Below are 42990 nucleotides of genomic sequence, written 5' to 3'. Positions count from 1 at the left end.
TCTGCTTCACAGCCATCGCGATTCCCTCCGAGCTTCCTCTCAGAGAATCACAACCAGCCAATTACGCAACAGGCCCCACAAGGGGAGAAGGAAAAGCGCTAAAGCTCGAGATTCCACGTTTGCCCGACAAGATCCTTGCCAAAGGAATGATGGCGTTCTTCCTCGACCAGCTTGAAGCCGGCAGCCTGGTAGATGCGGCGGGCCGAGCCCAGTATGTCGTTGGTCCAGAGCGTCAGTGTCCTGTAGCCCTTGGCGCGTGCGAAGGCGATGCATTCGTCGACCAGCCGCCGACCGATGCCGAGGCCGCGCGCCGACGGTTCGACGTAGAGCAGCCTGAGCTTCGCGACCTTGGGTGACTTGCGCATGACGAAGACCGAGCCGACCACCTCGCCTTCGCGCTCGGCGATCCAGCTGCGCTCCCATTGCGGGACGAAGTTCTTGACGAACTCACCGAGGATCTCTGCGACCAGCGCCTCGTAAGTTTCGTCCCAACCATAGTCCTGCGCGTAGATGAGGCCTTGACGGTGCGTGATCCAGCCGATGTCGCCGACCTGCAGCGGCCGCAGGATATAGGGAACCTTGGCTTCAGGTCTGTCGCCGAGCAGGTCCTGGACGGTGCGCATGGCGTTGACCAGCCGGTCCTGTTCGGCCGGGGCCAGGCGATCGAGCAACGCGCGCACCTGGTCATGCGAATCCTGGTTGAGAGGCGCAAAGGCTTCCCTGCCGGCTGGCGTCAGCGCGATCGAGGCGCGGCGCGCGTCGGTCTCACTAGCTTCGCGTCCGACCAGGCCGCACTCCTCGAATTTCTTCAACAGCCGGCTGACATAGCCGGGGTCGAGGCCGAGGTCGCGCACCAGGTCGCTTGCGACCAGCCCATCGCGATGGGCGAGCTCGTAAAGCACCCGCGCCTCGGTCAGCGAGAACGGACTTTTCAGCAGGCCCTCGTCGAGCAGGCCGAGCTGGCGGGTATAGAAGCGGTTGAAGGCGCGCACCGCATCGATACGATCCTTGCCTGGGTGATTGTGAATGGTCATGGGAAAATCCTCCTGTCTTGGACAGGATCAACCATTTAGTTGACTTAGTCAATTAATATGGCGAGCGGAACACTACACAATTTCGTCATTCCAGGGCGGAGCAAGGAGCGAAGCGACGCGCAGTTGCGGAGGCCAATGCCAATCGCGACCGCAGCGGCCCTAACCCATTGGCAGCACTGGCCAAAACTCCACAATACTCCCGGCCGAGAACACAGCGATCGCCCCAAAATGCTGCAGCACCGCCTCGCTCTGCGTCGGCCGCAGGAAGGCATAGTCGCCGGGCTTCACATCCGCGCCCGCCGGCAGGCCCATGAATTGCTGGTTGGACGACAGGCCCATCAATCCGTTCGGTTTCATGCCTTCGGGAAACACCGGCTCGGCCATCCATTTGCCGCCATAGAGATAGCAGCCCTTGCGCGGGAAGAGGCCAAGCCCCTGCAGCGCCCTGGAAACCGCCGGCGGGCCGGGCAGCATCGGATCGAGCGCCTTGAGGATCGGCGTGGCGATAAAGGCCGCCGGCTGGAAGCCCTCCAAGCCAGGCGTGTCGAAATCCTTTGGCAGCACGAAGGCCGAGCCGATCGACACTTCGTTGGCGACGCCGCCGCCATGCAGCAGCGCGGTCTTGGAGCCGCCGATGTTGAGGGTGCGGCGCTGGTCCGGATCGAGGGCAGCGACGAATTCCGCGGCCTTGGCAGAGGCCTGCTTCAGCGCCTTGGCCACGCCGCCGAACAGGCCCGGGATCTCCGGCGCATGCGCCTCATAGGCCATGATGCCGTCGCAGAGCAGACCTTTTGGAATCGTGAGCGCGTTAATCTCGGCGGGATCACGAAAACCGCCGCGATGCAGGCCGACGTCCACCTCGAAAGCGAAGCGCAATTCTGTGTCGAGCGCGGCAGCGAGCGCGCCATATTCCGCCAGCCGTTCCGGCGTGTCGATCAGCCAGCAGACGCGCGACCACCAGCCGGCGCCACCCCTGGTCAGCGCGGCCTTGGCGGCACCCACGGGCATCGGCTTGCCGTAGAGAAGATCGCCCTCGGGAAACGCGTCAAGCACGGCCTGCGTCACCGGCGGATGGAAGGTCATGAAGCGGTTGATGCCAAGCGCCTTGGCGATATGCGAAAGCAACGGCACGCAAGGCAGCGACTTGTCGACCAGCCGCACGCCAAGGCCCGGCGCCAGCCTTTGCTTCACCAGCGCGACGTTGCCGTCCAGCCGGTCGCGATCGAGCACAAGGCAGGGCCGGAAAATCTCGGCGGCCATCAATGCATCGGCCAGGGCGGCGAAATAGGCGCTCATTGTTGGATGCCGAACAGGCCGGCCATGTAGGGCGAGACGAAACGGTTTTGCGGATCGATGTCGCGCCGCACCGCCATCGCATCGTCCCAGCGCGGATAAAGCTTCTTGAAGTCCGCCGCCTTCAGGCTGTGCATCTTGCCCCAATGCGGCCTGCCGCCACACTTGCGGAAGATCGGCTCGGCGGCGCGCATGAAAGGCAGCGGGTCGTTCGCCGCATCGTGGTGTATTGCGATCGAGCAGGTCAGCCTCTTGTAGAATGGCGAAAGCCAGAATTCGTCGGCCGCCACCGAGCGCACCTCGATCGGGAAATAGACTTCCGGGAAATGCTTTTCCGTAAGCGCAATGATCTCGGCCAACGCCTTGGGACCTTCCTCGTAAGGCAGGTGATACTCCATCTCGTTGAATTTGGTGCGACGCTCGCTTGCGTAGACGTTGAGCCAGTCCTGCACATAGTCTTCCGCCGGCACCTTCTTCACCGCCCCTCTGATCAGCGCGCGGCGCAACCGCGGCAGCCAGGGTAACGCGGTGCGCAGCTTACGCAAAGTCGCCAACCCTTCCTCGTCGTCTTCGGTCGGCCGCGTCGTCGGCGCCGTGTCGCTAAGATCGCTGGCGATGAACTGGGCGTAGCCGGAGAACGGGATGTAGTAGAACTCGGCCGAGCGATGCGCGGCCATCATCATCTCGAAGTTTTTGAGCATGTCGCCGATCGGCAGCACCCATTTGCGGCGGCGCAGCCGGTAGGTGGCGATGTTGTTCATCGCCACTTCGGTCAGCACGCCGAAGGCGCCTAGCGCGACGCCCGTGGCGTGGATCATGTCCAGGTCGTCTGCCCGGCTGAACTCGCGCAGCTCGCCTTGCCCATCGACGAGTTGAAGCGCCTCCAATTGCGTGTGATAGGCGCCGAGAGTCGGCCCGGAGCCATGCGTTGCCGTGCCCAGCGCGCCGCCGATCGCCTGGCGGTCGATGTCGCCCATGTTGGGCAGGCCTTGGCCGATGTCCTGCAGGATGTGCATCAAGGCGCCGAGCCGCGTGCCTGCCCTCACCCGCGCCCGGTTGTTCGCGGCATCGTGCGAGACTAGCCCCTCGATCTTCTCCAGCGAGACGATGGTGCCGTCGGACTGCACCAACGGCGTGAAGGAATGGCCAGCGCCAGCGACGCGCAGCGGACCGGGCGCCGAGCGCACCAGTTCGGCCAGCTCGCCGGCATCGGCGGGCGCCGCGATCAATTTCGGGGAAGCCGTGACGAAACCAGACCAGTTGCTCCAGGCGGTTGCCATCTTGACCCCTTTGCTCAGACCCGGCCGCGTCGCCGCGCGACGAGCACGAAAATGCCGAGCAAAAGCACGCTCGCCAAAGCGGCGGCGGCGGCGAATTCGGGCACGGGCCGGAAGTCCGCGCCGTCGATCAGCAGCGAGGCGGCGACCGGGCCGATGGCGAGGCCGAAGAGCTGGGCGGCCGGCACCAGCAGCACCGCGGTGCGCGTCTCGTCGGCGGTGATCGCCAGCCGGATCTGGTAAGGCACGATGAAGAGCAGGATGAAGCCCATCACCAGTGCCACGGCCCAGAACACCGAAAGACCCGGGCCGGACGCAAGCAGCAGCGAGCTGATCGCCGCGACGATCCCGATGACGGTGATGGCAAAACGATAGTCGATGCGCGCCTCGAAGCTTGTCGCGGTCATCGCGCCGAGCACCTGCGCGGCAAGGCTCGCCGAAACCATCAAGCCGACGGTGCGGCCATCGATGCCGAACTGTGCGCCGATGGGCTCGAGAAAAGCCCAGACGGCGCCGAAGAACATGAAATAGCAGAAGATCGACAGTAGCGCGGCGATCGCCGGCACGGTCGCCACGTTGGCGAACTGTTCTTGCTTGGGCAGGTCGGCATAGTCGTCGGGCACGGTCCATGCCACGACGAGCGAAAGCAGACAGACGATGCCGAGCGCGATGAAGCCGCCGGCCGAGCCCGCTCTCGGCACGGCAAAGAGCGCGAGGATCAGCGCCAGCGCGCACTGCGCCAAGGTCTGCAGCGTGACGAAATAGCCGCCGATGCGCTCGGCCCGGCGCGAGCGGGCGATCAGCTCGGTTGCGACAGCGACAAGCCCGCCCTCCGCCAGGCCAGCCAGCGTGCGCGCGCCAATCAGCGCATTGGGGCTGCCAGCATAAGCGGTCCAGACATTGGCGAGCGCGAGCAGGACAAGCAGCACCGTGCTTTTCCAGCGCATGTTGCGCGCCGGCAAGAGCATCGCCACCACGCCCGAGCCGATAGCGATCGCGATCATCTCGGCGGTGGCGACCAGCGCCAGCTCGTCGCCGGTGACATGGCCTTCGCTGTAGAGCGCACCGAGCAGCACCGGCTGCAGTCCGAGGATGAGGAGGCCGACCGAGCCGATCCACAGCGCCGAGGCCAGCTGCAGGCCCGTCGGATTGCCGACAAGCCAATCGCCATTTTCCGCTTGCGCGGCTTGCGATGCAGTCACGAGGCGCTCTCCCTTGCAGCTCGCTCGAAAAACTGACAGGTTGTCAGCATTTGACGGAACTGATACTTGATCATGTTTCTTGTCAACCGCGAATTCGCGGCTTTCACGAGATTTGGCGCATGACGCAGACAAGGCGAACAGCGACGGAACCGCGGCGCAGGCCGAAGCAGGAGCGCAGCCGTGAGCGCATCGACGCGATCCTCGCCACGACCATGCGACTGATCGGCGAGAAGGGCATCGACGCGGTGACGATGAAGGAAGTCGGCGCGCTGGCCGGCGGGCCGATCGCTACCGTCTATCATTACTTCCCCAGCAAGTCGGCGATCCTGGCGATGCTCTATGAGCGGTTCTCCGAGGAAAGCCGCGCACGCTTCGGCGCGATCATCGCCAGGATAGCCCGGCTGGACGACGTGACCGCCGCGGCCGACCAGCTGCTCGACGATTATCATGCCCGTGTCGCCGCGGACCCAGCCATCCAGGACCTGCAGAACGCCATCCAGGCCGACAAGGCGCTGCAGCATCTCGACATCGCCGAGACGAGGCAACAGGCGAAGATGTTCTGCGATAAGGTCGGGCCGATGCTCCAAGCGGAGCAGCGCGAGGCGTTCGGACGTGTCGTGTTCCTGATCTTCCAGCTCGCCGGCAGCGTCGTGCGGCTGGCGCTGACACAGGACGAAGCGGAGGGACGGAGGACGATCGAGGATTATCGGTCGATCATCCATACGCAGTTGAAGCTGTTTTTGTAGCCGACGCCATACTCGGGGCCGCGCCTGGCTGCCTCAGCCCGCTTCCAGCTTCGGCCCCAGAATCTCCACCAGCCAATCCACAAACACTCTCACCCTTGGCGAAAGCTGGCGGCTCGGCGGATAAAGCACCGAGATCGGCGTCGGCGTCGGCGGATTGTCCGGCAGCACCTCGACCAGCCGGCCCGCTTCGATGTCGGCGGCGAAGCGGCGGCGCGGCGCCTGGTAGAGGCCGAAACCCTGGCGCACGAGCGTGGCGGCGGTGTCGGAATTGGAGACGGTGACGCGCGACGGCAGCACGATCTCGCGGATCTTTCCATCGACGGTGAACTCCAGCGGCATCACCTGGCCGGTGCGGGACGAGACGAAGCCGATCATGACGTGCCCGGCAAGCTCGTCCAGAGTGCGCGGCAGGCCGTAGCGCTCGACATAGGCGACGCTGGCAACCGTCGCCTCGCGCGCCATGCCGATGCGGCGCGCGATCATGTCGCTGTCGGGCAGCGTGCCGGCGCGGACCACGCAATCGACGCCTTCGCGCACCAGGTCGACGAAGCGGTCGCCCTCGCCGATATGCACGCTGAGCCCGGGATAGCGGGCGAGCAGCGCCGGCAGTTCCGGAATGACGAAGGTGCGGGCCATGTTGCCGTTGATGTCGATGCTCAGACGTCCGCGCACCTCATGCGCGCCGAAGCTGCCCTCGGCATCCTCGATGTCGGCGAGGATGCCGATGCAGCGCTGGTAATAGGCCTCGCCGTCCAGCGTCGTGGTGACGTGGCGCGTTGTGCGCCTCAGCAATTGTACGCCGAGCCGCTCCTCGAGCTGCTTGATCGCGGCGGTGGCGCTGGAGCGCGGCAGGCCGAGATCGGCGGCGGCCGCGGTGAAGCTGCGCCGTTCCACAACGCGGGTGAAGAGCCGCATGCTGTCGAACCGGTCCATCGCCGATTGTTCGCACAGACTGAACAGTGTTGGCAATCCATGGCCGATTATATCGATCAGGCAGGCGAGTATATGCATCTCCATCCAAAAGAAGGAGATTCGCCATGACCACTCGTCCCATTGCTCTCATCACCGGCGGCAGCCGCGGCCTCGGCCGCAACACCGCGATCCACCTTGCCCGGAGGGGCGTCGACGTCATCGTCACCTATCGCTCGCGCGCCGACGAGGCGAAGAGCGCAATCGCCGAGATCGAGGCTGCCGGCGGTCGAGCAGCGGCGCTTGAGCTCGACGCCGGCGCCGTCGCCAGCTTCCCGGCTTTCGTTGCGGCGTTGAAGAAGACCCTCAAGGACACCTGGCAGCGCGACCGCTTCGACTATCTCGTCAACAATGCCGGCACCGGCCTGCGCAAGATGATCGCCGAAACGACGGAAGAGGAATTCGACACGCTGATGAACACCCATCTGAAGGGCGTGTTCTTCCTCACCCAGGCGCTGCTGCCGCTGATCAATGATGGCGGACGCATCATCAACATCTCGAGCGGGCTCGCCCGCTTTGCTGCTCCCGGATCGTCGGCCTATGCGATGATGAAGGGCGGCATCGAGGTGTTCACGCGCTACCTCGCCAAGGAGCTCGGCCAGCGCGGCATCACCGCCAACACCGTGGCGCCCGGCGCGATCGCCACGGACTTCAATGACGGCCATGTGCGCGACAATGCCGAGATCAACCGCATGGTGGCCGGCGTCACCGCGCTCGGCCGCGTCGGCGTCCCCGACGATATCGGGCCGATGATCGCCTCGCTGCTCTCCGACGACAATCGCTGGGTCAATGCCCAGCGCATCGAGGTGTCTGGGGGCATGAATATCTAGACGATCGGTCACTTGACCTGGCGGATCAGTCCTTCGAAGCCGTCGGCAAGATTGGCATTGCCGGCGGCGATGAAGCTCGACAGGTTCCTGGCACGCCCAGGGGTCTTGTTGGCATCGAGCAGCACCGCCCTGCCCTCATGCATGACGAAGTCGAACTTGCCGTAATCGAAGCCGAGCTGGCGCCGCAGCGCGCGCAGCTCGTCCGGCACGGGCACCGCCTCGCGGCGGATGGTGTCGTCGCCCTTGACCAGGCTCTGCGGCGAGACATGACGGGTGCAGCGCTCGCGCTCTCCGCAGAACAGCCAGAAGCGGGCGCCAAAACCGTCCGGCTCCGGCTCGGGAATGAATTTCTCGACGACCAGATCCCGGCGTTCGAAGACCGCGGCCGGAACATCGGCGAGCGAGGCATGGATCTCGTATTTTTCGAAGGCTTGGACGCCGGGAAACGGCTCCGGCCTGCCGGCTCGCCGCGCGCGCCGGTTCAGCTGCTGTTCCGGCGTTCCCCGATGGTTGAGGCTGCTCTTGACGATGACCTGTCCCTGCCAGTCGTCGCCTTGGCCAATCACGGCGCCGCTGATGCGGCGTTTCGAGATGTCGGCGGCCCCAAGATTGAGGCAGAAGGGAAAGCGGCGCGCATAGTCGACATATTCGGGCGGCGTCACGGTCGCGTCGAGATGCAGCACCGCGATGTCGGCGGCCGGCTTCGCCGACGTGCCGCGCAGGACCCGCACCGAATGGCCGCGGCGCTTCAGCTCCTGCAGCAGGTCGAAGAGCATATACGGGCTGTCACGGCGCAGCAGCAGCCCGCGCCGGGTCTGGAAGCGGTCTTGTTCATGCGTGATGACGGCGATGCGTGCCATGCGCCCCACTTGGCTTATCATGCGCCTTCGATTATGCGACCGAACACAATGCCTAACCGATACAGGGTTTGCATGACCGAGCACTGGAATGCAATTCGCAAGCACTGGCAGTTGCTCGGCTCGCCGCTGCGGCCGCCGGCTCAGGTGGTCGAGGCCTACGAACGTGAGCTCGAGCTTTCGCAATCGCACGTCGTCATGCTCGGCGTGACGCCAGAGCTCGCCGGGCTCGGCGCCACGATGACGGCGGTCGACGAGTCTCCCGACATGATTGCCGGCATCTGGCCGGGCGACACCGATATGCGCAAGGCGGTGCAGGGCGACTGGTTCGACTTGCCGTTTCCCGGCGCGAGCATCGAAGCGCTGATCGGCGATGGATGTCTCTCCGTCATCGGCGCCGCTGACCTCAGACGCACGCTGTTCGCGTCGATTGCGCGTTCACTCAAATCCGTCGGCCGTGCCGCCATCAGGCTTTATGCTTCCCCCGTAACTCCAGACGACCCGAAGGATGTCCGCGCCCTGGCGCTGAGCGGCGGCGTCTCGACCTTCCATGAACTCAAATGGCGCGTGGCAATGACCGCCATCGGCGGAGCGCCTGATTACACGATACCGGTGAGGGGCATCCTCGAACAATTCGACAGGATGTTTCCCGACCGCGAGGAGCTGTCGGCTCGAACCGGGTGGGAGCTGCCGACCATCGGGACCATCGACGTCTACCGGAACTCGTCCGTCGTCTACAGCTTCGCCCCGGCGGCAGCGCTGATCAAGGAAGCCCAGACCTTCTTCGATGATGTCCGGCTGGCCCCGACCGGCACATACGGGCTCGCAGAACGCTGCCCGTTGCTGGTGCTGCGTTCGCCGAAGGGCCTGGACTGACGGGCGGGTTGCTCGTCGGCGCCTCGCGATGGCCGGTGCATTTCGGCCTTGCGTCTCGCACGAGAAAAATTTCGCGCCGCTGCCCCGTTGCGCGCGCCTTGACTCCGGCAACCCAGCGGCCTATCTCAGCGCCACGTTAGCACTCGCCTTTGGTGAGTGCTAACTTATATCCGGCGGCCTCGCCGGATGGAGGAACAGTTCTCACCGTTCTCATTCGAGGAAGAAAACATGGCAAAGTCCAAGTTCCGCCCGCTTCATGACCGCGTGGTCGTTCGCCGGGTCGAATCCGAATCCAAGACCGCCGGCGGGATCATCATCCCGGATACGGCGAAGGAGAAGCCGCAGGAAGGCGAGATCATCGCCGTCGGCTCCGGCGCCCGCGACGAAAGCGGCAAGCTCGTGCCGCTGGATGTCAAGGCCGGCGACCGCATCCTGTTCGGCAAGTGGTCGGGCACTGAAGTCAAGCTCAATGGCGAAGACCTTCTGATCATGAAGGAATCCGACATCATGGGCATCATCGGCTGAATTTCGGCCTCACCTGAATCTTCATCTTCGGGCTCTTCCCGAGCCCCTGCCAGGAGCTAAAACATGGCTGCCAAAGACGTAAAATTCTCCCGCGATGCCCGTGAGCGCATGCTGCGCGGTGTCAACATCCTCGCCGACGCGGTGAAGGTGACCCTCGGCCCGAAGGGCCGCAATGTCGTTATCGACAAGTCGTTCGGCGCCCCGCGCATCACCAAGGACGGCGTCACCGTCGCCAAGGAAATCGAGCTTGAGGACAAGTTCGAGAACATGGGCGCGCAGATGGTCCGCGAAGTCGCTTCGAAGACCAACGACATCGCTGGCGACGGCACCACGACCGCAACGGTCCTGGCGCAGTCGATCGTCCAGGAAGGCCACAAGGCGGTCGCCGCCGGCATGAACCCGATGGACCTGAAGCGCGGCATCGACCTCGCCGTCACCGAAGTCGTCACGGCGCTCGGCAAGGCCGCCAAGAAGATCAAGACTTCCGAGGAAGTCGCCCAGGTCGGCACGATCTCGGCCAATGGCGACGAGTCGGTTGGCAAGATGATCGCGGAAGCGATGCAGAAGGTCGGCAACGAAGGCGTCATCACCGTCGAGGAAGCCAAGACCGCCGAGACCGAGTTGGAAGTCGTGGAAGGCATGCAGTTCGACCGCGGCTACCTGTCGCCCTACTTCGTCACCAACGCCGACAAGATGGTCGCCGATCTCGAGGACGCCTACATCCTGCTGCACGAGAAGAAGCTCTCCAACCTGCAGGCCATGCTGCCGGTCCTGGAAGCCGTCGTCCAGACCTCGAAGCCGCTGCTCATCATCTCGGAAGACGTCGAAGGCGAGGCTCTGGCCACGCTGGTCGTCAACAAGCTGCGTGGTGGCCTGAAGATCGCCGCCGTCAAGGCTCCGGGCTTCGGCGACCGCCGCAAGGCCATGCTGGAAGACATCGCCATCCTCACCGGTGGCCAGGTCATCTCGGAAGACCTCGGCATCAAGCTCGAGAATGTCGGCCTCAACATGCTCGGCCGCGCCAAGAAGGTGTCGATCTCCAAGGAGAACACCACCATCGTCGACGGCGCCGGCAAGAAGGCCGAGATCCAGGGCCGCGTCGCCCAGATCAAGCAGCAGATCGAGGAGACCACCTCGGACTACGACAAGGAGAAGCTGCAGGAACGTCTGGCGAAGCTCGCCGGCGGCGTTGCCGTGATCCGCGTCGGCGGTGCGACCGAAGTGGAAGTCAAGGAAAAGAAGGACCGCGTCGATGACGCCCTGAACGCGACCCGCGCGGCCGTGGAAGAAGGCATCGTCGCCGGCGGTGGCGTCGCCCTCCTGCGCGCTTCGGGCAACCTCAAGGCCACCGGCGCCAACTCCGACCAGGCCGCCGGCATCAACATCGTGCGTCGCGCGCTGCAGGCTCCGGCCCGCCAGATCGCGGCCAACGCCGGTGCCGAAGCCTCGATCGTCGCTGGCAAGATCCTCGACAACAAGGGCGCGACCTTCGGCTACAACGCCCAGACCGGCGAGTATGGCGACATGATCGCCATGGGCATCGTCGACCCGGTCAAGGTCGTGCGCACGGCTCTCCAGGACGCGGCCTCGGTCGCCGGCCTGCTGGTCACCACCGAAGCCATGATCGCCGAAGCTCCGAAGAAGGAGTCGGCTGGCGGCGGCATGCCTGGCGGCATGGGCGGCGGCGGCATGGGCGGCATGGGCGGCATGGATTTCTAAAAAGTCTGACCCATCACTGATACGGAAAGGGCGCCGAAAGGCGCCCTTTTTATTTGCATTTGGAGATCAAATCCGAGTCCTCAGGCGGCACTCTCCGCCTGCCGTGCTGCCTTTCCGGCAAGCACCGCCTGCTCGACCAGCGCCGCGACCTCGTCGGCAACCGCCTGGACCGGGGTACGGTCGCGGGTGGCGCGGGCGATCACCATCAGACCTTCCAGCGAGGATTCGACCAGCAGGGCCAGCGCCTGCGCGCGCCGCTCCGGCACCCCTGCCCTGACGAATGCCTGACGCAGCAGCCCGATCCACTGCTCGAAGGCCGAGCGGCAGATTTCAATCAGGTCCGGCACGTCGTTCGGCGCGTCGAGCACCACCGGCGCGACCGGACAGCCGAGCGAGAATTCGTTCTCCTCCAGCATGCGTCCGACCGACTGGTAGATGTGGTGGACGGCAACGGCGGGATCGCTTTCCTCCAACAGCGCGGCGCCCAGCCGCTCCGTCACGTCGGCGACACTGGCGCGCGTCACCTCGACGACCAGTTGGTCCTTGCCGCCCGGGAAATGGAAATAGAGCGAGCCGCGCGGTGCTGCGCTGGCGCTTAGAATGTCGTTCAGCGACGTGCCGTGATAGCCGCGCTTGCGGATGAGCAGCGCCGTCGCCTCGATCATGCGGGTGCGTGTGTCCGTCGCCACGTCGACCTCTCAAAATGTCAACCTCTGTCAGGAGCGCGCATTATAGGACTTGCCCTGAATATGACAATCGGTCTACATAATATGTAAATCGGTCTACATATACCGGAGGCAAAAATGCGGACTTACCGGCTCGAGGAATTCGGCGACATCGAGGGGCTGGTCATGCGCAAGGAAGCGCTGCCCAAGCCGGGTGCAAACCAGATCCTGGTACGAGTGCGCGCCGCCTCGCTCAACCGCCGCGACACGATGATCCTCAACGGCACCTATCCTTTGGCACCCCGCGCGGGCATCGTGCCGCTGAGCGACGGTGCCGGCGAAGTCGTGGCCGCCGGCAACGGCGTCACTCGCTTTGCCGTCGGCGACCGCGTCACCGGCAGCTATTTCGCGCGCTGGATCGACGGCCGCATCCATCCGGGCGTGATCGACCAGCTCGGCTGCACACTGGACGGCGTGCTGAGCGAATATGCGCTGCTTGACGAGCAATGGGCGGTGCGACTGCCGGACCATCTTTCCTGGCAGGAGGCTGCGACCTTCACCTGCGCCGGGCTGACCGCCTGGAGCGCGCTGACGCACGCGGAGATTCCGAAGCCGGGGCAATGGGTTCTCACCATTGGCTCAGGTGGTGTTGCGCTGTTTGCCTTGCAGTTCGCCAAGCTCATGGGCTGCCGTGTGGCCGCTGTCACCTCGCGGGCGGAGAAGACCGACAGGCTGCGGGCGCTCGGCGCCGACCTCGTCGTCGCGGCAGCCGAGACACCGGAATGGGGCATGAAGCTGCGCGAGGCGACCGGCGGCATCGACTTGGTCGTCGAAACCGGCGGCCCGGCGACCTTTGCGCAATCGCTGATCGCCAGCACGCTTCACGGGCGCATCGTGCTGCTCACCGTGCAGGACCGCAACGGCAAGTCGGTCGAGATTCCGGGCGCCGTCTATCAGCGCAGCCTGGTCACCATCGGCCGTCTCTTTGTCGGCAGCCGCAACGGGCTCGAGGCGATGCTTGCCGCGGTCGCCACGCACCGGCTGAGACCGATCATCGACAAGGTCTTCCCCTTCGCCGAGGCGCGCGAGGCTTACCGCCATTTCCGGCTGGGCGACGTCTTCGGCAAGGTCGTCATCGACGGCGCGTGACCATCATGCTTTCCCGCAAACAGAAAGGAGATCAGCCATGACAATCCGCGAAGCCTCCGCCCAATGGCAAGGAACGCTCAAGGAAGGATCCGGCCGGCTGCGGCTGGGCAGCGGCGTTTTCGAAGGCGCCTATTCCTTCCCGTCGCGCTTCGAGAGCGGCCCGGGCACCAATCCAGAGGAATTGATTGCGGCCGCCCATGCCGGCTGCTTTTCGATGGCGCTTACCGCCATTCTCGGCGCCGAAGGCCACACGGCCGAGAGCATCCACACCATCGCCAAGGTGCATCTCGGCGCGACCACGGCCGGGCCGACGATCACCCGCATCGAGCTCGAAACTCAGGCGCGCATCGCCGGCATATCGGCCGAGGATTTCGAGCGGCTGGCGCAAAAGGCCAAGGCGGCCTGTCTCGTCTCGCGGGCGCTGGCCGGCGTCGCCACCATCACGCTCAAGGCGAGCCTCGTAGCTCAATGAAACGACAGGAGAAGATCAAATGACCCATGAACACATCATCGACATCGCCGCGGCCAAACGCTCCGCGGAAACGGCGGAAATCATGCGGCGCTACAACGACGTCTTCCAGCGCCACGACCCTTCGGCACTGGACGAACTGGTGGCGCAGGACTGCGTGATCGAGAACACCACGCCGGCGCCCGACGGCGCCCGCCGCACCGGCAAGGCGGCCTGCGTCGAATTGTGGTCGGCGATCGCTACCGGACCCGGTACCCGCTTCGACATCGAAGAGACGTTCGTCGCCGGCGACCGCGCCACGATCCGCTGGCGCTTCTGGATGGCCGACGGCAGTTCGCTGCGCGGCGTCAACCTGATGCGTGTCGCCGATGGGCAAATCGTCGAGGCGATGGGCTATGTGAAAGGCTAGGCGTCGACCACCGCAACCGCATCGACCTCGATCAGATATCCAGGCGACAGGCTGGCCACTCCCAACACGACGTTGGCCGGCTTGTGGTCCCCGAACAGAGCCACGCGGGCGGCATCGATGATCGGGTAATGGTCATCGAGCCGATAGTCGACGACGTAGATCATGATCTTGGCCACGTCGTTGGGACGGGCGCCTGCGGCGGCAATCGCCCGACCGAGATTGGCGAACACCTGGCGCGTTTGAGCCGTGAAATCACCTTCGCCGACAAGCTTGCCGTTTAAGTCTTCAGGTTCCTGGCCGGCGATAAATATCAGCCTGGTGCCCTTTGCCACGACGACTTGGCTGTATGTGTCAGGCTTGGGCAGATCGTGGGGATTGATGCATTCAAGCGTCACTGCGACCGCCTTTCTTACTCGGATTTCCGGCCTTACTCGGATTCCTGAATCTCTCGAGCCCCATCAGCCCAAAGCTCCCCCGAGGCGACCATGGGCTATGTAGAGGGCTGGCGCCAAAGGCTACCGATCGGCCAGCGCCAGCTTGGCGCCGAGCATGACGAAGGCGGCGGCAAAGCTGCGGCGCATCCATGTCAACACCTTCGGCCGCGACACGATGTGGCTGCGCACCGATGCCGCGAAGACGCCGTAGATGGCGAAGACGATGAACGTCATCAGCATGAAGACGCCGGAGAGCTCCAGCATCTTGGACAGCGCGTGCGGCTCGGTGGTGCTGACGAATTGCGGCAGGAAGGCAAAGAAGAAGATCGACAGTTTCGGGTTCAGGATGTTGATCAGGATGCCCGAGGTGATCGTTCTGGCGGTCGAGCGCGGCGCGGCGTCCTCGTCGATGCTGAGGCCGCCTTTTTCCTTCAATGTGTTCCAGGCCATGTAGAGCAGATAGGCGACACCGAGATATTTCAGCGTCTCGAAGGCGACGGCGCTTGTGTGCAGCACTGCGGCCAGGCCGGTGATGGCGGCCGCCATATGCGGGATGATGCCAAGCGTGCAGGCGAAGGCCGCGATAATTGAGGCGCGCGCGCCGCGCGAGAGGCCGGCGCCAAGCGTGTAAATGACGCCGGTGCCGGGCGAAGCCACGATGATCAACGACGTCAACAGAAATTCAATGCTCATGGATTTCCTCCGCTGCCCTGCCCGGCGAGAAGGTACCGGGAGGCGCGCAACAGGGCAAGCGGGGCGCTTTTCCTCGCCCCCGCGATGCGGGGGCGAGGAAACTAGCTGACCGCCAGCCCATGCGCCGCCCTCGCCATCAGGCAGTCGCCGCCCCCGGGCATGCAGGCGCGGCAGACGTCGGGGCGCAGCTCGTAGATGCCGCAGGCCGTGTGCTTGCCCACCTCGCCGGTGAGCGCCGAGCATCGGCCGCCCTCGCAGCGCATGCCGGACTGGTCGGCCGCTACCAGCTCGGCCGGGATGCGGTCGAGCTGCTCATCCTCCTCGGTCGAAAAGCGCGGCCAGTCCGCCGAGTAGGAGCAGCAGGCGCCGCAGCTCTGACAGTCGAAGGCGGCGACCGCGCCGCCATCCTCGTCGACAGACAAAGAGGACTGACCGGGCAGGCCGAGCGGCCCGGCTGTGCGACCGCCGTCCTGCGGCAAGGGCGCTACTTCTTCCTGGTCTTGCGCGGCGGCGCTTCGGCCGGCGACTTGAACAGATCGGTCGCAACCTCTGCGGGCGCATCCGGCTTTGCCGCCGGCTTGGCTGGCTTGGCCGCGGCGGGCGGAGCTGCCGGCTGGTCCTTGGCGGAGAATTTTATGGCCATGTCAGTCCTCGTCAGAAAAGCGCGATGATGGCGCGTTCGGATTGCGCAAGCGGCCGATCAGCGCCGAGACCGCCGTGATGTTCATTTCCTCGGGCGACCAGTTCCTGGCGTCCTCGATGTGGTGCGGCGCCAGCTCACGATGCGTGCTGCCGCTGTAGGCGGCATCCTGATAGCTGGTGCGTTGACGGGTCTTGGCGTCTTCCCGCACATACTCAATCATATAGTTCGGGGCTTCGGCGCGGCCGCGCACGCCAACGCGCACCTGGGCATCGCCATGCGCGCGCTTGCAGCGTTCGAGCCTTTCCAGCACTCGGCGAACATATTCGATCGGCTTGTCAAGGGTGTCGACCATATCGGCGATGGTCGCATCGGCGGCGATCGGCGTAGATGGCACGCGTTTGGCGGCCATCAGCGTGTGCCTGCCGGTTTCGGCAAAGTCTGCCCACATGATTCATTCGAGCTAGCGGTCAAAATCTTCTCCTGCCCGCAGGTTGATGCCGAAATGGCAGAGCGTCTTTCCGCCATGACCACGCACAAAGCAACATTGGCGTCGGATTAAATTGCGGACGTCCGCATCCCTGGCCTTGCAGCATTCTTATCACATCGCGGCGGACGTTGGGGCTATCCGCAAAAAAGGGCAAAAAATTCGTCGGCTGCGGAACCAATCTCATGGCGGGCCGTTTTTACTCAAGCCGTCGGCAAATTCACGAGCAATCGAGAACGGTTGACGGCAAAAGCGCCTCCCGCGCCATAACAAGCGCGAGAGGCGTTTTCTATTGTTCACCGCTCCTGATCGGTCGGACGGATAAGTATCTCGTTGACATTGACCCTCGGCGGCTGGCTGACGGCATAGAAAATCGCGTTCGCAATGTCTTCCGCGGTCAGCGCTTCCATCGTGGCGAGACGGTGTTCGAGTCCGGCCTTGGATTGCACGTTGGTGATATGATCGCCGAGTTCCGTACGCACAAGGCCCGGCTCGACGACGGTGACGCGCACCTTGTCGGCATAGACCTCGCGGCGCAGCGATTCCGAAAAAGCCACCACCCCGAATTTTGTCGCCGCATAGCCGCTGGCGCCGGGATTTGCGACCCGGCCGGCGACCGAGGAGACGTTGACGATATGACCCTTTGAAGCCTTCAGGTGCGGCAGCGCCGCCTTGGTGGTCGCCATCAGACCGATAAGGTTGAGCTCGATCATCTGGCGCCAGTCGTCTAGATCGGCTTCGGCCGCGGGAGCAAGCAGCATCACACCGGCATTGTTGACGAGGATATCGAGCCGTCCCCATTCGGATACGACCTTGTCGACCATAGCGGTGATGTCGCCGGGCTTGGCGATGTCGGCTTCAATGGCGAGCGCGACGCCATCGGCCTGTTCGATGCGCGCAACCAATGCTTCGAGGCGATCGGCACGACGGGCGGCGACTGCGACTTTCGCGCCGGCCGCGGCAAGGACCGCGGCGGTGGCCTCGCCGATGCCGGACGAAGCGCCGGTGACGAGCGCGACCTTTCCCGTGAGTGGTGAATTTGCGATTGTCATGAGAAATCTCCAGGAGCCCGGCCCGCGCCTTCACATAGGCCGCGCCGCCGGGGCTTGAAGACCCCCCATCAGAGCAGTCGACGCAATTTGCCGAGCCGACCCGGGCTCAATCCTGTTCGTGCGGCCCGGGCTCCGGCCAGGGCTCCCTGGCGGCTTCCGCATACCAGTGCCGCATCGCGGGCGTCGCCAAGACCGCGTCGACATAGGCGCGGGTGACGGGCGCCAGTTCGCCGCCATAGGTGTCGAAGCGCGTCACCACCGGCGCATACATGGCATCGGCCGCGGTGAAATGGCCGAACAGGAACGGGCCGCCTTCGCCATATTGCTCGCGGCACTGGCGCCAGATCGCTTCGATCCTCGCCCGCTGCGCCTCGCCCTCGGCATCGAGCGGCTTATGGGATTTCGGCCGGCGCAGGTTCATCGGCCAGCCGTAGCGGACCTCGCGGAAGCCCGAATGCATTTCCGTCGCCACCGAGCGCGCCAGTTGACGGGCGCCGAGATCGGTCGGCCAGAGCCTTTTTTCCGGATAGAGATCGGCCAGATATTCAAGGATGGCAAGCGTTTCCCAGACGATCCTTCCATTGTGATTCAAGACCGGCACGAGGCCGGTCGGCGACACCTTGGCGAGGTTTGCCGCCGTCTCGGGCGTGCGCAGCCGCACGAAGCCTTCCTCAAAAGGGATATCCAGGTGCTTCATCGCCACCCATGGCCGCAGCGACCATGAGGAAAAGCACTTGTTGCCGATATAGAGGGTGAACTCCGCCAAGACCGTCTCCTGATGATGTCAATTCGCTGCGGCCGTCATGATCGCCGCCGGCCTGACGCCGGCGCGGGCCTGGATCGCAGCGACCGCTACCTTTATGTCGGGGTTGACCTTGTAGTCGAAATAGGTGGCGACGGCGCCTCCCGAGGCGCCGGAAGTCATCCTGATGTCGTCGACCAGCGTGCGGCGTTTCGGCCGTTCGTCGATGACAATATCGTCGAGCGCCCGCAACACTCCATAGGAGAAAGCCGCCGCCCGAGTGCCGCCGCCCGAGAACGCCAGCCCGACGACGGTCGAACCGTCATCGGCGGTGTCGGGTATGTAGGTGGGTGACGGGTGGCCGACTTCTGTGCTCAGCACGTTGATCGGCCCGACATCGTCGGCGACGGCCACCAGAACTGCGACAAAGGCCACACGAAGACGCAAACTCGTTTCCCAGGACTGCCCTCTCCGCAGCCGCGGCAGACCCTAACCGGATTGCGTTATCCGATGCAACCGCACCGAGAGAGAGATCGCCGCGGCCTGGAACCCAAACGGATCCGGCACGTTGTCAGACCCGGATGCGGTTCTCGTGTCCAGTTTCCCTTCCAGACCCAGGAGATGCGCGCATGGTGAACAGGGATCAGGTCGCCGGTATCGCCAAGCGACAAAATCGCCGGCAAGGTGCAGAAGGCTTATGGCGACGACGGAGGTTCGCGAAGCATTCTGAGGCCGTCTTGTCTTGATGGCGAGATAGGCAAGAGGCCGTCGCGAGGCGGCCTTTTCATGTCTGGAATTGTTTGGCGAAAGCGTTGGTGAAGACGATCTCGCCATGGTCACCGGCCGCCTCGCCCAACACCATATCCATGTTGCCGGCAGTGACCCTGGCCAGCGCGAAGCCGCCCATATAGGCCGCCTTCGGCTTGATGATGTCGAGCCCGTCACGCTGGTAGATCATCGGCACTTCGTGCTGGTGGCCGTGGAAGACGGCAATTACATTGTAGCCCTTGATCGCGGCCAGCAGCGCCTGGCGGTCGGCCTCGCCCCACCAATGCGGGCGGCCGGAGCCATCGTCATCATAGGTGCGTTTCACCGGATCCCAGCGCTCCGTAGAGAAAGTGTCCCAGCCATAATGCTGGAACAGGACGACCGGCCGGCCGTCGCCGGCATAAGTGGCGAGGTCCTGCTTCAGCCAAGGCAGGCTGCTTGGCGCGCCATGGCCGGTATCGCCGGCGAAGCGGTGCATCTGGACGAGATGCAGGCCGCCCCAGTCCCAGGAATAGCAGTCGGTATCGACGTCGTATTCGGTAGCGGGCACCGGCGGCTTGAAGAACACGCCGGGACGATGGTTGACCTCGACATAATCGCGCAATTCGCGGCGATACCAATCGACGTGCGGGGGCGAGCCGTTCTGGTCGAGATCATGATTGCCGAGTCCGACATAGACCGGGATGTGGATCCGGTCCGGCCCGACACCTTCCTGATAGCGCTTGGAGAACTGCAGAAGCTGCGTGCCTTCGCTAGGCTCGGTGACCTGGCCGCCACCATCGTCGGTGATATCGCCGCCGGTGACGAGGCCGAGCGGCGTGCCGATGCGGGTGCCGGCCGAATGCAGGCCAGTGGCAACGCCGTCGATCTCGGCCGGCCACTTCTTGTCGGCAATCGCGTTCAAGGCCGCGACGTTGCGCAGAAGTGCTGCATCGGTCTTGCCTTCCTGCAGGCAGTTGGGACTGAGCCCGTTCGCCATGCGGCAGGCATGAATATCGGCGATGAAGAGGAAAGTGGCGTCGATCGGCTGGATGCGCCTGCCGGTCTGGCCGAAGGCGACGCGAGGCAGCCCGCCGGCAGTAGCGAGACCTCCGGCGATGAAGACGCGGCGCGAAACGGTTGCTGGCGAAGAGCGATTCATCGTCACCCGATTAAACAACCTCGGACCGCCTCCCTCTGTCCTGACAGCATTTATCGCAACAGCACCCTTCGGCGTCGTCTCGTTGCCAATCCGCCCGAAGACGGATGCACGCTTTCCAGCCCCCTCAAGCACTCCAGCAACAACCTGGCGTCCTGTGATGTCTTGGCCATCGACATGGCGCCGGAATAAGCAGCCACCGCAAGCGCGGCGAAGCGGTCAGGATCGGTCCCACCCTCCCCGCCGTCCTGCTGGTCGGCTCGGATCTTGTCGGCGATCGCCCTCCGCCAGCCGGCGAAGATCTTGGCAAGCGCCAGGCGAAACTCGTCGTCGGCCAGCGACAGTTCATGCGCCAGATTGTTGAGCGGGCAGCCGCGGACATAGCCCTGTCGCTCTAGCTCCGCAGCCACAGCCTCGAACACGGCCCGCACGCCTTCGCGGGCCGATGACGCCGCCAGCATCGGGTCGATCCAGGTCTCCTGGACCGCCGCCGCCACTCGTTCCTCGATCACTGCGAGCGCCAGCGCCTTCTTGGTCGGGAAATGGTGGTGCAGCGCGCCGCCGGTGACGCCGGCCGCCGCCATCAGATCGCCAAGGCTCGAGGCGTGATAGCCGCGCGCCTGGAAGGCGCCTTCCGCCACGTCGAGGACGCGCCGGCGCATGCCTTCCGGATCGTTGGTGCGCTTTTTGCCTATCGCCATCTCCGCCTTCTCCCCTTGTGGGAGAAGGTGTCGCCGAAGGCGACGGATGAGGGGTGCTCCAGCTTGGCAATGACGGCGATCCGTCACCCACCCCTCATCCGTCTCGGCGCTGCGCGCCGATCCACCTTCTCCCACAAGGGGAGAAGGGAAGAAGATAGCAGATTGACAAAACAGGACAACCGGTCTGTTTATAAACAGGACGATCACCCTGTTTGAGATTCTGGCCATGAACCGATCTTCCCGCCTTGCTTCGCCCGTCGTCGAGCTTCGGCAATACACGCTGAAGCCCGGACAGTGCGAAACGCTGATCGCGCTGTTCGAGCGGGAGCTCGTCGAAACGCAGGAAGCGACGGGCATGACCGTCATCGGACAGTTCCGCGATCTCGACCGCCCCGACATGTTCGTCTGGCTGCGCGGTTTTGAGGACATGGAAACGAGAAAGGACGCGCTGAGCGCCTTCTATGACGGCCCGCTGTGGGCAGCGCATCGCGATGCCGCCAATGCGACGATGATCGATTCCGACGACGTGTTGCTGCTCAAACCGGCTTGGCGGGGCGCCGGGTTCGACCTGTCAGGGTTGCAGCGGCCGACAGCCACCGAGGCCGAAACCATGAGCAATGGGAGCCGGTTGCCCGGCTTTGTTGAGATTTCGATTCACCATTTGCGGCCAGGTGCCGAGGCCGGCTTTGCCGAACGCTTCCAGGCTGAGGCGGTTCCGCTGCTTGCGGCAAACGGCGCCCGGCTGCGTGGCGCCTTCGTCAGCGAGCGTTCCGAAAACACATTTCCTCGGCTGCCCGTGCGGGCCGGCGAAAATGTCTTCATCGCCATTACCGGTTTCGACGATGGCGATGCCCACGCGGGCCATCAGGCCGCTCTCGCCGCTTCGCCGGAATGGCAAGTTGTTCGCGAAACCCTGCAAGCTGTTTCGACGAAGCCGACCGAGACGTTGCGCCTGACGCCCACGGCCCGGTCGCTGTTGCGATAGTCACGCTGCCGGCAACATGCCGGCTATTGCCTCGGCGACAAAGGCCGGATCTTCCCAATGCGGGTTGTGGCCGCAATCCTGTGCCCACACCAGGCGCGATCCGGCCAGCGCCCCTGCCATCGCCCGCTGATGCGCTTCGCCAAAAAGCGGATCGCGCCCGCCTGCGATGATCAGCGTCGGGGCCTGCACGGCGCGCGCCGCGGCGGTCAGATCGGTGCGGCGGATTTCCTCGAGAACGGCGCGCCAGCGCGCCGCGGGGATCGCGGACGCGTCTTTCGCCAGGCCGGCGAGAAAAGCCCGCGGCACGCCCGGCCGGCAGGCATGCCACCAATCATAGAAGGGATCGACCGGCGAGATCGGGTCGCGCAAGGCCGCCACGCCGTCGATCAGCTGGTGATCCGATCCGAAATCGGGCTTCAGCGTGCTGGCCAGGATCACCATCCCACCGATCAGTTCCGGATATTGCGCGGCCAGCGCGATCGACACCATGCCGCCCAGCGAATGTCCGACGACGACCGGCCGGTCGAGCCGCAAGCGCCGGATCAGCCCGGCAATGTCCTCAGCGAAATCGACGACACTGCACCCCTCGCCCGTATTCGAGGCGCCGTGGCCACGCAGATCGGGCATGATCAGCCGGCGCCCGGAAAGATGCGGCGTCAGCAGAGAAAAACTGCGGCTGGTGTCGGTGAAGCCGTGAATCAGCAGCAGCGGCGGCTCCGCACCGGCGATCTCGACATAGGCCAGGTCGAGGCCGCCGACATCGACAACTCGCTTGCCGCCGGACCATGCGGTCTGCTCGATGCCCTGCTCCCCAGGCTCCGATAACGCCGGCCTCACAGTCCGAGCTTTTCCTTGACCGCGGCAAGGCCGGGCTTGCCGTCAAAGGTGGTGACGCCGGCGAGCCACGCATCGAGCCGATCCTTGTGCAGGGTGATCGACTTCAGCGCCCCATCCTCCGGCTTCATGCCGTCATTGATGAGATAGCCCATACCGATATTTTCCATGTCGATGTCGAAGGCAAGGTTCTTCAGGAACTGCGCGACGTTGGGGCATTCCTGCAGGAAACCCTTGCGCACCTGGGTGGTCACGGTGGCGGCGCCGAAATTCGGGCCGAAGAACTTGTCGCCGCCGGTCAGGTACTTGAAGTCGTACATCGTGTTCATCGGGTGCGGCGCCCAACCCTGGAAGACGATGAACTGCTTCTCCTTGATCTCGTAGCCGACCTCCGAAAGCATGCCGGCTTCGCTCGATTCGACCACCTGCCAGCCATCCAGACCATATTGCGGATCGGCAATGGCATCCATCATGAGCTGATTGGACCCGGGCTCGATGCCGTACATCTTCTTGCCGAACTTGTCGGCGAATTTATGCAGGTCCGACAGGTCCTTGACGCCGGCGTCCCAGACATAAGTCGGCACGGCGAAGGTGTATTTGGCGCCGACCAGATTGACGCGCACATTCTCGATCGAACCGTCCTTCTTGTAGGGCTTGTAGTAGGTGACCATCGCAGGATCCCAGTAGCCGAGGAACAGGTCGAGGTCTTTGTTCTTCATCCCTTCATAGATGACGTTGATGCCAAGCACCTCGCTTTGCGGCTCGTAGCCGAGCGCCTGGAGCAGCACCTTGGCCACACCCGTGGTGAAGGCGAGATCGTTCCAGCCGGATTCGGCCATGCGAACCGCTTTGCAGCCTTCGGCTTCGGCGGCGCCGGCCGCCTGGGAAGCCGCCATTAGCGCCGCGACATAGACGCCTCTCGCAAGCATGCGCAACATTCCGGTTCTCCTCTTTCAATCTTTTTTTGACCTTGTGGTCATTTTATTGTCCCATTGGTCAATCATTGATCTGGACGGGCGAAAATGTCAACGTGGATTCGCCATGCATGGATCGGTCCGGTGAAACTCACGCGTCTCAGCGACATTCGCCGCAAGGAACTGCGGCAGGCGGCCTTCGCGGTGCTGGAGCGCGAAGGCATCGCCGGCGCGACGCTGGAAAAGGTCGCGGCCCAGGCCGGCGCCTCGAAGGGCATCGTGCTGCATTATTTCCGCAACAAGCAGGAGCTGTTCGAGCACGCCATGCGCGAGGCCAATGCCGTGCTCTGTCACGCCGTCGTCGCCCGGCTTCAGCGGGCGCGAACGCCGATGGAACGGCTGGACGCCGTGATCGAAGGCAATTTCGAGGAGCATTTGTTCCTGCCACCGCTTTGCCATGCCTGGCTGTCGCTCTGCGCCGAGGTGCCGCGTGACGAGAAGCTGGCGCGCATCCAGAAAGTCATCCACGCGCGCATGCGCTCGAACCTCTTGTCCGGCCTGCGCGGCCTCGCTTCGCCCGAACTGGCCGAGGAGACCGTGCTCGGCGTCACCGCTTTGATCGACGGACTGTGGCTCAGGCTTGGCCTGCAGCCGGGCAGCGTCACGCGCGAGCAGGCCGTGCGCCAGGTCAAGGATTTCGTCGCGGGCCGGCTGGGCCTGCGCCAGCCCGCGCCGGTCGGGTTAGCCTCAGCCGGATAAGGTTCATACCGGCGATCGCTCCCGCGCTTGACCGTCCGCGTTGCTCAGCGCTGCACTCCCGCTCCAACGGCAGCTATACCCCCGGGAGGGCACTTGCGGTGCCGTCCCAGTCCTTGAAGCCGAGCGTTCCCACCTCATCGAGTATCTGTTCGCGGATCCAGCGATGCGGTGGCTCATCATCGCGGCGGGCGTGCCAGTACATTCTGACCGCCGGCGATGGTATCGGGATCGGCGCCCGATAGATGCCGATCGGCAGGGATTTTGCCGCCGCTACAGCGAACTGCGTTGGAACCGCAGCCAGATAAGGCCCGTTCGCCACGGCCAGCGCGACGGCCTGGAAGTGCGGCAAAGCAAGCATGACGCGACGCGCCCGGCCCATCCTGCCCAGCGCATCGTCGGTGAAGCCCGACATTGATCCATCGATGGAGCGCAGCGCATGCGGCAGCGCGCAGAACAGGTCGAGTGGCACCTCTTCGCCCTCGGCGATGCCGGCCTGGCCGAGCGCCGCATTGTCCTTCGCCGCGACAATGGCGAAGGGCGAGCCGAACAGCGCCACGCTTGAGACCCACTCCGCGACCTCCAGCGGGCGCTCCAGCGCAAGGTCGATCCGATCGTCCTGCAACAGCTTCGAGACGTCGCCGATGGCGCTGTCGAGGAAACGGAACGATACGCCGGGCGCCACCGCCGCAATGCGCGCGGCGAAGGGCGGCATAAGAAGCATGGAGAAGAAATCCGCGCCCATGAAGGTGAAGGTCCGTTCCAGCCTTGCCGGATCGAAATCGGTCGCCGGCTGAAAGGCGCGCTCGATCTCGCGCAGCGCTGCACGCACCGGCTCCGCGAGGCTTTCGGCGCGAGGCGTCGGCACCATGTCGTTGCCGCGGCGCACGAAGAGCTGGTCGTTGAGCGCATGGCGCAGGCGGTTGAGCGCGGCGCTAACAGCCGGCTGGCTGAGGCCGATCTGCTCGCCGGCGCGCGTCACGCTCTTCTCGCGCAGCAGCGCGTCGAGCACCCTCACCAGATTGAGGTCGAGCGCGTTCAAATTCATCGCATCAATCCGCCCCATACGATCATTCGATTTCTATCACCGGCTCATCCTTGCTTAGGTCGCCGTCGAAGCCGCTTTGTCGGCACTCAACAAGGGAGAGCAATGATGACAATGATCAACACGACGATCGCAGGCAAGGAACTCCTCTGGTTCAACAACACGCTCGTTGCCATCCAGCTTTCGTCGGCCGACGGCGAGGACGGCATCTGCATCATCGAGCACCGCCAGCCCTACGGCGATTCCGCGCCGCTGCACGTGCACCGCAATGAGGACGAGGTGTTTCATATCCTCGAAGGCCGGATACGTTTTGTCGTCGACGGCCGCGAGCGGCTTGCCGGCGCCGGCGAAACGGTGCTCGCTCCGAAAGGCCTGCCGCACACTTACAAGGTCGAGTCTCTCGAAGGCGCCCATACGCTCACCGTCACGCGCGGTTCGGATTTCGAGACGATGGTGCGCAAGGCTAGTCGCCCTGCGGAGCGAGCCGAACTGCCGCCGGCGGCAGCGCCGACGCCGGAGATGATTGAGGTGTTGACGAGCCTGTGCGCCGAGAACGGCATCGATATTGTCGGGCCGCCGCTGAAGCGCTGATCTCCCGCCGGGCATCTCCCCATAAGAAGGGGGAGATTGGCCGTCACCGCCGTCTCGCCCAGAGCGAGAAGAAGAGGCCTCTCTTCAACCGATTTGCATCTTCCCCGACCGCAATCTCCGCTTGAAGCGGTTTGTGCAACGCGATACGCCCTTGCCCAAATCGACAGACGGAGACTTGCCGTGAGCGCTGAAAAGACCAGAACCGAAACCGATACGTTCGGCCCCATAGAGGTGGCGGCCGACCGCTATTGGGGCGCGCAGGCGCAGCGTTCGCTGGGCAATTTCAAGATCGGCTGGGAGAAGCAACCGGCTTCGATCGTGCGCGCGCTCGGCATCGTCAAGCGCGCCGCGGCCGAAGTGAACATGGAGATGAAACGGCTCGATCCGGTCATCGGCAAAGCGATCGTCGAGGCGGCGCAGGAAGTGATCGACGGCAAGCTTAACGATCATTTCCCGCTGGTGGTTTGGCAGACGGGCTCGGGCACGCAGTCCAACATGAATGCCAACGAGGTGATCTCCAACCGGGCGATCGAGATGCTCGGCGGGGTGATGGGCTCGAAGAAGCCGGTGCATCCGAACGACCACGTCAATATGAGCCAGTCGTCCAATGACACCTATCCGACGGCCATGCACATCGCCTGCGCCGAGCGGGTCGCGCACCACTTGATCCCAGCACTGCACCATTTGCACAAGGCGCTCGGCGCCAAGGCCCGCGCCTTCAACCATATCATCAAGATCGGCCGCACCCATACTCAGGACGCCACGCCGCTGACCCTCGGCCAGGAATTTTCCGGCTATGCCGCGCAGGTCGCCTCCTCGATCAAGCGCATCGAGCTGACGCTGCCCGGTTTGCAGGAGCTGGCGCAGGGCGGCACCGCCGTCGGCACGGGCCTCAACGCACCGGTCGGCTTCGCGGAAAAGGTGGCGGACCGTATCGCCGCCATCACCGGCATCGCCTTCGTCACCGCGCCGAACAAGTTCGAGGCGCTGGCGGCGCATGATTCCATGGTGTTCTCGCATGGTGCGATCAACGCGGCGGCCGCGGCGCTGTTCAAGATCGCCAACGACATCCGCCTGCTCGGTTCCGGGCCGCGCTCGGGCCTCGGCGAGCTCTCGTTGCCGGAAAACGAGCCGGGCTCCTCGATCATGCCGGGCAAGGTCAACCCGACCCAGTGCGAGGCGCTGACGCAGGTCTGCGTGCAGGTGTTCGGCAACAATGCAGCACTTGCCTTCGCCGGCAGCCAGGGCCATTTCGAGCTCAACGTCTACAACCCGCTGATGGCTTACAACTTCCTGCAGTCGGTGCAGCTGCTGGCCGATGCTTCCGTCTCCTTCACCGACAATTGCGTGGTCGGCATCGAGGCGCGCGAGGACAACATCAAGGCCGCGCTCGAGCGCTCGCTGATGCTGGTGACGGCGCTGGCGCCGACCATCGGCTACGACAACGCCGCCAAGATCGCCAAGACCGCGCACAAGAACGGCACGACCTTGCGCGAGGAGGCCTTGGCCACCGGGCTGGTCAGCGAAGCCGATTACGATCGGCTGGTGCGGCCGGAGGACATGACGCATCCGGGGTAGTTTTCGCCATCGGGGAAAGCCCACGTCGTCATCCAGGGTCTCCGCGACGGAGCTTCGCTCATGGTACGCCCGAGAATGACGAAGCATTTATCGTGTCGGCGAATCTCCGAAAGCCCGCGACTGCCGCTGCCCAAATCACCGACTCGGTAGCAGAGCCATTTGGTGGCAGAACAATTTACTCCCCCGGCGCGACCTGCCGACAGGTTTTTCGCGCGCTGCTGCCGATATCGGAATATATATTCTGTGAACAATGTGTCGTCACATATGCGGCTTTGGTGAACAGTTACCGTCGTCTACTTGACGGACTATTCAACCCCGTTCGGAGAACCGCCATGTCCATCAACTCTTCCGTCGCCGGCACTGCGCCCAACAGCTCCACCACGATCCTCCTGGGCCGCATTCTGCTAGCCGTCATCTTCCTGCTTTCCGGCTTCGGCAAGCTCACCGCGATTTCCGGTACTGCCGGCTATTTCGGCGCTCTCGGCCTGCCGATGCCAACCGTAACCGCCGTCCTGGTCGGCCTGATCGAGCTGCTTGGCGGCCTTGCCATTCTCGTCGGCTTCCAGACCCGGATCGCCGCCTGGGTGCTCGCCATCTTCACGATCGCCACCGGGCTGGTCGCGCACACCGGCTGGGCCGACCAGATGCAAATGATCCAGTTCCTCAAGAACCTCGCCATCACCGGCGGCTTCATCCTGCTCGCCTCCTCGGGCGCCGGCGCCTATTCGATCGACGCCAAGCGCGGCTGATCTTTTTCCTCCCAGACTGATCCTCCCAAACTGAAACGAAAGCGGTGCGGAATTTTCCGCACTGCTTTTTCGTTTTCCGGTTGTAGGCGTAGACTGCGCTGGCAGCCCGCCTGATGCCGGCAAGGGAGATGACCAATGCCCCGCAATGCGTTGCTTCTGGTCTCGCGGCTCCTTCTTGCCGCGCTGTTCGTACCGTCGGGCTTCCAGGCGCTCACCAATATCGGCGGCACGACCAGTTACTTCGCCGGCCTCGGCCTGCCGCTGCCGACCTTGGCGGCATGGGGCACAGGCCTGTTCGAGTTGATCGCCGGGTTGGTGGTCCTCGTCGGTTTCCAGACGCGGATCGTGGCGCTGCTGCTTGCCGCCTTTAGCGTAGTCGCCGGTTTCATCGGCCATTACGGCCAGGGCGCGGACGACGCCACGCTGTCCTTCATGCACCAGCAGATGCTGATGAAGGACATCGCCATTGCCGGCGGCTTTCTGGCGCTGGCCATGGCCGGCGCCGGCGCATGGTCGGCGGACGGGCGTGGCTTCGGAATCGGCGCCGACGTCAGCTGATCCGTTACTTCACCGAGACGCTCGGCCCGCCCTCGACCGCGAGCACTAGGCGGCGATTGGTGATACGCGCCAGTTGCGCCAGCCGGCCGGCCGGGCGCTCACCATAGAGGTCGGAAAGCGAGGCCGGCAGCACCAGCGCCAGCGCACCGTTGCCGCGGCTCTCCCATTTCAGCCTCGGCATCACGCCCGGCATAGCCGCCGTCAGCAGATAGACGACGCGCATCATGGCCGCCAGCGTGCGGGCGCGTTCCAGAAGGCGTGGCGGCGCCAGCGCCTTGATCTCGGGTGCGATGCCGTCGTTGAAGACGCCGTCATGGCGATAGGCGTTGGCCAGAGCCAGATAGGCGCGGCCCGGATGGTCGACGCCGGTGAAGGAGGCATGCGCGATAATGTTGAGCGACTGCCGGCCGCGATATTCCGGATGCGCGCGCCAGCCGATATCGGCAAGCAGGCAGGCGGCATGGCGGTAGCGTGCCTCGTCTTCCGTCTCATCAATGCCGAAGGCCTTGAACGCCTTGCCGGTCCATTCGACCAGGTCGTGCGCGTGATGCACCGAGCGCGAGCGCAATAGCGCCAGTTCCTCGGCGGCCGAGATCAGCGGGTCGGCCTTCTGCTCGGCGGCGTCGAGCAGCGAATAGAGGAAGCCCTCGCGCACGCCCTGCGCCGAGACGACGATCTTCGACGGCTGCATGGCCGACATGATCTCCTGCAGCACGACGGCACCGTAGGGCAAGAGCGAGCGGCGGTTCTTGGAAACGCCCTCGATGCCCCTCACCTTCTCGACCTCGCTGCGGGCGACCTGCTTGAGGAAAGTCTGCGCGCTGTCGGCCGATATCTCGTAGTGATGCATGACGCCGAGCGGGTAGTTGTTCATCTCCATATGCAGCCGGGCAAGATTTCGCCAGGTGCCGCCGACTGCGTAGAAAACCCTGCCCTGCCCGCCCTTCAGAAGCTTCGCCCGCGCCAGTTCCTGGCGCGCGATCTTCTGGGCCTGCACGAGCGAGTTCCTGGCCATGTCCTGCAGGCGCAGGCCGCCGAGCGGCAACGTGATGCCGTCGCCTATCGCTTCGCCATTGATGTCGATCAGCTCGAGGCTGCCGCCGCCAAGGTCGCCGGCGATGCCATTGGCCGGATGGAAACCGGAAATGACGCCGAGCGCCGAATAATAGGCCTCCTGACGGCCGGTGAGCACGCGGATCTCGGTCTTCAGCACCTCCTCGGCACGGTGGATGAAATCGGGGCCGTTGCCCGCCTCGCGCGCGGCGGCTGTCGCCAGCACATAGATGTGCTCGGCACCCGCCTGGTCCGAGAGCGCGCGGAACCGGCGGAATTCCTCCATCGAGCGCGTCACCGCCTCCGGGTCGAGCTTGCCCGTCGAAACGATGCCGCGGCCGAGGCCGGCCAGCATCTTCTCGTTGAACAGAAGCGTGGGCGAGCGCGCCAACCCCTCATAGACGACAAGGCGGATCGAGTTCGATCCGATGTCGATGATCGACAGCGGCCGCCGGTCCTGAAGCCGGCCCTGGGAAACTGCAGTCACGCGGCGCTGTTCTTCTTGCGGCGCTTGAACTGGGCAATGCGCTTGGGCGCATGCGATTTCAGCGCGTCGCCCCGCCCGGAGAGGCTCGGATTGGTCATGAAATATTCCTGCGCGTTGAACGGCTCCTCGCCCTCCTCCAGCACAGCGCGCCGGGAGGTGCCGTCAGCCAATACGTCGAAACTTTGCTGGTTGTCCATGATGTTGCCCAGCATGATCTGGCCAAGCACCTGTTCATGCACAGTTGGATTGGTGATCGGCACCAGAGTCTCGACGCGACGGTCGAGATTGCGCGGCATCATGTCGGCCGACGAAATGTAGACGACCGCCTCGTCGGACGGCAGGCCGTGGCCGTTGCCGAAGCAGAAGATGCGGCTGTGCTCGAGAAAGCGGCCGACGATCGATTTCACCCTGATGTTCTCGGAAAGACCCGGCACCTGCGGCCGCAGACAACAGATGCCGCGCACGACGAGGTCGACCTCGACGCCGGCATGGCTGGCGTCGTAAAGCGCGTCGATGACGGTCGGATCGACCAGCGCGTTCATCTTCATCCAGATGCGCGCCGGTCGGCCGTCGCGGGCATGAACGATCTCGTCCGAGATGTGTTTCAGGATGCGCTTGCGCAGCGTGAAGGGCGATACGGCAAGGCGCATCTCCTCGGCGGGCTCGGCATAGCCGGTGATGAAATTGAAGAGCTGCGCGACATCGCGCGCGATCGTCGGGTCGGTGGTGAAGAAGGACAGGTCGGTGTAGATACGGGCGGTAACCGGGTGGTAGTTGCCGGTGCCGAGATGCACGTAGTTGCGCAGCCGGCCATCCTCGCGGCGCACGATCAAAGACATCTTGGCGTGGGTCTTCAGCTCCAGGAAGCCGAACACGACCTGGACGCCGGCCCGCTCGAGGTCGCGCGCCCAGCGGATGTTGGCTTCCTCGTCGAAGCGCGCCTTGAGCTCGACAAGTGCCGTGACCGACTTGCCGGCCTCGGCGGCGTCGATCAGCGCGCGCACGATCGGGCTGTCGTTAGAGGTACGGTAGAGCGTCTGCTTGATCGCCACCACTTCCGGGTCGGCGGCGGCCTGGCGCAGGAACTGCACCACCACGTCGAAGGACTCGTAGGGGTGATGGACGACGATGTCCTTCTCGCGGATGGCGGCGAAGCAGTCGCCGCCATGCTCGCGGATGCGCTCGGGAAAGCGCGGATTGTAGGGGGTGAATTTGAGGTCGTCGCGCGGAATGGCGACAATCTCGGAGATCTGGTTGAGCGCCAGCGGGCCGGTGAGCACGCTGATTCGGCTCGACGACACGCCGAGCTCGCCGGCGACGAAGTCCCGCAACGCAGCCGGCATCAGCGTGTCGAATTCGATGCGGATCACCGAGCCGCGACGGCGCCGCTTCAGCGCCGTTTCGAACAGGCGCACCAGGTCTTCCGACTCTTCCTCGACCTCGATGTCGCTGTCGCGGATGATGCGGAACGTGCCGGAGCCCTTGACCTCGTAGCCGGGGAAAAGCTTGCCGATATAGATGCCGACCACTTCCTCCAGCGGAATGAAGCGGACGTGGTTCTTGCGGTCGGGCAGGCGGATGAAACGCCTGAGCGCCACCGGCAGGCGCAGCAGCGCGCTCATCTCCTCGCCATTCTTGCGATGGCGCAATTGCAGGGCGATGGAAAAGCCGAGATTGGGGATGAACGGAAACGGATGCGCCGGGTCGATCGACAGCGGCGTCAGCACCGGGAAAACCTGTTCCTGGAAATGCTCCTCCAGCCAGGCCTTCTCATCCTTGGTCAGCGCGTCGCGGGTGATGCTCTCGATGCCTTCCTTGTTGAGCAGTGTCATCAGCGCCGAGAGGCTCTTCTGCTGATCTTCCTGAAGGCGCTCGACCTCCCGCAGCAATTGTTCCAGCTGCTGTTCGGGCGTTCGGCCGTCCGGGCTCTTCAGCGCGATGCCCTCGCGGACCTGGCCGGCAAGGCCGGCGACGCGGACCATGAAGAACTCGTCGAGATTGGCGGCAGAAATCGACAGGAAGCGGACGCGTTCAAGCAGCGGATGATGCTCGTTCAGCGATTCCTCCAGCACGCGGCGGTTGAATTGCAGCCAGGAGAATTCGCGGTTGACGAAACGATCGGGATTGCCGCCGTCGGGGCTTGCGGCCTCGACGGTTATGAACTCGCTCTGCACAGGCTTCAGTTCGTTCATGGTTTCCTGCTCTTGCCCGCAACCGTTCCCAGGAGGCGCCGCATACTGCCGTTCAACGACGCTCTAGCATGTCTTTATGACGCATGATCGTCACGGAATCGCTCCGGCACCGGCCCCATGCGCTTAACCGGCTCAACTTATCCTCTGCCAGCCTTTTGCGACAGTTTGATTTCATCGATCTTGCAAACTGGCCTGTTATGCTCCAGATGCAAACTGGTCACACCCACTGGCCGAACCCAATTGGAGACGACGATGGCAGGCGGCAGCATTCCCCATTTCCAGAACGACGCGGGCCATCCGGTCATCGAGATCGGCGTCAAGGAATTCATGTGCACCGGCGCCAACCCGCCTTTCGACCATCCGCACGTATTCCTCGACATGGGCGACGACAATGAAAAGGTCTGCCCTTACTGCTCGACGCTCTACCGCTATTCACCGTCGCTGAAGGCGACGGAAACGCAGCCGGCCGGCTGCCTCTATGTCGACCAGGCCGCCTGATCGCCCCGATCAACCATGACTGAAATAAGGTCCCGGCAGATCGTCATCGCCGGGGCTGGCATTGCCGGGCTCGTGGCGGCGCTTGCCTTTGCCGAGCGTGACTTCCCGGTAACACTGTTCGAGCAGGCCAGGCAACTCGAAGCGGCCGGCGCCGGCCTCCAGCTTTCCCCCAACGCGACCCGGATCCTGCGCCGGCTCAGCGTGCTCGATCGCCTGCAGCCCAACGCGATCCGGCCGCGAGCGGTGGTGCTGAAGGACGCAAGGAGCCTGCGAGAGCTGGCGCGCGTGCCGCTTGGGGAAACCGCAGAAAAGCGCTGGGGGGCGCCCTATCTCGTGGCGCACCGCGCCGACCTGCAGGCGGCGCTGATGGCGGCAGTGGCGGAACGGCCCGGTATCGCGCTTGTCACCGGTGCGCGCGTTACCAGCTTTGCCGTCGACCCGCAAAGCGTTACCGCGACGGTCGAGATCGACGGCAAGGCGACGGATGTCGCATGCGGTTTGCTGGTTGCAGCCGACGGCGTCTGGTCGTCGGTTCGCGCCAAGCTTGCCCGGACGGCCGGCTTTGCGGCAAGCCGCTTTTCGGGCGAACTCGCCTGGCGCGCGACGGTCCCGGCGGAAAGCGCCGCCGGCCAGGCTTTTATGCAAATCGGAGCCACCGACAGCGTCACCACTTTCCTGCATCCCGGCTTCCACATGGTCGCCTATCCGGTGAGCAAGGGTAGCGCCGTCAACCTTGCCGCCTTCACCAAGGGCGAGCGCATTGCCGAAGGCTGGTCCGGCCATGCCGACCCTGCGATCCTTTCGGCTGCCATGCGAGGCACGGCGGCAGCGCTGGCGGAGCTGGCGGCGCTTGCCGGGCCGTGGACAGCCTTCCCCATCCACACGGTCGCGCAGCAGCGCTGGACCATGGCGGAGGGAGTAGCACTGATCGGTGACGCCGCGCACGCCATGACGCCGTTCGCGGCGCAAGGCGCGGCCATGGGGATCGAGGACGCCGCTATGCTTGCCAATCTCGTTGCCGACTTCCCCGGCGATCCAGCTCGAGGCCTTGCCATCTGGGAAAATCTCAGACGCCCGCGCGTCGAGAAGGTGCTGAAACGCGGCGCTCTCAATCGGCTGGCCTGGCACGCGTGGGGACCGGTGGCGATCACACGCAATCTCGTGCTGGCGGCGCGACCGGCGGAAAAGCTCGCGGCGGACCTGGACTGGCTCTATGGGTGGGAGGAGCGGGAGGTTGTGCGGCGGTAGCGTCTGCCACCAGCTGGATAGGCCGGCGGGACAGCACCCCCCTCTGCCCTGCCGGGCATCTCCCCCGCAAGGGAGGAGATTGGCAGCTTGGGCGCTGGCTCCCGCCTTGCGACGTTGATGATTGGCGAAAGCAGCCACGACAGCTGATTTCCCCCTTGCGGGGGAGATGGCCGGCAGGCCAGAGGGGGTGTGACGGAACGCGGCGTTTGCAAATTCCCATCAACCCTCAATCATACAACCTCAATGACCACCCCAGCGATACCGGCAGCGGGTTCCACCAGCCGGTGCGCAGACCGGCGGTGCGCAGCGCCGCCGCGGTCCACGTATTGCAACCGACCAGCGCGTTGAAATGGCCGTTGGCCTCGTAGAAACGGTCGAAAGTTGAATAGCCCGCATTTTCAATCGCCATCGGCCCGCCCGCCTCTCCCTGCCGGAAGCTTGCCGCGATATCGTCGAGCAGCGCCGAGAAATGGTCCTCATCGATGTCAAAACCGGCGACATCCGGATGCGGCTCAAGAATAGCGCCCGCGACATCGACATGCATCACCGCGGCGTCGAGCGTAAGCGCCTTCAGCACCGGCATGGTCTTCAATTGCGACCAGGTCGGCGTCTCCAGATAGAAGGCGCGGCCGCCCCAGCCGAAGACGATGTAGCGCGCCCCCGGAGCCTCGATCGGCAGGCCGGTATCGGCGAGAAAGGCAAAGCGCCGGCGCACGCCGTCGTCGAGGGGCACGGCGATGTCGGTGTGGATCGGGTTCTTCAACACCAATATGTGCCGCGTCCCCTCGCCTTCGGCCCGTGCCGCCGGCCAGAACGGACGCGGCACCAGCGTGCCGAGCGCGGCGGCAAGCACCGCCGCTCCCAACAGCATCACCATAGATCGCAGGACTCGTCTCATCGGGTGCGGTCGTTCCGTCTCGTCTGCGTCAACCCCAGGATAACCTGGACGATCAGGCTAGACGATTTCGCAGCGTCAACCAAAAATGAGCCGATCCTTGTCCGATCGCCCGAATGCAAAAAAAGCCCGGCTGTTTCCAGCCGGGCTTCCGAAAATTTAGCGTTGCGCCCGCTCAGTGCAGTATCTGCGACAGGAAAAGCTTTGTGCGTTCATGGCGCGGATGGTCGAAGAATTCGGCCGGCGTGTTCTGCTCGACGATCTGGCCCTGATCCATGAAGATCACGCGGTTGGCCACCTTGCGGGCAAAGCCCATCTCGTGGGTGACGCAAAGCATGGTCATGCCCTCTTCCGCCAGACCCACCATCGTCTCCAGCACTTCCTTGATCATTTCCGGGTCGAGCGCCGAAGTCGGCTCGTCGAACAGCATGATGCGCGGGTTCATGCACAGCGAGCGTGCGATCGCCACGCGCTGCTGCTGACCGCCGGAGAGCTGGCCCGGATATTTGTTGGCCTGCTCGGGAATCTTGACGCGCTTAAGGAAATGCATCGCGATTTCCTCGGCCTGCTTCTTCGGCATCTTGCGCACCCAGATCGGCGCCAGCGTGCAGTTCTCCAGGATGGTCAGATGCGGGAACAGGTTGAAATGCTGGAACACCATGCCGACCTCGCGGCGCACCTCGTCGATCTTCTTCAGATCGTTGGTGAGTTCCTTGCCGTCGACGATGATCTTGCCCTTCTGATGCTCTTCCAGCCGGTTGATGCAGCGGATCATGGTCGACTTGCCGGAGCCGGACGGACCGCAGATGACGATGCGCTCGCCACGCATCACCTTGAGGTTGATGTCCTTCAGCACATGGAACTCGCCGTACCATTTGTGCATGCCGACGATGTCGATGGCGACATCGGTGGTGGAGATGTGCATCTTGGCGGCGTTGACCTTGATTTCTTCCGCGCTGACGGCGTTTTCGGTGGCCATAACCTGTTCCCTTTTTATCGTTTATAGCCGGTGTCGAGCCGGCGTTCGGTGTACATTGAATAGCGCGACATGCCGAAGCAGAACAGCCAGAAAACGAAGGCGGCAAAGATCAGCCCGGACCTCGCGGTCTGCGGGGTCGCCCAGTTTGCATCGGCGAAATTCTGCTTCACCACGCCGAGCAGGTCGAACATCGAGATGATCAGCACCAGGCTGGTGTCCTTGAACATTCCGATGAAGGTGTTGACGATGCCCGGAATGACCAGCTTCAGCGCCTGCGGCAGCACGATCAGGCTCATCTTCTGCCAGTAGCCGAGGCCGAGCGAATCGGCGCCCTCATACTGGCCCTTCGGGATCGCCTGCAAGCCGCCGCGAATCACTTCGGCCATATAGGCGGCGGCAAACAGCGACACACCGATTAACGCACGCAGATACTTGTCGAAAGTAACGCCCGCGGGCAGGAACAGCGGCAGCATGACGCTGGCGAAGAATAGCACCGTGATCAGCGGAATGCCGCGCACCGTCTCGATGAAGACGATACAAAGCCATTTGATGATCGGCATCTTCGAACGGCGCCCGAGCGCCAGCACGATGCCCAAAGGCAGCGACACCGCAATGCCGACGAAGGAGAGGCTGAGCGTCACGAGGAGCCCGCCCCAGCGCGAGGTCTCGACAACCGGCAGGCCGAACACGCCGCCAAGCAGCAGGAAGAAGGCGACGATCGGCAGCGCTACGAACAACAGCACCGCATTCAATCCCTTGCGCGGCACGCGCGGGATCAGCATCGGCACCAACAGCGCCACGAACAGGATGGCGACCAGGATCGGCCGCCAGCGCTCCTCGATCGGATAGGTGCCGAACATGAACTGGCCGAACTTGGCGTTGACGAAAGCCCAGCAGGCACCGGTCCAGCCGTCGGGCTGGATGCCGCCTTGCGTGACGGTGGTGCAGACGGTGCGATCCGGCCCGGTCCACTGGGCATTGAGGAAGGCCCAGCTGATGACCTGCGGCAGGATCCAAAGCACGATGGCGATGCCGAGGATTGTGAGGACGGTGTCGCCGACCGAACCGACCAGGTTCTTGCGCACCCAGGCATAGGCGCCGCGTTCGGTAGGCGGGGCCGGCTGGGCAAGCGCCATCTCGGTGCGCACCCAGGACATGTCATGTTCCTGCATGGCCCTACCTCTCCACCAGCGCCATTCTGGCATTGACGATATTCATGACAAAGGACGTCACCAAGCTCAGCACCAGATAGGCGATCATCATGATGAAAACGCCCTCCACCGCCTGCCCGGTCTGATTGAGCACCGTGCCGGCGGTGGCGGTAAGGTCCGGATAGCCGATAGCGATCGCCAGCGAGGAGTTCTTGGTCAGGTTGAGATACTGGCTGGTGAGCGGCGGGATGACTATGCGCATCGCCTGCGGGATGACCACCAGCCGCAGGATCGGACCGGAGCGGAGGCCGAGCGCCGCCGCCGCTTCGCTCTGCCCTTTGTTGACGCCCCTGATGCCGGCGCGCACGATCTCGGCGATGAAGGCCGCCGTGTAGAAGGAGAGCGCCAGCAAGAGCGACAGGAATTCCGGCTTGACCCAGAAGCCACCGGTCAGGTTGAAGGTCGACTGCTTCGGAAAATCGAAGGTGAGCGGCATGCCGCCGAGCAGGAAGGCCAGCACCGGCAGGCCGACGATAAGCGCGACCGATGTCCAGAAGACCGGAAATTGCTGGCCCGTCGCCTTCTGCCGCTGTCGCGCCCTGTGGGCGACGAACCAGACCATTGCAATGGCGAGCAGCAGTGCGACGCCGATCAGCCAGGAGCCATCGCCCCAAACGGCGCGCGGAAAATAGAAGCCGCGCTGGTTGAGGAACGAGCCGAAAGGCAGGTGGATGCTCTCGCGCGGCGGCGGCAGCACGGCCAGCACGCCGGAATACCAGAAGAAGATGACCAGCAGCGGCGGGATGTTGCGGAAGATCTCGACATAGACCGTGCAGATCTTGCGGATCAGCCAGTTCTGCGACAGGCGGCCGATGCCGATGGCGAAGCCCACGATGGTCGCAAGCACGATGCCGGCGGCGGCGACAATGATCGTGTTGAGCAAACCGACGACCAGCGCGCGGAAATAGGTCGAATCAGACGTATAGGCGATCGGCGTGTCGGAAATGTCGAAACCGGCCCTGCTCCTGAGGAAACCGAAGCCCGACGCGATGTGCAGACGCTGGAGGTTTTCGATGACGTTGTGGACGATCCACCAGATCGAACTGAACAGCAGGATCACAACCAGCGTCTGAAAGAACAGGCTGCGTATTCTCGGGTCATTGATGAAGGAGCCGCGACTCGGCTCCTCGCGAAGGATTTCCTGCGAAGCCATGGACCGTCCTCTGGAAAGAGAAACCGGGAGACAGACGACCTGCCTCCCGGATCACGTTTCAATCAGCGGATCGGCGGACCGTATTGCAGGCCGCCCTTGGTCCACAGCGCGTTGATGCCGCGCGCGATCTTGAGCGGGCTGCCCGAGCCGACATTGCGCTCAAACATTTCGCCGTAGTTGCCGACAGCCTTGACGATGTTGACGACAAAGTCGTTGGAGAGGCCGAGATCGGCGCCATACTTGCCGTCCGGTTCAGTGCCGAGAAGGCGCTGGATGTTCGGGTCGGTCGACGCCTTCATCTCATCGACATTGGCCTGCGTGATGCCTGCTTCCTCGGCGTTGAGCAGCGCGAAATACGTCCAGCGCGCGATATGCGCCCACTGGTCATCGCCCTGGCGCACGGCCGGGCCGAGCGGCTCCTTGGAGATGATCTCGGGCAGCACGACATGGTCGGCCGGCGAGGAGAGCGTCAGACGGATACCATAGAGGCCGGACTGGTCTGTGGTGTAAGCATCGCAGCGGCCGGCGTCATAGGCGGCGTTGACCTCTTCAAGCTTCTCGAACACGACGGGGTTGTACTCCATCTTGTTCTTCTTGAAGTAGTCGGCGAGATTGAGCTCGGTGGTGGTGCCGCTCTGCACGCACACGGCGGCGCCCGAAAGCTGCAGCGCGGAATTCACGCCGGGCAGCTTCTTGGCGTTGATCATGAAGCCCTGGCCGTCATAGTAGGTGATGCCGACAAAATCGAGGCCGAGCGCGCTGTCGCGGTTGCTGGTCCAGGTGGTGTTGCGCGACAGGATGTCGATCTCGCCCGACTGCAAGGCGGTGAAACGCTCCTTGGCGCTGAGCGGCGTGAACTTGACTTTGGAGCCGTCACCGAAGACAGCGGCCGCAACGGCGCGACAGAAGTCCGCGTCGATGCCCTTCCAGTCGCCCTTGTCGTCCGGCGCCGAGAAGCCGGCGAGGCCGGTCGAGACGCCGCACTGGATAAAGCCCTTCTGCTTCACGGTATCGAGCGTGCCGGCCGAGGCGGCAGACGCCATGAACCCGAGCGCGGCGACGCCAAGAATGCCGATTGCAATGTGTTTCATGACCCACAGACCCTTTTCTGTTACAGGCGCCCCTATTGCCAGGCGACGCTTGATCTTTTTTCGTTTGTGAATGCAGCTCCCACTCCAAGGCCCACTCCCGGGACCCGCATCGGTTGCCGATGCGCTGCCTCCCATTCACGAAACGCATCGAAGGCGATTATTCCTGTGAGGTCAAGGGAAATGACCGATTCCAGGGAGGTTTGGAAAGCAATTGGCGCAAATGCCTGAATTGCGGACAAGAGCACATGAAACCGGCAGGCCGTGCGAACAAATCAGCCAAGTCGCGCCGTCGCGAGTCCGTGGTCCGGCGATAGAATCCGCTGCGGCACTAGCGGTGCTCTACTGGGCTTGTGCGCCTTTGGATTGGCCCAGCGGAAGACCGGCTTTTGGCGGGCCGGGCGCGGTTGCGCCGGCTTTGCCGCCGCTTTATGGCTGGTCCCCTGACATCATTCGATAGGCGACGAACCATGGCTAGAGACGGCATCGAGATGGGCATCAACACGCTGCTTGCCCATTCCGGCAACAACCCGCGCGACTATTTCGGCTTCGTCAACCCGCCGGTCGTGCATGCCTCGACAGTGCTTTATCCCGACGCCGCTTCGATGGCTGGGCGCAGCCAGAAATACACTTACGGCACCCGCGGCACCCCGACGATGGACGCGCTGACGCTCGCCGTCGATGCGCTGGAAGGCTCGGCCGGCACGATCGCGGTGCCTTCCGGACTGGCGGCGGTGACGGTGCCGCTGCTCACCTTCCTTGCCGCGGGCGATCACTTGTTGATCGTCGACAGCGTCTACCACCCGACGCGCCACTTCGCCGACACGATGCTGAAGCGGCTCGGCGTCGAGATCGAATATTACGAGCCGCGCATCGGCGCCGGCATCGCTTCGCTGATCAAGCCAAACACAAAGGTGGTGTTCACCGAATCGCCGGGATCGAACACTTATGAGGTGCAGGACATCCCGGCGATCTCCAAGGCGGCACATGCGGCGAACGCCATCGTCATGATGGACAACACCTGGGCGACACCGCTCTATTTCAAGCCGCTCGACCATGGCGTCGACATCTCGATCCACGCGGCGACGAAATATCCGGCCGGTCATTCCGACGTGCTGCTCGGCCTGGTTTCGGCCAACGACGCCTGCTGGACAAAGCTTTATGATGGGTTTTGCGCGTTGGGCTGCTGTTCCGGTCCCGACGATATCTACCAAGTGCTGCGCGGCCTGCGCACGATGGGCGTGCGGCTCGAGCATCACCGCAAGAGCGCGCTCGACATCGCGCGCTGGCTGGAGGAGCAGCCTGGCATCGCGCAGGTGCTGCATCCGGCGCTGGAAAGCCATCCCGACCATGCGCTCTGGAAGCGCGATTTCTGCGGCTCGAGCGGAGTCTTCTCGATCGTGCTCAACAGCGGCGGCCAGAAGGCCCAGCACGCCTTTCTCGACGCGCTCAAGATCTTCGGCCTCGGTTATTCCTGGGGCGGCTATGAAAGCCTCGCCGTTCCGGTTTTCCTCGGCGACCGCATGCTTGCCAGAGGCTCGTATGCCGGCTCGCTGATCCGTCTGCAGGTCGGGCTCGAGGATGTCGAAGATCTCAAGACCGACATTCTGCGCGGACTCGCGGCGGCCGCCGCAGCCGGATGACAGGATGATCGGCACGGAATCCGCACCGGCGGCAGACAAGCCCCGGTCGAAGCGGTAGCATGGGGTCGTGCAGCCAGCTCGGGAACCTTTTGTCGGCAGGCGCATCCAACCGTGGATGCAACATCTGTCGGGAGATCGGGCGCGATGATAAAGCCCGCCATCGAAACCGCCGAGGTCGGTACGACCGAAGCCGGCGACATGGCATTGGTTCGCCGGGCGCTTGCGCGCGATCCGAATGCGTTCCGTGCCATCATCAAGACGTACAACCAGCGACTCTACCGCATCGCGCGCGGCGTGGTGCGAAACGACGCGGAGGCCGAGGACATCGTGCAGGAGGCCTATTTGCGCGCCTTCGCCAGTCTCAGCAGCTTTCGCGGCGAGGCTTCGCTCTCCACCTGGCTGTCGCGCATCGTCATCAACGAAGCGCTCGGCCGGCTGCGCAAGCGCAAGCGCGTCGCGGTCATGCATGAGAACCCGGAGGCGCAGATTATCCGGTTTCCCTTGAATCCAACCGACTTGAACCGAGGCGACGATCCGGAGCGGACGATGGCGCAGCGGCAGATTCTGAGGCTTGTCGAACGGGCGACCGACAGCCTCCCCGATGTCTATCGCACCGTCTTCGTCGCCCGCGTCATCGAGGGCCTGAGCATCGAGGAAACCGCCGATTTTCTCGGCGTGAGGCCCGAGACGGTGAAGACCAGGCTGCACCGGGCGCGAACGCTGGTGCGAAAGGCACTGGACGACGAGATCGGTCCGGTGCTGCTCGACGCCTTCCCCTTTGCAGGCCGGCGTTGCGAGCGGCTGACGCAGGCGGTGATGAAAAGGCTGGATTTCGAGCTCTAACTTCCCGGGAACGTTTCGACGCGTCCGGCATCCAATCTACCGTCAACCTCAAATGAAGCCCGAGGCAAGCGCCGTCGGGCAAAGGAGATGCCATGTTCATGCGATTAACCGCCGCCCTCGCCGCCCTTTCCTTCGTGAGCACGGCGCCGCTGGCGCTAGCCGCCGAAAAGCCCACCGATCCGCAGATCGCCCACATTGCCTATACGGCCGGCACGCTCGACATCGAAGCGGCCAAGCTGGCGATCAAGAAGTCCAAGAACAAGGAGGTCGTCGACTTCGCCAAAGACATGGAGCGCGACCACGAGGCGGTGAACAAGCAGGCGCTCGAGCTCGTGAAGAAGCTGAAGGTCACGCCCGAGGACAACGACACCAGCAAGGCCCTGACCAAGGCTGCGAAGGAAGAGGACGCCAAGCTGGCGAAGCTCAAGGGTGCCGCCTTCGACAAGGCCTATATTGAGAACGAAGTGGCCTATCACAAACAGGTCAACGGCGCGCTCGAAACCTTGCTCATCCCCTCGGCCAGCAATGCTGAGCTGAAGAGCCTGCTGGAGACCGGCCTCAAGGTTTTCCAGGGACATCAGCAGCATGCCGAACACGTCGCCGGCATGTTGAAATGAGGCCGCTTTTGCTTTGTTTTGAGGCAATTCCTGACGGAAGGCTACGGCGAAGTCGCTGCGCCCAATCGTTCCACACTTTTCCAGGAATTGCTCCGGTCACCCTAGCACTGGCGCTCATCGCATCGCCGGCGTTCGCGGCGTCGATCGAGATAACGATCGACAAGCTGGTCTTCTCGCCCGCAAACATTCAGGCCAAGGTCGGCGATACGATCGAGTGGACGAATAAGGATGTGATCGCCCACACCGCGACAGTGAAAGGCGGCTGGGACGTGATGATCCCCGCAAAGTCGAAGGGCAAGATTACGCTGAAGGCGGCGGGGACAGCGGACTATTTCTGCCGCTTCCATCCCAACATGAAGGGCCATGTCGAGGTGGCGCCCTAGCTATCCGAGAGCGAG

General features: G+C 63.9%; 46 protein-coding genes and 1 pseudogene. 20 read left to right on the top strand and 27 right to left on the bottom strand.

Going from position 1 to position 42990, the window contains the following annotated elements; genetic code table 11:
- Positions 1-98: 98 nt before the first annotated feature.
- From LB529_RS02955 to LB529_RS02940, 4 genes are all read right to left on the bottom strand, one after another.
- Positions 99-1034 (bottom strand): helix-turn-helix domain-containing GNAT family N-acetyltransferase, encoded by a 936-nt coding sequence (locus LB529_RS02955; protein WP_224710108.1) that lies wholly within the window; start codon positions 1032-1034, stop codon positions 99-101.
- Between the two features lie 159 nt (positions 1035-1193).
- Entirely contained in the window at positions 1194-2330 is a 1137-nt protein-coding gene (locus LB529_RS02950; protein WP_224710107.1) for an alanine racemase, read from the bottom strand.
- Positions 2327-3607, bottom strand: a complete 1281-nt coding sequence (locus LB529_RS02945) for a D-arabinono-1,4-lactone oxidase (protein WP_224710106.1) — start codon at positions 3605-3607, stop codon at positions 2327-2329. Before LB529_RS02945 ends, LB529_RS02950 begins: the two co-directional genes overlap by 4 nt.
- Before the next feature lie 14 nt (positions 3608-3621).
- On the bottom strand, positions 3622-4806 hold the full coding sequence (locus LB529_RS02940) for an MFS transporter (RefSeq protein WP_224710105.1): 1185 nt from the start codon (positions 4804-4806) through the stop codon (positions 3622-3624).
- A 119-nt stretch (positions 4807-4925) separates the two neighbouring features.
- On the opposite strand from LB529_RS02940, the gene LB529_RS02935 reads away from it, so the two are divergent.
- On the top strand, positions 4926-5552 hold the full coding sequence (locus LB529_RS02935) for a TetR/AcrR family transcriptional regulator (protein ID WP_224610639.1): 627 nt from the start codon (positions 4926-4928) through the stop codon (positions 5550-5552).
- A gap of 33 nt (positions 5553-5585) precedes the next feature.
- Here LB529_RS02935 and LB529_RS02930 read toward each other — a convergent pair whose 3' ends face one another.
- Positions 5586-6485, bottom strand: a complete 900-nt coding sequence (locus LB529_RS02930; protein ID WP_095768457.1) for a LysR family transcriptional regulator — start codon at positions 6483-6485, stop codon at positions 5586-5588.
- A 104-nt stretch (positions 6486-6589) separates the two neighbouring features.
- On the opposite strand from LB529_RS02930, the gene LB529_RS02925 reads away from it, so the two are divergent.
- Positions 6590-7351, top strand: coding sequence for an SDR family NAD(P)-dependent oxidoreductase (locus LB529_RS02925; protein WP_224710104.1), 762 nt, complete (start codon positions 6590-6592; stop codon positions 7349-7351).
- An 8-nt stretch (positions 7352-7359) separates the two neighbouring features.
- On the opposite strand, the gene LB529_RS02920 is transcribed toward LB529_RS02925, so the two are convergent.
- Positions 7360-8211 carry a hypothetical protein gene (locus LB529_RS02920; protein ID WP_224710102.1) on the bottom strand — a complete coding sequence of 284 codons (852 nt, stop codon included), beginning with the start codon at positions 8209-8211 and terminating at the stop codon, positions 7360-7362.
- A gap of 72 nt (positions 8212-8283) precedes the next feature.
- On the opposite strand from LB529_RS02920, the gene LB529_RS02915 reads away from it, so the two are divergent.
- From LB529_RS02915 to groL, 3 genes are all read left to right on the top strand, one after another.
- The gene (locus LB529_RS02915; RefSeq protein WP_224710101.1) at positions 8284-9084 is read left to right on the top strand and encodes a class I SAM-dependent methyltransferase; all 801 of its coding nucleotides are present in this window, start codon (positions 8284-8286) and stop codon (positions 9082-9084) included.
- Between the two features lie 228 nt (positions 9085-9312).
- Positions 9313-9609, top strand: a complete 297-nt coding sequence (gene groES / locus LB529_RS02910; protein ID WP_010915433.1) for a co-chaperone GroES — start codon at positions 9313-9315, stop codon at positions 9607-9609.
- A 63-nt stretch (positions 9610-9672) separates the two neighbouring features.
- Positions 9673-11328, top strand: coding sequence for a chaperonin GroEL (gene groL, locus LB529_RS02905; protein WP_095768453.1), 1656 nt, complete (start codon positions 9673-9675; stop codon positions 11326-11328).
- Between the two features lie 80 nt (positions 11329-11408).
- Here the strand turns inward: groL and LB529_RS02900 are convergent, their stop codons facing one another.
- A complete protein-coding gene (locus LB529_RS02900) occupies positions 11409-12017 on the bottom strand; it encodes a TetR/AcrR family transcriptional regulator (protein WP_224710100.1) in 609 nt (202 codons plus the stop codon).
- 114 nt (positions 12018-12131) lie between these two features.
- Here LB529_RS02900 and LB529_RS02895 point away from each other — a divergent pair, with 114 nt between their 5' ends.
- Genes LB529_RS02895 through LB529_RS02885 form a run of 3 tightly spaced genes read left to right on the top strand, consistent with a single transcriptional unit; the run spans position 12132 to position 14020 of the window.
- Complete coding sequence (locus LB529_RS02895) at positions 12132-13142, top strand: zinc-dependent alcohol dehydrogenase family protein (RefSeq protein ID WP_224710099.1); 1011 nt, start codon at positions 12132-12134, stop codon at positions 13140-13142.
- A gap of 37 nt (positions 13143-13179) precedes the next feature.
- The gene (locus LB529_RS02890) at positions 13180-13614 is read left to right on the top strand and encodes an OsmC family protein (protein WP_224710098.1); all 435 of its coding nucleotides are present in this window, start codon (positions 13180-13182) and stop codon (positions 13612-13614) included.
- Positions 13615-13633: 19 nt separating this feature from the next.
- A complete protein-coding gene (locus LB529_RS02885) occupies positions 13634-14020 on the top strand; it encodes a nuclear transport factor 2 family protein (RefSeq protein WP_224632251.1) in 387 nt (128 codons plus the stop codon).
- Here LB529_RS02885 and LB529_RS02880 read toward each other — a convergent pair.
- The 10 genes and pseudogenes from LB529_RS02880 to LB529_RS02835 all read right to left on the bottom strand — a co-directional run bounded on the left by LB529_RS02880 (position 14017) and on the right by LB529_RS02835 (position 20675).
- Positions 14017-14415, bottom strand: coding sequence for a RidA family protein (locus LB529_RS02880; RefSeq protein WP_224544681.1), 399 nt, complete (start codon positions 14413-14415; stop codon positions 14017-14019). The two genes, LB529_RS02885 and LB529_RS02880, sit on opposite strands and share 4 nt — an antisense overlap.
- A 120-nt stretch (positions 14416-14535) precedes the next feature.
- Positions 14536-15147 carry a LysE family translocator gene (locus tag LB529_RS02875; protein WP_095768448.1) on the bottom strand — a complete coding sequence of 204 codons (612 nt, stop codon included), beginning with the start codon at positions 15145-15147 and terminating at the stop codon, positions 14536-14538.
- Positions 15148-15248: 101 nt separating this feature from the next.
- Positions 15249-15587, bottom strand: a complete 339-nt coding sequence (locus tag LB529_RS02870) for a YkgJ family cysteine cluster protein (protein WP_224710125.1) — start codon at positions 15585-15587, stop codon at positions 15249-15251.
- Positions 15588-15631: 44 nt separating this feature from the next.
- Positions 15632-15790, bottom strand: a complete 159-nt coding sequence (locus LB529_RS02865) for a hypothetical protein (RefSeq protein ID WP_181174749.1) — start codon at positions 15788-15790, stop codon at positions 15632-15634.
- Between the two features lies 1 nt (position 15791).
- Positions 15792-16199, bottom strand: coding sequence for a hypothetical protein (locus LB529_RS02860; RefSeq protein ID WP_318012540.1), 408 nt, complete (start codon positions 16197-16199; stop codon positions 15792-15794).
- Between the two features lie 371 nt (positions 16200-16570).
- On the bottom strand, positions 16571-17326 hold the full coding sequence (locus LB529_RS02855; RefSeq protein ID WP_224710096.1) for an SDR family NAD(P)-dependent oxidoreductase: 756 nt from the start codon (positions 17324-17326) through the stop codon (positions 16571-16573).
- A gap of 106 nt (positions 17327-17432) precedes the next feature.
- Complete coding sequence (locus LB529_RS02850) at positions 17433-18092, bottom strand: glutathione S-transferase family protein (protein ID WP_224544677.1); 660 nt, start codon at positions 18090-18092, stop codon at positions 17433-17435.
- Positions 18093-18200: 108 nt separating this feature from the next.
- Positions 18201-18446, bottom strand: a pseudogene (locus tag LB529_RS02845) (patatin-like phospholipase family protein); the annotation flags it as partial.
- Between the two features lie 406 nt (positions 18447-18852).
- Positions 18853-19977, bottom strand: coding sequence for a metallophosphoesterase (locus LB529_RS02840; protein WP_224710095.1), 1125 nt, complete (start codon positions 19975-19977; stop codon positions 18853-18855).
- 50 nt (positions 19978-20027) lie between these two features.
- A complete protein-coding gene (locus LB529_RS02835) occupies positions 20028-20675 on the bottom strand; it encodes a TetR/AcrR family transcriptional regulator (RefSeq protein ID WP_224710094.1) in 648 nt (215 codons plus the stop codon).
- A 226-nt stretch (positions 20676-20901) separates the two neighbouring features.
- Between LB529_RS02835 and LB529_RS02830 the strand changes: the two genes are divergently transcribed.
- A complete protein-coding gene (locus LB529_RS02830) occupies positions 20902-21660 on the top strand; it encodes an NIPSNAP family protein (protein ID WP_224710093.1) in 759 nt (252 codons plus the stop codon).
- Here the strand turns inward: LB529_RS02830 and LB529_RS02825 are convergent, their stop codons facing one another.
- Together LB529_RS02825 and choX are read right to left on the bottom strand one after the other, a co-directional pair.
- A complete protein-coding gene (locus tag LB529_RS02825) occupies positions 21661-22497 on the bottom strand; it encodes an alpha/beta fold hydrolase (RefSeq protein ID WP_224710092.1) in 837 nt (278 codons plus the stop codon). It lies immediately after the preceding gene.
- Positions 22494-23432, bottom strand: coding sequence for a choline ABC transporter substrate-binding protein (gene choX, locus LB529_RS02820; RefSeq protein WP_224710091.1), 939 nt, complete (start codon positions 23430-23432; stop codon positions 22494-22496). The genes LB529_RS02825 and choX overlap by 4 nt, the downstream gene beginning before the upstream one ends.
- Positions 23433-23516: 84 nt before the next feature.
- Here choX and betI point away from each other — a divergent pair, with 84 nt between their 5' ends.
- On the top strand, positions 23517-24167 hold the full coding sequence (gene betI / locus LB529_RS02815; RefSeq protein WP_224710090.1) for a choline-responsive transcriptional repressor BetI: 651 nt from the start codon (positions 23517-23519) through the stop codon (positions 24165-24167).
- A 73-nt stretch (positions 24168-24240) separates the two neighbouring features.
- Here the strand turns inward: betI and LB529_RS02810 are convergent, their stop codons facing one another.
- Positions 24241-25212, bottom strand: a complete 972-nt coding sequence (locus LB529_RS02810) for a LysR family transcriptional regulator (protein WP_140641020.1) — start codon at positions 25210-25212, stop codon at positions 24241-24243.
- A gap of 105 nt (positions 25213-25317) precedes the next feature.
- Here LB529_RS02810 and LB529_RS02805 point away from each other — a divergent pair, with 105 nt between their 5' ends.
- From LB529_RS02805 to LB529_RS02790, 4 genes are all read left to right on the top strand, one after another.
- Positions 25318-25800, top strand: coding sequence for a cupin domain-containing protein (locus LB529_RS02805; protein WP_224601499.1), 483 nt, complete (start codon positions 25318-25320; stop codon positions 25798-25800).
- Positions 25801-25980: 180 nt separating this feature from the next.
- Complete coding sequence (fumC, locus tag LB529_RS02800) at positions 25981-27378, top strand: class II fumarate hydratase (protein WP_140840772.1); 1398 nt, start codon at positions 25981-25983, stop codon at positions 27376-27378.
- A gap of 332 nt (positions 27379-27710) precedes the next feature.
- A complete protein-coding gene (locus LB529_RS02795; protein WP_224710089.1) occupies positions 27711-28127 on the top strand; it encodes a DoxX family protein in 417 nt (138 codons plus the stop codon).
- A 135-nt stretch (positions 28128-28262) separates the two neighbouring features.
- Positions 28263-28685: a DoxX family protein gene (locus LB529_RS02790; RefSeq protein WP_224710088.1), complete on the top strand. Its 423-nt coding sequence runs from the start codon at positions 28263-28265 to the stop codon at positions 28683-28685.
- Positions 28686-28689: 4 nt separating this feature from the next.
- On the opposite strand, the gene ppx is transcribed toward LB529_RS02790, so the two are convergent.
- Both ppx and LB529_RS02780 read right to left on the bottom strand, forming a co-directional pair.
- Positions 28690-30225, bottom strand: a complete 1536-nt coding sequence (gene ppx / locus LB529_RS02785; RefSeq protein WP_224710087.1) for an exopolyphosphatase — start codon at positions 30223-30225, stop codon at positions 28690-28692.
- Positions 30222-32417: an RNA degradosome polyphosphate kinase gene (locus LB529_RS02780; protein ID WP_224710086.1), complete on the bottom strand. Its 2196-nt coding sequence runs from the start codon at positions 32415-32417 to the stop codon at positions 30222-30224. The genes ppx and LB529_RS02780 overlap by 4 nt, the downstream gene beginning before the upstream one ends.
- Positions 32418-32669: 252 nt before the next feature.
- Between LB529_RS02780 and LB529_RS02775 the strand changes: the two genes are divergently transcribed.
- The gene (locus LB529_RS02775; protein WP_027169907.1) at positions 32670-32915 is read left to right on the top strand and encodes a zinc-finger domain-containing protein; all 246 of its coding nucleotides are present in this window, start codon (positions 32670-32672) and stop codon (positions 32913-32915) included.
- 15 nt (positions 32916-32930) lie between these two features.
- Positions 32931-34163 (top strand): FAD-dependent monooxygenase, encoded by a 1233-nt coding sequence (locus tag LB529_RS02770; RefSeq protein ID WP_224710085.1) that lies wholly within the window; start codon positions 32931-32933, stop codon positions 34161-34163.
- Positions 34164-34389: 226 nt separating this feature from the next.
- Here LB529_RS02770 and LB529_RS02765 read toward each other — a convergent pair whose 3' ends face one another.
- From LB529_RS02765 to LB529_RS02745, 5 genes are all read right to left on the bottom strand, one after another.
- Complete coding sequence (locus LB529_RS02765) at positions 34390-35061, bottom strand: TIGR02117 family protein (RefSeq protein WP_224710084.1); 672 nt, start codon at positions 35059-35061, stop codon at positions 34390-34392.
- Between the two features lie 172 nt (positions 35062-35233).
- The gene (locus LB529_RS02760; RefSeq protein WP_176477089.1) at positions 35234-35983 is read right to left on the bottom strand and encodes an amino acid ABC transporter ATP-binding protein; all 750 of its coding nucleotides are present in this window, start codon (positions 35981-35983) and stop codon (positions 35234-35236) included.
- Between the two features lie 68 nt (positions 35984-36051).
- Positions 36052-37209 carry an amino acid ABC transporter permease gene (locus LB529_RS02755; RefSeq protein WP_224544664.1) on the bottom strand — a complete coding sequence of 386 codons (1158 nt, stop codon included), beginning with the start codon at positions 37207-37209 and terminating at the stop codon, positions 36052-36054.
- 4 nt (positions 37210-37213) lie between these two features.
- Positions 37214-38401, bottom strand: a complete 1188-nt coding sequence (locus tag LB529_RS02750) for an amino acid ABC transporter permease (protein ID WP_224544663.1) — start codon at positions 38399-38401, stop codon at positions 37214-37216.
- Positions 38402-38463: 62 nt separating this feature from the next.
- The gene (locus LB529_RS02745) at positions 38464-39492 is read right to left on the bottom strand and encodes an amino acid ABC transporter substrate-binding protein (protein WP_095768427.1); all 1029 of its coding nucleotides are present in this window, start codon (positions 39490-39492) and stop codon (positions 38464-38466) included.
- A 467-nt stretch (positions 39493-39959) separates the two neighbouring features.
- On the opposite strand from LB529_RS02745, the gene LB529_RS02740 reads away from it, so the two are divergent.
- From LB529_RS02740 to LB529_RS02725, 4 genes are all read left to right on the top strand, one after another.
- Positions 39960-41132 carry a cystathionine beta-lyase gene (locus tag LB529_RS02740; protein WP_224627256.1) on the top strand — a complete coding sequence of 391 codons (1173 nt, stop codon included), beginning with the start codon at positions 39960-39962 and terminating at the stop codon, positions 41130-41132.
- Between the two features lie 144 nt (positions 41133-41276).
- Positions 41277-41975, top strand: a complete 699-nt coding sequence (locus tag LB529_RS02735; protein ID WP_224544661.1) for an RNA polymerase sigma factor — start codon at positions 41277-41279, stop codon at positions 41973-41975.
- Positions 41976-42067: 92 nt separating this feature from the next.
- Positions 42068-42592, top strand: coding sequence for a DUF4142 domain-containing protein (locus tag LB529_RS02730; RefSeq protein WP_224544660.1), 525 nt, complete (start codon positions 42068-42070; stop codon positions 42590-42592).
- Positions 42589-42975: a cupredoxin family copper-binding protein gene (locus LB529_RS02725; protein ID WP_224544659.1), complete on the top strand. Its 387-nt coding sequence runs from the start codon at positions 42589-42591 to the stop codon at positions 42973-42975. Before LB529_RS02730 ends, LB529_RS02725 begins: the two co-directional genes overlap by 4 nt.
- Positions 42976-42990 lie beyond the last annotated feature (15 nt).

It is taken from the genome of Mesorhizobium sp. CA5 (genome assembly GCF_020165105.1).
Classification (GTDB): Bacteria; Pseudomonadota; Alphaproteobacteria; order Rhizobiales; family Rhizobiaceae; genus Mesorhizobium.
Note: the sequence above shows the minus strand (reverse complement) of the source record. Positions and strands in the feature narration are given on the sequence as shown.

Excerpts from the sequence above, each read along its gene's own strand:
- LB529_RS02955 (WP_224710108.1), bottom strand. The coding sequence starts at position 1,034 with ATGACCATTCACAATCACCCAGGCAAGGATCGTATCGATGCGGTGCGC.
- LB529_RS02950 (WP_224710107.1), bottom strand. The coding sequence starts at position 2,330 with ATGAGCGCCTATTTCGCCGCCCTGGCCGATGCATTGATGGCCGCCGAG.
- LB529_RS02945 (WP_224710106.1), bottom strand. The coding sequence starts at position 3,607 with ATGGCAACCGCCTGGAGCAACTGGTCTGGTTTCGTCACGGCTTCCCCG.
- LB529_RS02935 (WP_224610639.1), top strand. The coding sequence starts at position 4,926 with ATGACGCAGACAAGGCGAACAGCGACGGAACCGCGGCGCAGGCCGAAG.
- LB529_RS02930 (WP_095768457.1), bottom strand. The coding sequence starts at position 6,485 with ATGGACCGGTTCGACAGCATGCGGCTCTTCACCCGCGTTGTGGAACGG.
- LB529_RS02925 (WP_224710104.1), top strand. The coding sequence starts at position 6,590 with ATGACCACTCGTCCCATTGCTCTCATCACCGGCGGCAGCCGCGGCCTC.
- LB529_RS02920 (WP_224710102.1), bottom strand. The coding sequence starts at position 8,211 with ATGGCACGCATCGCCGTCATCACGCATGAACAAGACCGCTTCCAGACC.
- LB529_RS02915 (WP_224710101.1), top strand. The coding sequence starts at position 8,284 with ATGACCGAGCACTGGAATGCAATTCGCAAGCACTGGCAGTTGCTCGGC.
- groES (WP_010915433.1), top strand. The coding sequence starts at position 9,313 with ATGGCAAAGTCCAAGTTCCGCCCGCTTCATGACCGCGTGGTCGTTCGC.
- groL (WP_095768453.1), top strand. The coding sequence starts at position 9,673 with ATGGCTGCCAAAGACGTAAAATTCTCCCGCGATGCCCGTGAGCGCATG.
- LB529_RS02895 (WP_224710099.1), top strand. The coding sequence starts at position 12,132 with ATGCGGACTTACCGGCTCGAGGAATTCGGCGACATCGAGGGGCTGGTC.
- LB529_RS02890 (WP_224710098.1), top strand. The coding sequence starts at position 13,180 with ATGACAATCCGCGAAGCCTCCGCCCAATGGCAAGGAACGCTCAAGGAA.
- LB529_RS02885 (WP_224632251.1), top strand. The coding sequence starts at position 13,634 with ATGACCCATGAACACATCATCGACATCGCCGCGGCCAAACGCTCCGCG.
- LB529_RS02875 (WP_095768448.1), bottom strand. The coding sequence starts at position 15,147 with ATGAGCATTGAATTTCTGTTGACGTCGTTGATCATCGTGGCTTCGCCC.
- LB529_RS02865 (WP_181174749.1), bottom strand. The coding sequence starts at position 15,790 with ATGGCCATAAAATTCTCCGCCAAGGACCAGCCGGCAGCTCCGCCCGCC.
- LB529_RS02860 (WP_318012540.1), bottom strand. The coding sequence starts at position 16,199 with ATGGCCGCCAAACGCGTGCCATCTACGCCGATCGCCGCCGATGCGACC.
- LB529_RS02855 (WP_224710096.1), bottom strand. The coding sequence starts at position 17,326 with ATGACAATCGCAAATTCACCACTCACGGGAAAGGTCGCGCTCGTCACC.
- LB529_RS02840 (WP_224710095.1), bottom strand. The coding sequence starts at position 19,977 with ATGAATCGCTCTTCGCCAGCAACCGTTTCGCGCCGCGTCTTCATCGCC.
- LB529_RS02835 (WP_224710094.1), bottom strand. The coding sequence starts at position 20,675 with ATGGCGATAGGCAAAAAGCGCACCAACGATCCGGAAGGCATGCGCCGG.
- LB529_RS02830 (WP_224710093.1), top strand. The coding sequence starts at position 20,902 with ATGAACCGATCTTCCCGCCTTGCTTCGCCCGTCGTCGAGCTTCGGCAA.
- choX (WP_224710091.1), bottom strand. The coding sequence starts at position 23,432 with ATGTTGCGCATGCTTGCGAGAGGCGTCTATGTCGCGGCGCTAATGGCG.
- betI (WP_224710090.1), top strand. The coding sequence starts at position 23,517 with ATGTCAACGTGGATTCGCCATGCATGGATCGGTCCGGTGAAACTCACG.
- LB529_RS02810 (WP_140641020.1), bottom strand. The coding sequence starts at position 25,212 with ATGAATTTGAACGCGCTCGACCTCAATCTGGTGAGGGTGCTCGACGCG.
- LB529_RS02805 (WP_224601499.1), top strand. The coding sequence starts at position 25,318 with ATGACAATGATCAACACGACGATCGCAGGCAAGGAACTCCTCTGGTTC.
- LB529_RS02795 (WP_224710089.1), top strand. The coding sequence starts at position 27,711 with ATGTCCATCAACTCTTCCGTCGCCGGCACTGCGCCCAACAGCTCCACC.
- LB529_RS02790 (WP_224710088.1), top strand. The coding sequence starts at position 28,263 with ATGCCCCGCAATGCGTTGCTTCTGGTCTCGCGGCTCCTTCTTGCCGCG.
- LB529_RS02780 (WP_224710086.1), bottom strand. The coding sequence starts at position 32,417 with ATGAACGAACTGAAGCCTGTGCAGAGCGAGTTCATAACCGTCGAGGCC.
- LB529_RS02775 (WP_027169907.1), top strand. The coding sequence starts at position 32,670 with ATGGCAGGCGGCAGCATTCCCCATTTCCAGAACGACGCGGGCCATCCG.
- LB529_RS02770 (WP_224710085.1), top strand. The coding sequence starts at position 32,931 with ATGACTGAAATAAGGTCCCGGCAGATCGTCATCGCCGGGGCTGGCATT.
- LB529_RS02765 (WP_224710084.1), bottom strand. The coding sequence starts at position 35,061 with ATGAGACGAGTCCTGCGATCTATGGTGATGCTGTTGGGAGCGGCGGTG.
- LB529_RS02760 (WP_176477089.1), bottom strand. The coding sequence starts at position 35,983 with ATGCACATCTCCACCACCGATGTCGCCATCGACATCGTCGGCATGCAC.
- LB529_RS02755 (WP_224544664.1), bottom strand. The coding sequence starts at position 37,209 with ATGCAGGAACATGACATGTCCTGGGTGCGCACCGAGATGGCGCTTGCC.
- LB529_RS02750 (WP_224544663.1), bottom strand. The coding sequence starts at position 38,401 with ATGGCTTCGCAGGAAATCCTTCGCGAGGAGCCGAGTCGCGGCTCCTTC.
- LB529_RS02745 (WP_095768427.1), bottom strand. The coding sequence starts at position 39,492 with ATGAAACACATTGCAATCGGCATTCTTGGCGTCGCCGCGCTCGGGTTC.
- LB529_RS02740 (WP_224627256.1), top strand. The coding sequence starts at position 39,960 with ATGGCTAGAGACGGCATCGAGATGGGCATCAACACGCTGCTTGCCCAT.
- LB529_RS02735 (WP_224544661.1), top strand. The coding sequence starts at position 41,277 with ATGATAAAGCCCGCCATCGAAACCGCCGAGGTCGGTACGACCGAAGCC.
- LB529_RS02730 (WP_224544660.1), top strand. The coding sequence starts at position 42,068 with ATGTTCATGCGATTAACCGCCGCCCTCGCCGCCCTTTCCTTCGTGAGC.
- LB529_RS02725 (WP_224544659.1), top strand. The coding sequence starts at position 42,589 with ATGAGGCCGCTTTTGCTTTGTTTTGAGGCAATTCCTGACGGAAGGCTA.